Genomic DNA, 56857 nt, shown 5'->3' with positions numbered 1-56857 from the left:
CGTCAAGGGACCTCATATCCAACTTCATCTCAGGGATGTTCATACTTGCAGATAAAAGCTTCAGGGTGGGTGACACCATAGAGGTGTCAGGCAACAGGGGTAAGGTTGAAAGGGTCGGGTTTAGAACAACAACAATAAAAACCCCTGATGGAAAAATAATAACAATACCCAACTCTTCATTCGCAAAAACACCCTACCTGAACTACACTGCAGAGGACAGAAGAAGGGTTGAGCTCAGGGTAAACATTGACTACAGCATCGACCCTGGGGAATTCGAATCCCGAGTGAAGGATAAGCTCCTGGAAATCCCCGGGATACTCCCTGACCCCGAGCCCCGCCTCCTCCTCCTCGAGCTCAAGGATACCGGTATTGACGGGAAGGTGACGGCATGGATATCTGATCCGGGTATGGTGAGCAGGTGCCGGTCAAAGATGGCCATTCAGGTGAAAGAAATCCTCAAAGAACTCTTAAATGGTTAAAATGAATAACCCAAAACTATATGCTGGAGTACTCTGTCTTCTCTTCATTTCAATCAGCTCCGGCATTGCAATCAAGACCCTGGAGGATTACAAGGCGCTTGAAAGGTCCAGGGCAGCTCTTGAAAATTATAAAAACGCTCCCAGGGAACTCTTAAATCCTGAAACAGACACATATACCATCTATGCGGGTTCCGTCATAGGTAAACTCATCATCCCCAGGATAGGTCTTGAGTGCTGGATAAGGGAGGATACCGTTAATGCATACGATTCAGTCTACCATTACCCTGAGAGCGTGATGCCAGGGCAGGGGGGTGACTGTGGAATCCTAGGGCATCGAACAACCTATTCAGGACCATTTAAGAGGATTGGAAGGCTTAAAAGGGGAGACAGGGTTATTATTGAGGATTCTGTATCCTCAAAGCGTTACATATACACCGTAACCTCAAATGGGGAGGATATACGGTGGGATTATAAAACAAATCCAGTTAGGTTTTCCCAGGGCGGGGAGGCCCGTCTGATGCTCATAACATGCTATCCTCCTGGAAAGAAGGAGGCGGCGTGGATAACACACTGCAGACTACTTAAGACTGAGGATATTTAGAGGGGGTCCTATTATAATGAGGGATATTGCCGGTGAACTTAAAGAAATGGAAGGTGTTGAGGGAGTTATGGTTACAGATAAATCGGGTCGTATACTATATGGGGGTGAAGTGCCTGATTTCAAGGTCCTGGGATCAATGGCCCTTGTGATTGCAGATTCATCCCAGAAGCTCGTGATGAGAACAGGGCAGGGGGAATTTGAGTCCTCTGTTATAGAGTTTTCACGGGGTAAGATGATTATCATCAACGACAGGGTCCAGTTACTTGTCCTTGCTGGTGAAGATTCCAATCTCGGGAAGATACTTCTCTTTGCAAGAAGGGTCCTCAGGAACCTGCTTTCACATCCAGAGGTTCTCCAGTCCGGCCCAGAAATGGAAACCATGGTAACCGATTCCAGAACTTCCTCAGATGATGTTCAGATAGAAGCTGGAGGTGAAAAATTAGGGGAAACTGCCGCTAAACCTGGAACAGGCACCTCCAAAGATGAAATAACTTCTATGGAAGCTCCCACCAAAACAAGGAAAGAAACTGTAATAAAATACTCAGAAACGACTCCAGAAACCATGGAAACAGATTCAGCTGAATCTAATAAAGTTTCAGCTCCATCAATACCGGAAGTCAAACCACCCCTGTCCTTCCCTGAACTTGAACCCGTTGAGGTCCCCGATGACCGTGAAGGCATGAAAGAAGCCGCCCTCCAGATATATGAACACATCCTCCTTGCCATGTCAATAGGGGCAAGCAAGATAATGGGTGTGGCACCGGCCGGTGGAATGCTCAGGAAATCCCTCCCCTACAGTGAGTGTCCGGTAATCCTCAGGGACGTTGGAATCAGGAGCAATGCATCCCTTGATTTTGAAAAACTTAGGGACAATGTTATGAAAGCAGACTACGATCTTGAAAATATAATAGAGGACCTCAGCAAGATAATATGGTCGATCACAGAAAATTATGGGCGTATAATGGGATATGATGCGTTCAGGGGTATGGTAAGACCCGAGTTCACTGAAATTGACCGTGCCTATTCAGGTGCCATGAAGGCCCTTGGGATAAGGGAAAGGATACACCCTGAACTTCAGAAGATTTGGGATGAATGATCTTCTCATCCCTTAACCTCATTTACTGGATCATCAGAACCGTAAAGGGTAGAAATATTTATAAAACATGACCCACCACTATATTAAATAGTCTTAATTCTTGATTTTACTTCACAATAACTTTTCAGTAGGGAATCTCATGTTAAATCAACTGCAAAGGGAGATCTTGGAGTTAAAGAAGGATAAGAATGCCATCATACTTGCACATAATTATCAGAGAAAGGAGATTCAGGAAATTGCAGATTTCATAGGTGACTCCCTGGAGCTCTGTATAAAGGCATCTGAACTTGATGATGTGGATCTGGTTGTTTTCTGCGGGGTTGACTTCATGGCAGAGACAGCCTACATTCTGAACCCCGATAAAAAGATACTAATACCCGACAGGGGTGCTGAGTGTCCGATGGCCCACATGCTCAGTGCCGATGATGTCAGGGCCGCCAGGAAGAGATACCCTGATGCGGCAGTTGTACTCTACGTTAATACCCTTGCAGAGGCAAAGGCTGAGGCGGACATCCTCTGCACCTCTGCTAATGCTGTTAAGGTTGTTGAGAGCCTTGATGAAGAATTGGTGCTCTTTGGACCCGACAGGAACCTTGCATGGTACGTCCAGCAGCACACCGACAAAAGGATAATCCCAATACCAGAAAACGGTTACTGTTATGTCCACAAGATGTTCACACCTGGAGACGTTATGGCAAGGAAGGAGGAGTACCCTGATGCCGAGGTCCTTATACACCCCGAGTGTGACCCTGAAGTCCAGGAGATGGCGGACCATATACTGAGTACCGGCGGGATACTTCGGAGGGTCCTTGAATCAGAGAGTGAAAGCTTCATAATCGGGACAGAGGTTGACATGACAACCCGCCTCGGCCTTGAATCAGACAAGGAGACAATACCCCTCCTCTCTGAGGCCATATGTGAGAACATGAAACTCCACACACTGGAGAAAGTTAAGAACTCCCTTATAAATGAGGAGTTCGCCGTCACAGTCCCTGATGATATTGCAGAAAGGGCCATCAGGGCTGTTAAGAGGATGATTGAGGTTTCCTGAAAACTTTTTTATGTTATTGCACGTGGATCAGACTGTAATCCATCACACCAAGACCCTGACCAGGGAAAAACTACACACGAATCAACCTGTAATCCATCACACCAAGACCCAGCCCCTCAGCATACCTCAGCTGAAGGGTTCCATCAACATCACCCCAGACACCCCTGAACTTGTCCTCACCCACACCATGGTTCTTCTCAAGGAGCGAGTTCCTGTGACCTGGCTGCTGATTCACCAGGTTATAGCTTGCCGTGTCAATGGCTACAGGGTCCCTTGATGCCAGTATACCGATATCCGGGACTATGCTCTGGTCGCTCCAGGGTACGCAGTCGCAGTCTGGTGTTATGTTCATGAGGAAGTTCATATAACATATCCTGTCCCCCTTAAGGGCTGCTGCACCCATGGCATACTCCATCATCCGTTCAATGAACTCTGGTATATCCTTTTCCCAGTCAAGGTCAAATACCTGGTTTTCACAGGTGTCAAGGCAGTTCATGCATGCTATGCACCTTTCATAGTCTATCCTGACGCCATCCTCAAGGCACACTGCATCCACCGGACACTCCATGATGCAGGCCCCGCAGGAGGTGCAGTCACCCCTAATGATGGGCTTTGCACATTCATGCTGTTCCATCTTCCCCTCAATGGTGGCGCAGCCCATTGCAAGGTTCTTCAGTGCCCCTCCAAAGCCACTCATCCCGTGACCCTTGAAGTGGGAGACCACCACCATCCCAGAAGCATCATGTATGTCACCTGCAATCTTAACCTCACTGAAGTGTTTTCCATCCACCCTGACTGTTCTCTGGTTTTTCCCGTGCAGTCCATCTGCTATTATGATCGGTGCACCGGAAACAGCATAATCAAAGCCGTTTAGTATCGCTGTTTCAAGGTGATGGACCGAGTTGTGTCTGGATCCATAGTAGAGAGTGTTGGTGTCGGTTAAAAAAACACTGGCCCCTGACTCCCTGATCTTCTCAACAATGTATCTTACAAGGACCGGGCTCACAAAGGAATCATTACCCCTTTCACCGAAGTGCACCTTAACCGCAACCACATCATCCTCTGAGAATACATCACCGAAGGCCGTATCAAAGAGTCTCTGTATCTTCATCCCCCTGTTCTCATCCCGTGACCTTGCCCTGAAATCAGAAAAATAAACATCTGCTGTCATCCAACCACCTTTAAATCTTCTTTTTTCATGGATTAATATGTTTTCTCTGAAATTATAAATATCGAAAGCAGCAAAGTTATTATGGTGATGTATCATGGACCCGGAAGAAATAATAGAACTTCTGAATAGGGACTTCAGGCACGAACTTGAAGCTACAATGCTCTACACCTACAATTCCTTTGTCATTGAGGACTGTGATATAAGCCGTCTCACAGAGGCCATCGCGGTTGATGAGATGAGGCACATGTGGTGGCTTGCGGATCTCATAACAAAGAGGGGTGGCAGACCCTCAATGGAGACTGGTGAGATAGAGTACATAGGTGAAGACATAAAGGCAGGCCTTGAAAAACAGATAGAGAAGGAAACTGAGGGGATTGAAGAATACGAGAGGCAGATAGCCATAATAGATGATGAAGAGGTTGTGGGTGTGCTGAAGCACATTGTTGATGAGGAGAAAAGGCACAGGAAGGAGTTCAGGGAAAGAATAGCAAAACTATGAAGTCCCTGCCATGGTGGCTTCAGCCAACACAAATCTATCCCTTTTTTTATACCTATTCCACCTTTATGTGCTTAAGGATCCTTGACTTTATCTCCTCACGTGTCTCATCAGAGACATTCCTGGGGGGCCTCGGCCTCATATACCCGAAGAATGGGTCGTCAAAGGTTTCACCGTTCACGACGACCTCCCTCCTGTAGCGGGGTATGAAGTGTCAGTGGAGGTGGGGTGGGGGTGTGTTCTCACGGTAAAAGGTGTTAAGGAGAACGCCCCAGTTGAACATTGTGGCCCCAAATTCCCTTCTGACTGCATATTCAAGTTCAGATATTATTTCAAGCATCTCATCCCATTCTGGTTTCCCCAGGTTTCCAAGGAACCTTTCATTTCTTTTAAGGGCAACCACGCATGTCCCGAGGTTGCTCTGGTTAGGTGCAAGGAATATTATCCAGTGCCTCCTCTGGTAGATGATGTCTCCGAATTCATATTCCTCAAAAACCATCCAGGACCCGCCCCCTGATGAAATCTGATAATTCAAGACGGATGGACTCTCCCAGCTCATCCACGGTTTCATCCTCCCATGGCTCCATGATCCTGAAGGAAGCTTTAACCGTTATCCTATCCTTGGAAAAGGAAAATGAGTAATCCTTAAACCGTTCTCTCAGTAAATTATAAATCTTCAGGGTTTCAGGGCCTGTTAGAAGGGTTAATACGATTTTACACCGGTCACCGGACCTCTCTGTTTTCATTGATTCAATCTTCATACCAACACAACCCGGGGGCTCCCTCCCAGTCACCGGTGATTCAATCCTCACACCATAAAACCATGCCGGCCTCCACCGGCACGCCTCAACCCCATATACCGGATTCAGTCCTCAAGGAGGCTTGAGAGGAAAACCGTCATCTCAATCTCCTCCCTGGCAATGAAATCATCCATACGGACCTTTGCCTCCTCAGAGCCGAAGGGGAAGTATTCCTTCTGGTAGAACACCGTTACCATGAGGTCGCCATCATCAATTTCAGTGTCCTCTTCAAGTCTTTCAATGAGTTTCTCCATGAGTTCATCGTCAAGCCCAGATACACGGTACCTCACGTAATTCATGCATGCACCTTCATCGAAGCCAAAATCCTCAACCTTAACCTTCAAAACCTAACACCACCTATGATTATATGAGACTCACCACTGCCCGGCATACTGGTTGCATCCGAACTGTCCAGTGAAACCTCCCATTAGGGAATCACGGGATCCTCAGAAAATTATTCGCTTCCTATAAATTCCCTTATAACCTCCCCGTACTTCCATATCTCATTTATTCCAAGATGGCCATATTCTGAATCGAATATAACCAGTTCTGAGTCGGGTATGAGTTCTGCCATTGGAACCGTTTCAAGTTCCGGTGGGAAGTACTGGTCCTGTCTGATCCCGAATATCAGGGTTTTCGCCCTTATCCTGTGGAGCTGTCCCGTAAGGTCATGGCCCATGGCGGCCCTGTTCCTCCATACAACATCATATGGGTCCATCTGCAGCCCTTCAAGGCCCATATCATCCATTGCATGATCTATCTCCCTGTTTTCAAGGCCCTGATAGTATTCCCTTGAGAGGCCATAGAGATACATGAACATGGATGCAAGTGAAAGGGCCCTCTCGGGTTTCTCACCCGCCATATACACTGGGTCCTCCTCAATGATGCGGTTCATGTAGCTGAAGACTGCGTAGTTGATCCCCCTCACCCTGTAAGATGTTACAAGGGGTATGAGGAACTCCATCTCATCGGGGTATGAAACGGCCCACTGGAGGGCCTGGAAACCACCCATCGATGTCCCTATGATCCCCTTAAGCCTTTTTATTCCAAATTTATCCCTTATGAACTTTCTCTGAAAATTCACCATGTCGAGGATGGTGTAATCAGGGAATTTATCCCCCAGTGAAGTTGTGGATGGGGATGCCGAACCCGGGGAGCCCAGGGAGCTCGCCGATATTATGAAATAATCTTCAAGGACGCCTCCATGTTCAATGAGTCCTTCAATCCTCCTTACAGATGCAAAGTCGCCGCTCCATCCATGAATGTAGATTAAAGCATTATTTATGGAGCCATCATCATCAAATGAGGGTTCTCCTATTGTTTTATATTCAAAAACAGCGTCAGTGATCCTTTTTCCTGATTCAAACCTGAATTCATCCATTGAGAAGTATGATGGCTGAGTTTCTTCCATTCTATCATCCATTGTTCAGTTTTTAAGAATATTATGATAACGTCATGGGCAGGGCCGCATGCGCTTTGAACGCAATGTAAAACTGTTTTAAGCATATTATGATAACGTCAGAGAGGGTGCACGGGGATGATGCAGGGCCCTGGGGCTCCATCATACAAGCTCCTCACCATCCCTGTATAATTTTATACACATAACAGGACAGTTACTGGCTGCTTTTTCACTGCAGAGGGGATCCTCCAGTTCCCTTATCTGAGTATCGGAGGCTTCAGCCCCGATGATTGATGAGATTCCATCATAACCGAACTCAAAGAGTTCAGGGCAGCTGTCAATACAGTTACCGCAGAATATACACATTGTCCTATCAAGTTCGAGCCTGTACATGCTGTCACCCCAAGCTTCAGTAATTGATTATATGGGGGAGCGGTAGTAAATACTTAATCTATAAGATGATTTATCATGTGAAAGGAGGATCTTATATTTTATCGAGAAATGAAGCCCTGGAGCTGCAGGATAAACTGGTGATAATCTACAAGGCTATGCAGCAGATGAAGTCCTTTGAAAAATTTTTTGGATCATATGAAGGTCAGAAGAATGAATTTATCCAGGAACTGATGAAGCATGAAGGGATAAATGACCTGCTGAGGGAATCCATCCTTGAACTCGAAAAGATCATAAGACTGGATGACCCTGCAGCCGAAGAGTACCGGAGCCTCTTTGATTACATTTTAAACCGGGAATCAGTTGAGTTCAAGTGCATGAGGTACGGGATAAAGGGCCCTGAGGATATAGGCCTCCGTGACATCGAAGCGGTGATCTCAAGGGTGAAGTAGGTGTTGCTGAGACCGCCGCACCGGTGGGGCCTATAAAAACATCCACCTGATGGAGTCCCTGAATCCCCTTATAACATCTCCTGCGGACCTCAGAAGGGGGCTTTTAATATCGGTGCAGTCCCTGAGGTTCTCCAGCCTCTTTATCCGGAAGTATATCGGAGGGTGAGGGTCCCAGGCGGTCCAGCCCCTTATTCTCTGGGAGCCCATCCTCTCCATCACAAGTTTCTGGTATCCTATCTTCCTGAGGGCCCCTGCAAGTACTTCAGGTCTGCCTATAACCATTGCCGAGAGCAGATCAGCCCTTGCCTCAAAGAACTTTGCCACGAAGAATATGAGGCCCATTGCAAAGATGATGTAGATGATGGGTGATATGATAACCAGTGGAAGAAGTACGGTGAGTCTCAGTATGAACTCAAGAGACACTATGCTAAAGAGTATGAGCGAGTCACGCCCCTTAAGGTGTCCCATTTCATGGCCGATGACTGCAAGTATTTCCTCATCATCCAGCTGGACTATAAGCCCAGTTGTTACAAGTACAAGGCCCCTACCAGGGCTTGGGCCCGTGGCTGCGGCGTTGGGTACCATGGTGTTAGATACAACTATCCTGGGTGTGGGTATCCTGAATTTTCTGGCTGCTTCATCAACAATACCGTAGAGGTTCACGGTCCTTGACCTCTCCTGGAGGGGGTTGCATCTGAAACCATGTTTTCCCAGCACATCCCTTGCAACATCACAGGTTGGTGGCTTCTTATATGCCAGTGACCTGCTGTAGATTTTCCTCTTTATCTGCACGATGGCATCCTCACCCATGGTCTTTATGAAGAATCTGAACTCATCCTCTGGTAGCTGGAACTGGATGACATGCACGTAGGGGTTTTCACGTGTAACCGTCCATTCACCCATCCTTGCATATAATTTATCTGATGAGAGTATGATCCCCAGCTGCAGGAGTAGTATGGCGATTACAGCGTATATCCCCAGCAGCAGGAAAAGGAATATGTTGATGCCGAAGAACATTATGTAAAGAAGGAGGAGGCTGCTCCCGAATATGCTCTTTGACGCCATCCTCCTGGTTGAGGGTGGCTTTTCAGGGATTATCTCCTCCCCCTCAACCCAGGCAAAGTATATGGTGTGCTGGCGCATGTTTTCCTCAAAGACCTGGATTGATGTGAATATATCCTCATATATCCCCTCTGCTTCAGCCTCAAGGTCCGGGGGGTACTCGAGTACAAGCCTGAAGTTTTCGCCCGGGATTATCTCACCCCGCACCCCTTTCCCCTTAATCAGGGCACTGAATACTATCCGGTCCCCGGATCTCCGGGTTTCCAGGAAATCCCCTGGAAGAAAATAGTACCTGTATATGAAATCAAGGAGGTCAGTGTAATATGCCGGGGAGAGCTCTGTCCCTATAACAAACTCCTTTATCATGATAACCCTATCTCCCGAGGAATGGAATGGCACAGTATCTCATAGGGTCTATGAGCATTCTGAATCCCTCCTATGAGACCATAATATAGGTTATCCCTTGAAGTACTAATAGTTTTAGAAGATCTAGAAGAAAATATAATCCCGAAGCCATAAACTTCTCCCTCCAAAAATCTAATAAAAGAAAGTCAAAATGAAAACCATAAAGACCCCCACCTAATAAAATAAAGTCAAAATGAAAAAAGAGAAGACGTAACCCCAGAAGAAGTGAATCCTATGAAGTGTCAGGTTTTTGAAAATCCATCCCCCAAGAAGGCCTACAGGGTTATTGAGGAAGGCATAAGGAAGAGGGTGCTTATCGTGATACTTGCATGCTGCAGTGCATCCTATGAGGGCCGTGCCAGGAGCCGGCTTGAACCTGGAGAGCGTTTGATCGTCATAAAACCGGATGGGACCTTCATGATACACCAGGACCGTAAGGTGGACCCGGTGAACTGGCAGCCCCCCAGATCAAGATGCAGGAGCTACATGAAGGGGGGGAAGCTATACCTTGAAAGTATAAGGAGGTCCCCTGAGGAGCGCCTTGAAGTCGAGATCCATGAAGCCCACCTGGTATCCTGCTACACTGCAAGGGACCGGCATGAACTTGAGGTGGCTGGACATGAAAGGGATATGGGTGATATGATAATGGAGCATCCCCACCTGATTGAGAAGGGTTTCAGGCCGGTTGCCAGGGAATACTCCACGGATGCCGGTTTTATAGATATCCTCGGGAAGGATGAGAATGGTTCCCTGGTCATAATTGAACTTAAAAGCAGGAAAGCCGGTGTGAGTGCGGTTAAACAGCTCAAAAGGTACCTTGATGAATTCCGGGATGACAGGAGGGGTGTCAGGGGCATGCTTGTAGCACCATCAATAACCCATGATGCTATGGAGATGCTGGAGGATGAGGGCCTGGAGTTCAGGTCCCTTGAACCCCCCAGGGAGCTCCGTTCAGCCAGGGGAGTCACCCTGGATAACTTCAGCTGATCCATCATATGCCTATAGTTTCTCTATGGCCTCTGCAAGCTGCCTGAGTGTCCTGACCTCCTTTATGGTTGCCCCGGCATCCCTGTAAAGGGATACGCAGCTATCAACAGCATCCCACTTTTTTGAGGGTTCAGGGTTGAGTATAAGCACCCTTCTGGCCCCTTCAGCCATCTCAGAAATTAACCCCTGGCTTTCAGGGACACCATTCCTTTTTGGGCCGGCCCAGTCACGGCAGTCAGAGAGTATCACTATATATGATCTCCCTGTGAAGCTGACGTTCTCAAGGAACTCCCTGAAGGCCGTGTACATGTTTGATGTGCCGTGGAGCATCAGGTTCCTGGCCCTTGATTCCCTGAGGTTCCTGAAGGCATCGTAAAGGTCTTCTTCGTCAAGGAGGTGGGTTGTCTCAACGATCTTGCTGTCAAAGTCAAAGAATCTTGACCTGTAGAAGGTTTTCTGTGCAGCATAGACTATGCAGAAGAACCAGTTACTTATCCAGTCGCATGAACCGCTAACATCACTGAGGAATATGTGCTGACTTTTCCTCTCCCTTGGCTCTGACCTTAGGAGCTCGATGAGGGTGCCTCCATGCTTCAGGTTCCTGCGTATGCTCCTCCTGATATCCGGCCGCGTCCTCTTTGACTGTCTGAGCCTCCTTGACCTTCGGTTTGCGATTTTAATCCCTAATCTGCGGCAGAGTTCAAATATTTCAGGGTCAAATGCGTCCAGGGTGGACATATCCCTGTCGATTATGTTCCTCTCATCACCCCTGAGGTCAATTATTTCCTCAATCTCGGGTTTAAGTTCATTAAAATCATCAAGGATTAGGGATTCCCCTTCCTTTCCATTGATATCGCCGTCGGGTGCCTGGATAATCTCAGTGGAATCCTCACCTGATTCCAGGGGTTCATCCTTCCCTGCTGTCCCGAACACCTCCCCATATGCTTCCATGAATGCATCGGCGTGCCTCATATCCTTAACATAAACAGAGAAGAGGGCCTCCCTGAGTTCATCACGCCCCCGGAACATCCTGTATGCCATGAAAGCATCTTTAGTGCTTCTTATACTGACAGGGACGTTTTTATCCCTTAGTATATTTGAAAAACGGATTATTTCATTCATTTTTCTTTTATTCCTGATTTTAAGAGGTCCCTTACCTTATCTCCATCGGATCTGTTCTTCACGATCACACCAAGGGTTTCCTCAAGGGTCTCATCATCGATATGCTCCCTTCCGAGTGACATGAGGGTTTTAACCCAGTCAACAGTAGCCCTGATGGACGGCTTCTTTATGATGCTGAGCCTTCTAACCCTGTTTATAAAGTAAACTGCCTCCTCAAGTATTCCCATGGGCACTGATGGAACATGGGCCTTCACTATCTCCATCTCCCTCTCAGGGGACGGGTAGTCTATGTAGAGGTAGAGGCATCTGTCCCTTGTTTCATCAAGGAGGTTCCTCTGGGAGTTGGATGTTAAAAACACCATTATATCATTTTTAAGGTCAAAGGTTCCAAGGTCATTGACCGTTATCTGCTTTTCACCCAGTGCCTGGAGCAGGAAACTCTCAACCTCCTCATCGGCCTTGTCTATCTCATCTATCAGTATCAGTGAGGGTTTATCATTGATGAAAGCCGAGAGAAGTGGTCTCTTTATGAAGTACTCCTCACCAAAAACATCCTCCTCATAGCCACCCAGACGTGACTTCTCAAGGCTCAGGAGCTGTTTCTGATAGTTCCACTCCCCAACGATCTGCTCAAAGGTTATCCCCTCATAGCACTGTATCCTGAAAAAGTCCCTTCCAAGGGCCTCTGCCGTTTTTCTGGCAAGAAGTGTTTTACCTGTCCCTGGAGGACCCTCCACAAGTACCGGTTTTTTAAGTTCCAGTGAGAGGAATAGTGTTATAAGTATTTCCCTGTCAGGTATGTATCCTGAGTTTCTGAGGGCTGATTCAAGTTCTTTTATTCTTCCTGATGGATCCATTTTCATCACACATCTATCCTCAGACTAATTCTTTGTTTGAAGGTCTAATAAACATTGATGAAGAGTTTCCTTCAGGGTATGGTGAGAGGGGAAGCCCGGATTCTTCTCTCCTCTGGAACCTTCAGCGCCTGGAAAGAGTATCCTGATTCCACTAAAGCTGAGGAATAGGTTATTAAGACAGTATATCCTATAAGGATACATGCCCATAAGATGTGTATATGTGGCCTTGTCCTAGCACCTATGGGATTCTCATGAAGTGAATGTAAAACTTTCTTCAAATATGGAATCTCATTAAAAGTAAATATTCGTTCACAGAATTAAAGCAGTGATAGAATGGACATCCTGTCAATGGTATTTCTTGGAATTGGACTTGGAATGGATGTATTCAGTGTCTCGGTAAGCAGGGGAGTCATCACCCATGAATCAGGAGTCAACTATACCCTGATATCCGCACTATCCTTTGGCATATTCCAGGCCGGTATGCCTGTCCTTGGATGGTTATCAGGACTTGAAATCCAGGCCATTGTATCAGCATTCGCACCATGGATTGCGTTCCTTCTGCTCCTCATAATCGGTTTGAAGATGATATACGAAAGCTTCATGCTTGAGGAGGATGAATTCGAGTTCAATTACCGTGAACTCTTCATTCTGTCCATTGCAACAAGTATAGATGCCTTTGCTGTTGGTGTGAGCTTCGCGCTCCTCGACCTCTCCATATGGCTCCCTGTCCTGATAATAGGGGTCCTGAGCTTCATCATGTCCATTGGGGGGAGTTATCTGGGTGAGAGGATAGGGCATATCTTTGAGAACCGGACCGAGGCCCTTGGAGGCGTCATCCTCATAATCATAGGTTTGAAGATACTTCTTGAGAACACCGCGCTCTGATAATCATGAAAGCTACGGGGAGGTGTTTGATATTAAAATCGGGATCTGCCAGATGCTTGTAACTGAAGATAAGTATGGGAACATTGAAAGGGCATCTTCAATGGTGCGGGAAGCCGCCGGTATGGGGGCTGACCTTGTGGTGCTCCCTGAAATGTTCATATGCCCCTATGACACCATGAGGTTTGCCGTGTATGCTGAAGATGAAAATGGACCCGCCGTAGGTGCCATGGGGGTCCTTGCAGAGGAACTCGGTGTTTACATAGTGGCGGGTTCAATTCCTGAAAAGACACCCGAGGGAGTGTACAACACATCATTCATCATTGATGATGCTGGAAATATCGCCGGGAGGCACAGGAAGGTTCATCTCTTTGATATCGATGTTCCAGGAGAGATAACCTTCAGGGAGTCAGAGAGCCTCCTTGCCGGTGACGGTGCAACCGTGATAGACACCCCCCACGGTAGGGTGGGGGTCGGTATATGCTATGATATCCGTTTCCCGGAACTTTCAAGGATGATGGTCCTTGAAGGAGCAGAGATACTCATATTCCCCGGGGCCTTCAATATGACAACGGGCCCGGCCCACTGGGAACTCCTTATAAGGTCGAGGGCCCTTGACAACCAGTGCTACTGTGTTGGGGTCTCTCAGGCAAGGAACCCTGATGCATGTTATGTCGCCTATGGCCACTCAATGGTGGCCGACCCCTGGGGAGGTGTTGTCCTTGAGGCCGATGAAGGGGAGGGTGTTTTCACCCTTGACCTGGAAATGGAACTCATTGATAAAACAAGGAGGGAGCTTCCCATTCTAAGGAACCGCAGACCTGAAATCTACAGGGGTGATTCTGCTGCCAGGAAAACTGAATCTTAAATCGGCCGTTATCCTCTTTACAGGGTTAATCCTTGCCACAGTATCCTACTTTGTTGTTAATGTTAACATCTCAGGGTATTCCATCATATCGGTTCTTTTTATCATGGCCCTTGCAGTTCCATCCTTCCTTGCCATCTCAGGGGGATGGATGGTCGTGGCGTCATTCTGATACTTATACTCGGGGTTTATGCAATTGTACTTGAAACTATCGCCATAATAACGGGTTTTCCATACTCAGGGTTCCATTATACTGGCATTATAGGTTTAAAGTTATTGGGGTACACGCCCTTCACGGTCCCCTTTGCATGGCTTCCAATCTTCCTTGGCTGCGCATACCTTGCAAAGGAATCTGTTGATGGGCTCCCAGGATTCCTTCTTCTGACGGCCGTCCTTGCTGTTCTCTGTGACATGGTGATAGACCCCATGGCGGTGGCCCTCCGTTTCTGGGTCTGGGACAATCCCGGTATATTCTACGGGGTGCCCCTGCAGAACTTTGCAGGGTGGCTCCTGACCGGATTCCTGGCGGCTTTAATACTCCTGGCCGTGCTCAGGGATGGTTTCAGGGAAATGCCAGAGGGTTCTGTTTCAAGCCTCTACCTCATAATGTGTTTCTGGACAGCCGCATCCCTCTTCACCGGCCTTGAAGTCCCCTTCATAACCGGAACCGTCATCATCACCCTCATACTCTACAGGACGGGGCTCAGACTATGGTAGTCATATGGGGACCCTGCTGATGTTCCTGATACCCTATATCCAGTGGAAGACCCTATTATTTATAAGTGCCAGGAATAGGAGGCCTCCGAGTGAAGTGTTGATGTAGGGGAGGTACCAGTAAATCCTTTCAATCCTTATCCTCTCAGATAGAAGGACTGAAAGAGGGAACAGTGGATACAGGAATACCAGGAAACTTAAGGGATGGAAATCCGTGAGGTGTACCGTCAGAAGGGATAGTATAATCCAGAAGAATGCTGAGAGTCCAAGGGCCTTCCTCCTCCCTATGAAGACAGGTGTGGTTATGATGCCGGTTTCAGAATCATATTCTGTGTCAGGGACTGCAGAGAAGATGTGCATCGCAGCTATATGGCAGAACCCTGCAACTAACAGATTTAAATCGGGTAATGATCCTGTCACCAGGTTATAACCGAATATCCCTGGCATTATGTAGAGGTAATTGGATGAGAAGTCAAGGAAAGGCTTCTCCTTGAACCTCAGGGGCGGTGCACTGTAGAAGTAGGAGAGGAAAAGGAAGCCCAGGAATATCAGTGCCTCCTCGGGTGTCTGGGATAACATGAGAACCGCGCTGAGGACCGCCACGGCTGCCAGTGAGATGAGCAGTTTCCTTCTCTCAAAGGACTCGAGCATGTGCTCCATGGTTCCCTTCTTTGGATTCAGGCAGTCTGTCTCCTCATCCCAGCAGTCATTCACACCGTAGATGAAGATGTTCGCCGGCAGGAAGAAATAAATGAGGTATACATAGTAAGAGGGGGCCAGGAAATCCATGAACCCGTATGCACCCAGCGTGTACCCTATAACATATGTTCCACCGGTGTAAATCCAGAAACGCGGCCTTGATACTCTTAAGATGAATTTGAAGGTGTCAGTGACACCTCCATGCCCTTGAGACCCTTGGATGACCATTTGATCACTTCAGCCCCTGTGGGTCACGGGTATGATGCGGAACATGTTGGTGATCGCCCCCGAGACTATCCTTCCCTTTGATGGCTTGACCTTCCTTTCATAGACCGTTAGGGGGTTCATTTCTATGACACGGGCCGTCCAGAGGTACATGTCCGCTGCGGTCTTTATCGGCAGAAGATAACGGTAGGGTATGTATGAATAGCCCTTCTCTGCGGTGCTCTGCCACTCCCTGTATATCCCTATCTGGGCCCTGAGGAATGATATGAAGTTATCCTTCTTTCCCATCACCTCCCCGTACTCCAGGCTTTCAAGGTCAAATCTTTCAAGTTCCTCCCTGGGGAAATAAAGTCTTCCAAGCTGGAGGTCCTCTGAAATATCCCTTATGAAGTTAACATACTGCATGGCCCTTCCAAGGTACCTTGCATAGGGATAGGAATCTTCATCCAGTCCCATTATCCGGGCCATAAAAAGCCCGACAACCTCGGATGATCCGAAGAGATACTCATCAAGGTCCTTCATTGTACCGTAGTCCGAAACGGTTATATCCATCTCCATGGACTTGAGGAATGCGTCTGTCCATTCCCTCCTGAATGATTTCCTTGCTGATAGCTCTGAAAATGAGTCAACAACTATGTCCCCTGTCCTCTCACCTGACATGGCCGTCCTGTATCGTTCAACAAAGGAATAGAACCCCTCGGTATCCTGGGGTATGGCATCAACGTAGTCATCAGCCTTTCTTAAAAAACTGTAGAGGATGAAGACATCCCTTCTAACATCCCCCGGGAAGAAAAGGGTGCTGTAGAAGTATGTTTTACTTCCCCTCTTGAATATCGAATAAATCCTGTCATCAACCAATTTTCCATCACCTGCATCATGGCATGATTCTTTATTTGGCCTTAATATCCTCCAGTTCATCCTGGATCTCCCTGCACACTATCTGGGAGGATATGAGTGTCATCGGGACCCCTATACCTGGATGGGTGTACTGTCCTGTGTAGTAGAGGTTCTTAACCTTCCTGCTCTTATGTGAAGGCCTCCAGAGTGCTGTCTGTCTAAGTGTATGTGACAGGCCAAGGGCTGTGCCTCTGTATGCGTTGTAGCGCTCCCTGAAGTCATTTATGGCGAATATTCTCTTAACAACCACGTGTTCCCTTATATTTTCACCTATCTTCTCCTCAAGGTCGTCCATTATGTTACTGTAGAGCCTCTCCCTGAGTTCTGGTGTGTCCTCCATTCCAGGGGCAAGGGGGACCAGTATAAAGAGGGTGTCAGAGCCTTCAGGTGCTGCCGTTGTGTCGGTCCTTGAGGGTACATTGACATAGTATGATGGTTTCTCTGGCCAGGCAGCCTTTTCTGGATCAAAGACCTGCTGAAACTTCTCTGCCCAGTCCTTCTCAAGGAAGAGGTTATGGTGCTCCAGGCTGTCAAAGACACGATCAACACCGAGATAAGCCACAAAGGCGGATGGTGCGAGGACCCTTGATTTCCAGTAATCCTCATCATAGGTGCGGTGGGGTTTATCAAGGAGTTCAAGTTCACTGTGGGGGTAATCGGCGTTCACAACTACAGCATCTGCTTCATAGATGTTTTTATCGGTTATAACCGAGATTGCCCTTCCATCGGTGACCTCTATCCGTTTAACTTCCTCGTTGAAATGGAATCTGGCGCCATGTGCAAGGGCCAGTTCATATATGGAAGCCGCAACCCGTCTTATACCGCCTTCAGGGTAGAAGACCCCCATTGTCATGTCGATGTGTGACATTATATGGTACATGGATGGTGTGTTCTGGGGGGCGCTTCCAAGGAACCCTATGGAGTACTGGAGGATCTTACGGGCCTCCTCACTTTCAAAGCGGCGGCTGACGAAGTGTTCAAGGGACTCCAGTATGTTGAGCCTCAGGCCCTGCAGGAGAAGTTTTCCGTTGAGTAAATCAAGGATTGACCTGTAATCCCTGTACAGCATCTTCTTTACAACGGATTCATAGAGTTTCCCTGCTGATTCCAGGTAATCCCTGAGTTTTTCAGCCCCTCTCTCCTCAAAGCTATCGAAGAGCTCATAATTTTTTTCAATATCGGCTGATATGCTGACGGTCTTCTCATTATCAAAGAACACCTTATAGGAGGGATCCAGCCTTTTAAGTTCAAAGAAGTCCTCCGGCTTCTTTCCGAACTCCTCAAAGAAGCTCTGGAATATATCTGGCATGAGGTACCATGATGGACCCATATCAAATGTGAAGCCGCCTTCACTGTATACGCTTGCACGGCCCCCGGGACCCTCATTCTTTTCTATAACCGTGACACTGAAATCCTTCTTTGCAAGGAGGGCTGCTGCAGATAACCCTCCAAATCCGGATCCTACAATTATGGCTTCCATGATAACCCCCCATTCATAAGTCTACTGTTAATATATTATCCTTAAAAATTATGAACCTTTATACTTTATGGAAATGTTCGAAGCCGTCAATTTCCATGAGCTCTGCCGATCCCTATGAGGGATTATCATGAAAAAATCAGTTATTGAGGAAAATTAATTGAAAACAGTCCATTCAGGACTGTATCTTTTTAAGGGATTTATTGGCGGCCTTCTTAAAGTCCTTATCCCCCTTTCTCCGGGCCTTTTTAATGGGTTCTATTGCCCTTTCATCCCCTAGATCGCCGAGGGAGCGGACAGCTGCCAGTTTAACGCCCCAGTCCTCATCCTCAAGGGCCCTTATAAGGGGTTCGACGGCCCTTTTATCTCCGAGTTCGCCGAGGGACCTTGCAGCGACCTTCCTCACACCCCAGTCCTCATCCTCAAGGGCCTCTATGAAGTGGTCGGTTACACGGGGGTCGCCTATCCTTTTAAGGGCGAATGTGGCGTATCTCCTCACATCACCTTCACGGGTGTCCATCACATCGATAAGTCTCTGCAGGGCTATCTCCCCAAATCCTCCGAGTCTTTCAGCCGCCCTGAACCTCACAGGATGGCTTTCATCATCAAGAAGGTCTACAAGTAGCTCCACTGATTCTTCAGAGGGTTTGAGTTCATCGATGAATCTGATCTTTTCCCCTGAATCCATTGAGTTCAGTTTCTCCTTCATCTTCTCATAATCCATTGGACCACCTGACTTCATCCGGTTAAATGGGTCGAACCGTTACCTGTGTTACCATCATGTGGTAATCTTTTATTCCACAAGGAATATAAAAATCATGTATGGGTCAGGTAGCCGAGGTAATAAAACTTGGAAGGTTTCCATTCCTTGGGGCCGGTTTAATCCTCTACGCGGCAGGAGGGCTCCTTGCAGGTGTCCAGACAGGTCAGTTTTCCATTGAAAGGTTTATTATGGGCTATGCAATTGTGATGCCCGCCCACCTCTCTGTATCCTACAGTAACGATTACTATGACTTTGAAAATGATAATCCAGATGCTGTTACATCCTACACAGGTGGTAGCGGTGTCCTGCAGAGGCACCCTGAGCTCAGGGGCTTTGCAAGGAATTTTGCAGTCACCCTCATAATGCTCTCAGTTTCCATATCGGTCCTCTACGCCTCAGTTTATGGTAATGCTATTGTAGTCCTCCTGGCGGTTCTTGGAAACCTCCTGGGATGGTTTTACAGTGCCCCGCCAATTAAACTTTCATACAGGGGGCTCGGGGAGATTGCGACCTCACTTACAGGATTCATATTCCCGGGTATGGGCTATGCTGTAATATCAGGGGGCCTGGATACTTCCCTCCTTCTCTTCTCCATATCATTGATGCTCCTTCAGATGGTGTTCATAGTAAACGTTGAGATCCCTGATCTACGGGAGGACCTTGAAGGTGGTAAAAGGACCCTTCCTGTGAGGATCGGTGTGGATGGTTCAAGGAGGATCATGGTGCTCTCTGCATCTGCAGCAACCCTTCTCTTCGGACTCCTTGAGTTTTCACCCAGATTCGCTGAGAGCATCAATTTTCTCATAATGGCACTCCTCTCACTTATGGTTACCGTCCCCTGCCTCCACGCCTTCCTTTCAGGGTCAGATACAAGGGATGATATTGTCAGGAAATCTGAAATCGTTATGAATTCACTTGTGGCCTTCGGAATCCTCAACACCCTCTATCTCATCTCCATAATGGCTGGTGTGATTCAATGAAGGGCTTCCCCCTCGATGACGGACTTGAAATATTTGACCTTTCACTCCTCATCGATGACACCATGGTCATCGCTGACCTTCACCTTGGCTATGAACAGTACCTTAACCAGCAGGGAGTCATGGTTCCCTCATTCCAGTTCAGGAAGATAATTGAACGGATAGACCTTATACAGGACATCTCAGGGGCCGCTGAGATTGTTATAAACGGTGACCTCAAGCATGAATTCGGTAAGCTCAGCCGGCAGGAAAACCGTGAAATAGCCAGGACCCTCGACCACCTCCAGGGAAACTTCAGGAAGATAACGCTCATAAAGGGGAACCATGACCCCCTGATACCCCACATACCCCACACCAGCAACATCAGGATCCTTGAAACCCTTGAAATTTCGGGTTTCCTTTTAACCCACGGCCATATAATACCCGAACCTGTAGGAGGGGATACCGTGATAATTGGACATGAGCATCCATGTGTGGGTCTCAGGAGCGGTGAGAGGATTGAGAAGATCAAGTGCTTCCTCAAGGGCCCCTTCAGGGACAAGGGGCTTGTTGTCATGCCATCATTCAATTTTGTGACCGAGGGCTCGGATATACTCCATGAAGCAATCCTTTCACCATTCCTGAGGGAAGCCGGTATCCAGGACTTTCTTGTGTACGGTGTGGAGGACTTTGAGGTCTTTGAGTTTGGAACCGTCAGAGATCTCATGGAGTTCACAGCATCCGAAAACAGGCCCTCTCTCTGATTGAAGGACTCCTGAAAACTTCATGCACATGAGAACATGGTGATCCCTTGATAGAGAAACAGAAGAAAAAATACAGTTCAGAGGAGATTCATTCCATACTGCACCCATGGGTGAGTGAATGGTTCAGGAGGAGCTTCAAAGACTTTACAGAGGCCCAGAAGTACGCTATAATGGACATACACAGGGGCAGGAATGTCCTTGTATCATCTCCGACGGGTTCAGGGAAGACACTGACCGCTTTCCTTTCAATAATCAGTGAGCTCACATCCCTTGCAGAATCAGGAGAACTTGAGGACAGCGTCTACTGCATATACATTTCACCCCTCAAGGCCCTTGACAATGATATTGAGAGGAACCTTGAGGAGCCCCTCAGGGCAATCAGGGAGATTGCAGAGGAGAATGGGAAAAGCCTTGATATCAGGAAGGCGGTGAGGACCGGGGATACCAGGCCCTATGAACGTTCAAGGATGCTTGCAAAGCCGCCCCACATCCTCATAACAACGCCGGAGACCCTCTCAATACTTCTCGTTGCTCCAAGATTCCGTGAAAAACTCTCAACTGTCCGTTATGTTATTGTGGATGAGATACATGCCCTTGCAGACAATAAGAGGGGTGTTCATCTATCACTTAGCCTTGAAAGGCTCCAGCACCTTGTGGGGGACTTCACCAGGATAGGTCTCTCCGCAACCGTCCATCCCCTTGAAAGGGTTGCAGGGTTCCTTGTGGGTTACAGCTATGGTAGGGAGAGGGACTGCCTCATAGTCGACGTTAACTACCTCAAGGAACTGGACATTGAACTCATATGCCCCGTTGATGACATGGTTGCAGCAGACCCTGAGGAGATAGGTAACGGCCTCTACGACATACTCCACGACCTCATAATGGAGCACAGGACAACCCTGATATTCACAAACACAAGGAGCGGTACCGAAAGCGTTGTCTATAACCTTAAGAGCCGCTTCCCCGACACCTACAATGATGAGAATGTCATGGCCCACCATTCATCCCTTTCAAGGGAACACCGTCTTGAAACCGAGGAGAAACTCAAGAAGGGCCAGTTAAGGGCGGTTGTGTCCTCAACATCCCTTGAACTCGGGATAGACATAGGATACATTGACCTTGTGGTGCTTCTGAGTTCACCCAAGTCTGTTTCAAGGGCCCTTCAGAGGATAGGCAGGAGCGGTCACCAGCTCCATGAAAAATCAAAGGGGCGTATAGTGGTTGTGGACAGGGACGATCTTGTTGAATGTTCACTCATACTCAAAAACGCCATTGAGGGGAAAATTGACTCCATAAGGATCCCTGAGAACTGCCTGGATGTCCTCTCCCAGCATATATACGGTATGGCCATTGAAAACCCCTGGGACATTGACCACGCCCTTGATGTTATAAGGAACAGTTACTGCTACCGCAACCTTGATAGGGATGACTATCTCTCTGTCCTGAGTTACCTTGCAGGGGAGTACGTTGAGCTTGAGGAACGCTACGTCTATGCCAAGATATGGATTGACCGTGAGAAGAACCAGTTCGGTAAACGCGGTAAGCTTGCAAGGATGCTCTACTCAACCAACATTGGAACCATACCTGACCGGAGCTCCGCTGTTGTCAAGTGCGGGGGAAGGGTTGTTGGGAGGATTGAAGAGGAGTTCATGGAGAAGCTCAGGAAGGGCGATACCTTCGTCCTTGGGGGTAAAATCTACAGGTTCAACTATGCAAGGGGTATGACCGTGAATGTAACCCCCGCGTCGGGTCCTCCAACGATACCATCCTGGTTCTCTGAGCAGCTACCCCTATCCTTTGACCTTGCGGTTGATATTCAGAGGTTCAGGGATATAATGGATGGTAAGTTCCAGTATGGCCACTCAAGGAGTGAGATAATCGAGTTTATAAGGGGTTACCTCCACGTGGATGAGACTGCCGCAGGGGCCATCTACCAGTACTTCCATGAGCAGTACCACTATGCCGGGATACCCAGCATCAGGAAGCTGCTCGTTGAATACTACACCGGCTTTGGTGGCAGGAAGTTCCTTGTATTCCACAGCCTCTTCGGCAGGAGGGTGAACGATGCACTCTCAAGGGCCGTCGCATACCTCATTGCGGAACGCTACCGGAGGGATGTTATGATATCCATATCAGACAATGGATTCTATCTCAGCTCCGAAGGTAAGATGGGTGGGCTTGAATCCTTCATGGACCTTGAACCTGAAAACCTTAGGGATGTCCTTAAAAAGGCCCTGGACAGGACAGAAACCCTTGCAAGCAGGTTCAGGCACTGCGCTGGCCGGGCCCTCATGATACTCCGGAGGTACAAGGGTGAGGAGAAATCCGTTGGAAGGCAGCAGGTGCGGGGGAAGATCCTTCTGAAATTCGTGAGTGAACTTGATGACAGGTTCCCCATACTTGAGGAGGCCCGGCGGGAGGTTATGGAGGATTATATGGACCTTGAGAATGCCATGAAGGTCCTTGAATGGATTAAAAATGGTGAAATGGAGATTAAACAGATAAACACAAGGATACCCTCTCCCTTTGCCTTCAATCTTGTTGCCCAGGGTTACCTTGATGTGCTCAAGTACGAGGACCGTATCGAATTCATAAGGAGAATGCATCAGGCCATAAGGGATGAGATAAAGAAGTAACCCCCTGATCCCTCGGATGAAAGGCCAGTGAGGGGCTCTGAAAGCATCATGAAACCCGATAACCATGAGGTTTATGGGAGTTCATGAGGAATCCCTCCAAAACCCCTCACATCAAATTCAGGGCCTCCTTATAATGAGCATTAGATTGCCGTTCCTTCTGAACTCGTAATCAACGGTGACTATCCTTGCTTCAACATCATCCCTCTCCCTGATGAACCTTTCAACGTATCCTGATAGTTCACCGTTCTCCTTTACAAGGGGGTATACCCTGACCTCCCCTGAGCTTACGCGTATCAGCTCATCAAGGGCCCTCCTGTGGAATCCCCAGTCAAGCCTGTGATCATATATGAAGAGCAGGTGTGATGATAGTACAAGGTCGAAGCTTTCATCATCAAAGGGCAGCTTCATTATATCACCCTGCACGTAGGCCTCGGGGTGTTTTTTATAGCTATCAGTAAAGCATCTGCAGGCCTCGAGGCGCTTCTCAAACATTTCATCGGGTGAACTGTAAAATTCCCAGTTAAAGTTATCCTTGACTCTTCTTAGGGCCTCTGTGAGAAACTCAAGGTGTTCCCGGCATTTTTCAGATAATGTTTCTGGTTTTTCTTTGTACATGATGTCACAGGCCGTCACATCAGCTCCCCCTGATATCATGAAGGGTGTGAATGAACTGCTTCCTGCGGGGCAGTCCAGTATCCTGAGGCTTCTTATATCCTCGGTGTCAAGGTCAAACATCTTCATGTACTCCCTCCATGTACGGCCTGTGAAGAGGGGTCCCTCCATAATCACCACCGAAAAGTTTATATGTGAGATCTCTGACATATAGTTTTGTGTGTCTCATACACACATCACCCCCCTATTGTTGCTTTCAACATCCCGAACTTAATTCTGTTGAAAGCAAGAAAATTATAAGCTTCCAGAGATTAAAAAAATTGAAAAAGCACCTCCCCGTTTTTTCACTCCTAACAACCCCCCTTTAAAATCTCTGGAAGCTACCCCCCATATAATGAAAGTTACAGCCACTACTTTTCAGAATATTGAGGGTTCCGCTTAATATTAAAGCTGGATTCATTAATTTTAATGAATATATCAAATCGCATCAAGAGTCCGCTACAGTTCGAAATATATGATCCCTGCTTTGCAAAAAAAATTGTACTGCCAGTCCTCAACTACAGTGATTCCGTGAAATATAAATGATCCCGGCTACAGATAAATCCCCATGAAAACACTTCTGGTATACTATTCAAGAACAGGCAACACAAGGGATGTTGCATCTAAAATTGCCGGTGAAATGGAGTGCGATGTTGAGGAGATACGTGATACACAGAAACGTTCAGGGATTATCGGGACTTTAAAATCACTTTATCAGGCCCTGAGGGAAACCGACACCGTACTGGAACCCTACAGCAGGGACCCTGCAGACTACGACCTTGTGATCATAGGGACACCTGTATGGGCAGGTAAACCCTCTGTCCCCGTGAGCACATACCTCAAGGAAAACCGTTCAAAGATAAAGAAGGCCGCATTCTTCTGCACCTACGGGGGTACCGGTGAAGAAGGGACCTTCAGGCGTATGGCCGAGATACTTGAAAGTGAACCCCTCCAGACCATGGCCATAACTGAAAAGGAAATGAAGGAAGGCACCTGCGACTGCAAGATAGAACCCTTTGTAAGAGAGCTGACATCATAGAGGCTCAGCCTGAATGTTCAGGCAGGCCACGGGACCCGGAAGAGTTTCACCATGGAGAATCAATATCCTTATAGTAGGGTTTTATATCAATAACCGGTGAACCATCAAGGGCATCAAGGCCCTGGACGGTTAGAACATCATCCACATCAAGCAATTTCACAAGGCACAGTCCCAGGGGGTTTGGCCTTGAAGGAGCCCTTGTTGAGAAAACACCTCTTTTATTCCTTTTTCCGCGGGGAACAACCTTCAGGACGTCCCTCTCAGCAAGGTGCTGCCAGTAGATGACGAACACGTGTTCAAAAAGCTCAAGGCCCTCTGCAGCCTTCCTGTATTCAGGGAATATGTGTATCTCGCTCTTCTCATCGGAGAATCTCCCCTGGGGAGGTGCATCACCCCTCACCCTGAAGGGTGATCTTATCACCCCCACTGGCCTTATAACTATATCCATTTCAAGGCCCCCTCATCTCTGCTATAACCGTGCATGGGGCACTATCAACCGATTCAACCATCCAGGGGACAACAAGGACCCTTTCAATCTCCCCGGTAACTCCCTCAAGTTTCATGTCCTCTATGATAAGAAGGGGATCCCCATAATCATCCCCCTCAATGAAGGCATTCAGATGGGCCATTTTCCCCTCATATGGCCTGGATGGGGTGGATATTGATATGCAGTCAATCCCTATGGCCCTTATCCCATGATAATCCCTTCTTATACCGTCAATGAGTTCCGGGCTTATCCATGGATTATCCTGGAGGTATGCCTCGGTGCCCCTTATAGATCCATAACCTGTCCTTATGAGGATTATATCGTGTTCATCCTCCAGTTCAATATCCTCGGGTCCTACCGGGCTTCCAGGCTCAGCAGCAACATCAAAAAGACCGGGGTTCTCAAATACCAGTTCATCAATCCCATAGTCGATGATTCTCCTTCCACCCTCAAGGTAGTGGGCCGGTGCATCAACATGGGTGCCTGCATGGTTCTCGGTGCAGATTATATGGGTCTCATATCCATCATAGGGTATCCTGTTCCTGATCCTGGTTTTAACATCCAGGAGCGCAGGGTGGACCGGAGAATCTGCTCCAAGGGGGTATGATAGGAGGGTGTACATCACCGATCCTCCATGGATCCTATATGCTCACAGCTCTCCATGACATTAACGATGCCCTCCTCTTTAAGGTAATAGCGGGCCATCTTCCCCACCCTCTCATAGTTCACGATGCCCGCCGACCTCAGGATTCTGAGCTGATGTGAAACTGCCGACTGGTTCATCCCCAGGAGGGATGTTATTTCACACACACAGAGGGGCTCGGCCGAGAGGGCGTAGAGTATCTTAAGCCTGGTTGGTTCTGACAGTAACTTGAAAACATCCGAGGCCCTCCTCACCACACCATCTGATGGCATTCTCTCCCTGACCCTTCGAACCTTAACCTCATCTGCAGCCTCAACTTCACAGATATCCCCTTTCATGAAATATGTTTATAGTATAGGGTGTAGATAATTATACCGCCGGTTAGCCAGAAGTGAAGGGGATGTGTTAATGGCCGTGGACTGGATAAGGATAAAGGACCTTGGTGGTGGGGAGCACGCCTACAGGACAGGGGTCGGGGGAAACGCCCTGGATATACGTGTAAGTGAAAGAAAGATAACCGTGACCTTTCTTATTGATGAAAACCCTGTCCAGAGAGTATTCCTGAAATCAAACCTGATCTACTATGATTACACCTCAGAACACCTGAGAAAAAAATACGGCGGAGAATAGAGTATGAGAACCATGATTTTTGATATAGATAAAACACTGCTTACCGGATCCCACTGTCATTTTTATTCATTCAAACAGGCCTTCAGGGACCTCTTTGATGTTGAAATCGAAATCGACATTGGAAGCATCCAGGGGATGACCGACAGGGAGATAATATTCCGTACTGCCCGCAGATACGGCCTTGAGATTGATGATGGTGTCTTCTCGGAGATCGTTGATAGCATCTCATGCCATTACCTTGAAAACCTTGAAAGGGACCGTATAACGCCCCTGGAAGGTGCCGGAGTCGTCCTTGAAAAACTCCATGAGATGAATGTCCCCCTGGGGGTTGTTACAGGTAACATTGAACCCGTTGCATGGCTGAAGCTTCAGCAGGCAGGTTTCAGTGAATACTTCAGTTATGGTGGTTTCGGTAATGAGGGGTGCAGGAGGAGTTCAATTATAAGGGTGGCCCTTGAGAGGCTTGCTGCAAGGGAGGGACCCGTGAACCCCTCCGAAACCTTCATAGTCGGTGACACCCCCAGGGACATCGCAGGGGGTAGGGAGGCTGGACTCAGGACCATAGGGGTTGCCACAGGGGACTTCACGTGTGCTGAACTTAAATCAGCCGGCGCAGACCATGTGCTTGAGGGTCTGCATGACGTTGAAGGTTTCTTCGAGATAATATCAGCTTACGGTGCAGGTGTAAGCCTCTGAGGTGTTTCTATGAGGATAGCGTTAACCGGTGCGTCTGGAATGCTTGGAAGTGACCTCAAGGAGGTCCTTGAGAATGATCATGAGGTTCTAACAACCCATGTGGATGTGAGGGACCTTGAGGGAGTTGTGGAGACCATCCATGACATGCAGCCGGACCTTGTGATACATTCAGCGGCATTCACCAATGTTGATGGTGCTGAATCAGACCGTGAAACAGCCTATCAGGTGAACGTCCTTGGAACCAGGAACATTGCCGTCGCATCCTCAAATACAGGGGCTTCCCTGGTTTACATATCAACGGACTATGTTTTTGATGGTGAAAAGGACTCAGGGTACCTTGAATTTGATGAACCAAACCCCCTGAACTTTTATGGGAGGACAAAGTACCTTGGGGAGCTTGCCGTAAGGGACCTCACCGACAGGTTCTATATAGTAAGGACATCCTGGCTCTTTGGCAGGAACGGGAGGAACTTCGTCAAGACCATGATAGAGCTTGCAGAGGCGGGTCATGAGATAAGCGTGGTGGATGATCAGTACGGTTCACCCACCTACACCCATGACCTTGCCTCGGCCATGGCTGAACTCATCGAAAGACCGGCCTATGGGATCTACCACATTACAAACTCGGAGAACTGTTCATGGTACGAATTTGCCCTTGAGATCTTTGAAGTCCTTGATATGGACGTGAAACTCAAGCCGATAGGAAGCGAGGATTTCCCGAGACCCGCCAGAAGGCCCAAGTGTTCCATCCTTAAAAACCATAACTGGACCATGGAGGGCTTCAAACCCCTCCGCAGCTACAGGGAGGCCCTTAAGGATTACCTTAAAAGGGAATATGGTGTTTAACAGTTAAGTATGAGGTGAAGCTATGAAGGGAATAGTGCTTGCAGGAGGCTCGGGCACCCGCCTTTACCCGATAACAAGGGCTGTTTCAAAGCAGCTCCTCCCCGTATATGACAAACCCATGATCTACTACCCCATCTCTGTGCTGATGCTGGCAGGTATAAGGGACATACTGGTGATATCCACCCCCAGGGACCTGCCCCTCTACAGGGACCTCCTCGGTGATGGCAGCCAGTTCGGAATTAAATTCAGCTACGCTGTACAGGAAAAGCCCAGGGGGATAGCGGACGCCTTCATCGTGGGGAAGGAGTTCATAGGAGACTCAAAGGTCGCCCTTGTCCTCGGTGACAACGTATTCTACGGGCACCGTTTCAGTGAAATACTCAGGAGGGCCGCCTCCCTCAGGGATGGTGCCGTTATATTCGGTTACTATGTTAAGGACCCCCGACCCTTCGGTGTTGTTGAATTTGACAGCGAGGGCAGGGTGATATCCCTTGAGGAGAAACCAGAGAAACCTAAATCCAATTATGTTGTGCCCGGCCTCTACTTCTATGACAACCGGGTGGTTGAGATCGCCGAGAAGATAAAACCGTCGGAGAGGGGGGAACTTGAGATAACATCCATCAATGAGGAGTACCTCAGGATGAAAAAACTCAGGGTGGAACTCATGGGACGCGGGATGGCCTGGCTCGACACAGGGACCCATGACGGCCTCCTTGAAGCAAGCAGCTTCATAGAGACCATACAGAAAAGGCAGGGATTCTACATTGCATGCCTTGAGGAGATAGCCTATAACAATGGCTGGATCACAAGGGAACAGGTCCTTGAAATGGCATCCCGGCTTGAGAAGACAGATTACGGTAAGTACCTGAGGGACCTTGCGGAGGGTAACTTCCATGGGTAAATTCAGGTTCATAAGGACGGAACTGGATGGTGCTGTTATAATAGAACCGGAGATATACTCCGATGAGAGGGGCTACTTCATGGAGACCTTCAATGAATCAGATTTCATTGATGGCGGCCTTGATGTTAGATTCGTGCAGGACAATGAGTCAATGTCACGCAGGGGCGTCCTGAGGGGCCTTCACTTCCAGCTGAGAAAACCCCAGGGTAAGCTGGTCCGTGTGGTGAAGGGGGAGGTCTTTGATGTTGCGGTTGACCTCAGGAGGGATTCTGAAACCTACGGTGAATGGACCGGTGTCATACTATCAGATTCAAACAGGAGGGAGTTCTTCATCCCTGAAGGCTTTGCCCATGGATTCCTGGCCCTCAGTGATGAGTGCATACTCAACTATAAATGCACCCGTCTCTACCACCCTGAATATGACTCTGGCATCCCATGGAACGACCCGGATATCGGTATTGAATGGCCCCTCGACCTTGTGGATGAACTTATAATCTCAGATAAGGACCGGAAATGGAGGCCCCTACGGGAAAACCCTGTATACCTTTGAGGATACAGGGGGCCAGATCCATTAGAAGATAAAACACCCCATAACTGTGAGGAGATCCCATGGAGAGAATTCTGGTAACCGGTGGCGCCGGGTTCATTGGAAGTAACTTTATAAGGTACATGCTTGAAAGGCACAGCTACAGCATAATAAACCTTGATGCCCTTACCTACTGCGGTAACCTTGAAAACCTGAGGGATGTGGAGGACCATCCACGCTACACCTTCATAAGGGGAAGCATAACCGACAGGGAACTTGTTAACAGGATAATCCAGGATGTTGATGCTGTTATAAACTTTGCTGCAGAGTCCCATGTTGATAGAAGCATCCAGGACCCTGAAATATTCATAAAAACCAATGTCCTTGGAACCCAGACCCTCCTTGAAGCCTCGAGGAGGGAGGGGATTGAAAGGTTCATACAGATATCCACCGATGAGGTCTATGGTTCCGCTGAAACAGGGTACTTCACAGAGGAGACTCCCCTTGCACCCAACAGTCCCTACTCTGCCAGCAAGGCCGCTGCTGACCTCATGGTGAGGGCCTATCACAGGACCTACGGACTTCCTGTTAACATTACAAGGTGCTCAAACAACTACGGACCCTACCAGTTCCCTGAGAAACTCATACCCCTCATGATAACCAATGCCCTTGAGGATCGGCCCCTCCCGGTTTATGGTGATGGGATGAATGTGAGGGACTGGTTGCACGTGGAGGACCACTGCAGTGCCATAGACCTTGTCCTGCATCATGGAAGGGAGGGTGAAGTCTACAATATCGGTGGTAACAATGAGAGGAGGAATATTGATATTGTGAAGTTAATCCTCAGGGAACTGGAGAAGGATGAGTCCCTCATAAGATTCGTTGAGGACCGGCCCGGCCATGACAGGAGGTACGCCATTGATGCCACACGTATAAGGAATGAGCTTGGCTGGAAGCCCCGCTACTCCTTCAGGGAGGGTATAAAGGAGACCATCAACTGGTACATCCGTAACCGCAAATGGTGGGAGAACATAAAGAGCGGGGAATACCTCAGGTACTATGAGAGGATGTACGGTCACCGATTAGGCTCCTGATCTCGGCGAGGTTCCTCTCTATGAATTCCCTTGATGATGGATCTGAAAGTATCATTAGCTGCTTCTTACCTGTCCTTTCATGGGCCCTCCTCAGGACCTCCTGGATCTCATCCACGTCCATCTCAAGGACCGCCCTCACCCTCCTCCTGTCATGATCTGAAAGTTTACCGTACTCTGATACTATCCGTGAACTGAACCTTGAGGCGAGGTTTGTGCCGGACCTTGCCCATCTCCCGAGAAGGAAGGAGGGGATGCTCGTGAAGAGGGACAGGTACTCTATAACATCTTCATCGGTTATCTTCATGGTTTAAGTTATGGGTCGCCCCATTTAAATCAGTGCCCCATCCAGAGATGATACAATGGAGAAGATACTTAAACCATCACCACGATATTATTAAATGGATACATCACCGGCCAGATGAAAAGCAATACTGAAGCATGATGGGCGGTGATGATTTAATGGATGGTGGTGTTCTTATTGGATGTGGTTCTCATAAACCCCCTGGATAAAACTGCTGTGAAGAACAAGCTTGGCCTTGTCCTCCCACCCCTGAACCTCATGTACCTTGCAGCCGCCCTTGAAAGGGCCTCCTTCAGTGTTAAAATCATAGATGATGACCTCCAGGGGCTGGGTGCAGAGAAGGTTGCAGGTATCATCGAAAAACTTGACCCCCTCATTGTTGGGATAACAGCAACAACAGCAACCATAAAGACCTCACTTGAATACCTCGGGGCCGTTAAGAGGCTTCTTCCTGATGTGCTTACGGTCATAGGAGGACCACACCCCACATTTCTCCCTGAAAGGACCCTTGGTGACTCGGATGCCCTTGATGTTGTTGTGGTGGGTGAGGGGGAAGCCACCATCGTTGACCTTGCAGAGAAGTATGAGAGAAGGGGAGCCCCATCCCTCAGGGACGTTGCCGGTATAAGCTACAGGGAGGGTGGCTCCATAAGAACAAATAGGCCGAGGCCCCTCATAGAGGACCTTGATGATTTACCGTTCCCTGCAAGGCACCTTGTACCCTTCCGTGATTATGAGACATCGGAGCAGGAAGCCGGGGGTATGATAACCAGCAGGGGCTGTGTCTATCCCTGCAGATACTGCTCATCCTCCCTCATAATGGGTAAGAAGTTCAGGTTCAGGAGCGCTGAGAATGTGGTGGATGAGGTGGAGGAGCTTGTGGACAGATACGGGCTCCATGATATCGCGTTCCTCGATGACACCTTCATGCTCCACAGGCCAAGGGCAGGGGAAATTTCACGGGAGATCAGAGAAAGGGGGATTGATGTGAGTTTCGTCACATCATCCCGGGTTGACATGGTCAGGAGGTCGCTTCTTGAGGATCTAAGGTCCGCGGGTATGAGCACCGTATATTATGGTGTTGAATCAGGCTGCCAGAGGATCCTTAACCTCATGGAAAAGGGCATAACCCTGAAGCAGGCTGAGGATGCTGTTAAGGCTGCTAAAGATGTGGGTATTGATGTTGTAACCTCATTCATCCTCGGTTACCCCGGAGAGAAGCCCTCGGAGATGGACAGGACCATTGATTTTTCAATAAAACTCGACCCTGACTACAGCCAGTACTCAATCCTCACCCCCTTCCCGGGGACACCCATCTACCATGAACTCAGGAAGAGGAACCTCCTGGATGAGGACTGGGATAAGTACACGGTCATACAGCCAGTTATAAAGTACGAGAAACTTGGACTGAGCCGGGAGACTGTAATGAGGAAGCTGGTGAAGGCCTACATCAGGTTCTATTCAAGACCATCCTACCTCCTGAAACACGGTTACATGATAGGTGTTTTCCTTAAAACACTCTACAGGACTTACATAGAGCCAAAAATACCCTTCAAGTCCAAAAAATAAATAGGGAGTTTACTGGAAACCAAAGGGTAACATGTAGGTATCATGCTGAATCCGCCGAGGCCCACCATGTTTCTTATATCAACCCTTGAATCTGCTGTCCTGTAGGAATCACCCTCCATCTCAAGGTGCCCTGTTCTGTTACTGATAACATTGAAGCCCCTGGGTTCAAAGGATATCCCACCATAATCAACATCTGCCATTATCCTGAGGTTTCTCAGTTTATTCATTGCTAACGTGGTTCCTCCGATGTACACATCAGTGTATATTGATCCGTTACCCTGAATATCCGGCTGCATCTCTGTTATGTAGAATCCCCCTGTATTTACGCTCATGGATATGTTTTTAAAGGCTGTTCTTCCGATTAAAAGTGTTCCGCCGCCGGCATACTCGATCGTTGAGTTGAGGGTGTCTATCCTTGAATCATTTGAGAGTATGGCTGTGAATCCACCCACCTTACTTCTGATGGTGATGTTGTAGGTGTATTCGTTTGAAAGGAGGACCCTTGCAGCGCCACCATCCATTTTCACATTTATGTTCAGGTTTTCACCGTCCACTGTACGGTTAACTGATGGTGCCACTGAACCTTCATCCCTCTCTGTTTCAATGTTATAAACATTGCCGGAGTTGTTGGTGAATGCCAGGAGTACTCCTGTTGCGTTTGACTCTATATCCAGGTTAACATATTTAACATCAGACGCCCCCGTCTTTTCAAGTTTTGAAATTCTCCTTAACAACCCTATCATCATCTGATGGCAGCAGGGGCGCTGCAAGGGCTGTGATGAACGCCGCCGCCAGTACCAGGATGATTAGGGCGCTTAAAAGTTTATCTGAATCCATCAGAACACCCCCACGAGCATTATAAGAAGCATCATCACAGTGGCCGGGAGGCCGAATACTGAAAGGAATGCCCTCCCATAGCCTATTTCATGTTCAGCGTCCACTGCAGCGGCTGCAATCATAATGACCCATATGTACATTATCACCATCAGAAGGGTTGATGTGAAGACCGTCTGGAGGAGTGTGAGGGTCATGAAGGCGAATATCCCTATTATGAATGGAGCCGCCGAGAATCCCATCATTTTAAGGGTTCCGGTGAAGGTCCCCTTACCCCCGAAAACCGCTAAGGCCACGATATATGATATCACCGACCATAAGAGGAGTTTCAGGAATGAAACAACAAGAACTACCAGTGCAAAGATCACCGGCATTATCAGCCATCCCCCTGTTACAGAGGATAAGGCTCCTCCCAGGCTGAACCCAAGGAAAGCCGAGAGGAAGACGTAGAGATAGAGTCCCTGATTTTCAAACCCCATATCCTTTGTCCTCTTAAGTGCTTCCTCCGGAGACTTTAAAAGAAGGAGGATGTCATCTGAAAGGTGCATAATTCCCTTTAACAACTTTAAACCCAAGGTGCATAATTCCCTTTAACAACTTTAAACCCCCAATTAACTTTATGGTTACCGTCATGAGAACAATAATTTAAGGCATTTTGATTTTCTGCATCTTAATCCATTTGAGATCTTCTACGCACCCCAACGTAGAGCATCACCCCCCCTTAATTTATATATTAATTTGAAGTCAGGGCATAATAAAATTTTATCAGTGTAATTCGTAATATCTGTCTATTACGAAGTTTTTGAAGGTGGTCAGTCTGCAGGTTCTCATAGATTTACTGCAGAGATCCTCCACTTCCCTGATGAATGCAAAGTATTTCAAGATGAAAATAAATAGTCATCACAGGGGGTACCATGGACTCAGGTAAACTCTTGAAGTTCAAGGAAGCGGTCCTCATAATACTCATAGTCCTGGATATAGTCCTTTTAACTTACCTCTCAATCTATAAAGCCAGTCCCCCCGTTGTAACCGCCGTAAACCAGTTCGACCTGGTTCTATGCCTAATCCTCTTTACAGAATTCATGTTCAACCTCAGGGGCTCCGAGGATAGGTTGGGCTTCATAAGGAGAACTGGGTCGATATCATCGCATTCATCCCCATCGACTTCTTCAGGGCCTTCAGGTTTTTAAGGTTCATAAGGGTCATAAAGGTCCTAGCCCTCTTTAGAAAGTACCTTAAAAAGATCTTCTCATTCAGGTGGACACCCACGTCGATGAGGCCCTCGGCATACTCCTCTTTGCCATTGCCTCAGGAAGCCTCCTCTTCTACATCACCGAAGCCGGTGTGAACAGATCCCCCTCAGAGGCCCCCTTGATTCATTGTGGTACAGCATCACAGCCATACTCTCAGGTGAAGTTGTTATAACACCTGCAACACCCTACAGGAAGGCCATTACAAGCATGCTTATGCTGGTCGGGGTGACCTTCATAGGCTTCCTCACGGCGTCCCTTGCCTCCTGATTCGTTAAAAACCCTGAGGAGGAGAAGGAGATCCATGATAGCATAGAAAAAATTGAGAGAAACCTTGAAGAACTTAGAAGGGAAATAAATGAACTTAAGGATATGCTGAGGGAAAGGGACTGAACCCGAGCCCTGCTGTGAACTTAAGATAGGTCAAGAGGGGCTGAAGTTCACCGTTACTTTTATACATGATGCCATGGTAAGGATTAAATCATAAACCTAAACCGAGGATTTTAATGTCAAGGTCATCGTATATCATCATTGCAGCTGTCCTTCTGTTTGGTTCATACCTCTACGCTGTGACGGCACTGAGTCCTGTGGAACCCGTTGGACGCCTGGGCTTTGTTAAAGTGGCAAATCCTGACATGTACCCGGGGCATCCCCAGTCAAAGGTCCTGGCAGATTACGCTGCCCAGAGGGGATCAAAATGCGCCCTTGTGGTCCACTATGCAGGCGACTCAAACTACCGCCACTACAGGGAGGGCAACGTAACAATAATCGAACTCGCATATATCAGCCAGGAGTACCGTACCGATATAGACTGGACAGAGGTCCTTGAAGCATTCATATTCGGGGTGCCTGACGGCAAATACCGTTACAGGGCTGATGGATACGAATTCAGCAGCCTTGATGAGGCAATGGATTACGTTGAGCGTATAGCCAGGGAAAAGGGTCAGGAGGGCCCCATGCCCATGGTATTCCATGGCACGGTCAGGGATGGTAACGTATTCATAAACCCTGGCTGCGGTTTCCCCCTCTACGTCCAGATAGCCTGGAGACAGTACGGGAGGCTCGGAGCCTACTACTACATAATAAAGGGCCTCATACACCCATACCTCAACAACCCCTACGCTGCATATGAGCTGATGCATGCATCGGACCTTCAGAGGCTCTACAACAGAGGATACCTTGACTACACAATGAGGGGTTAGTAGCCAAGATCCTCAAGAAAGTCTTCCCTCACCCTGTAAAATCTCCTTAACTTTTCATCTGTAAGGTGCCTGTAGAGTACCCTGATTCTTGGATTTGCCTCAAGAAGCTTTCTTTTATCACTGAGGAATGTCCAGAACAGGGCGTCCCATACATCGCACCATTCGCCGCGGCTGTGGTTGCTCATCCTCAGCAGGTAGTTTGATGATGAGATGTAGGGTTTTGTTGCCATAAGACCACCGTCGGCGTACTGGCTCATGCCATAGACATTGGGCACCATGACCCAGTCATAGGCATCTACAAACATCTCCATGAACCAACTGTAGACCTCATCAGGGTCTATGCCAAGGAGGAGCATGAAGTTCCCTATAACCATGAGCCTCTCTATGTGGTGCGTGTACCCGTACTCCAGAACCCTCCCTACTGCAGTATCATAGGGTTCTATACCCGTACATCCCAGGTACAATTTACTGTTGAGTTTCCTCGTGTGTTTGAAGTAATTCCTGCTCCGCTCATAGGATCCTTTTTTGATGTAAACCGCCCTCACAAATTCCCTCCACCCCATGATCTGCCTCACGAAGCCCTCAACTGAATTCAGGGGGGCTCTGGAAGACAGGGCCGCATCCATAACCTCGGCCGGTGTGATGAGGCATGTGTTGAGTGATGATGAAAGCACCGAGTGGAAGAGGAATATCTCCTGACGGGATATGAAGTCCTGGTAACTCCCAAAGTTCTCCAGGCGGTTCTCAATGAAGTCCTTGAGGAATATTTCAGCCTCCCTGTGGGTGGTGGGGTAGTTGAAGTGCTCGGTGGACCCTGGGTTATCATGGAACCTCTCCTCAACGTAGGCCCTGGCCTCCCTGACATAGGGGTTCTCAGGAAGCCTTACAGGTTCTGGAACCTTCATTCCCCGTGGTAATCTGCGCCTGTTCTCGGTATCAAAGGTCCATTTACCCCCAACCGGCTTCGAATTCCTGGTGAGGATTGAAAGCCTCTTCCTCTCCCTTATATAGAATGATGTGAGGAAGAACCTGTCCCCCATGAAGTATTTATCCATAAGGTCCCTCTTCAGGAGGAAGGGACCTTCAAGTTCAACAAGTTCAACACTGAGTTCCCTGCAGAGACCCCTAAGTCTCCTGCTGAGTTCATGGTCAAGGAGTTCCAGGGTGTAGATCCTGTCATATTCCTCAAGGTGCTCCCTGAGGTATGACATCCCCGGGTCCGGGTTGTGTTCGATGTACTCTGTCTCCATGCCCCCTCCTTCAAGGCGGTCACGGTAGTACCTCATTGATGCCCGGTGCAGTACCAGTTTGTTCTTATGGAAATTCAGCCTGAATACCGGGTCACCGAAGAAGAGCTGTTCCTCCACAAGTATGAAGCGGGAGGTTTTTTCTGCTGCAGGGTGAAACTTCATAAGGTGATGGGGGAATACCAGGGCAGCGGATTTTTCATTCATGAATAGAGATATGTTGCTCAGTATCTATAAATTTAAAAAGGATTTTCATAGAGGGATCGGCTGTTCATTATCTACAGTATCTATAAATTTAAAAAGGATTTTCATAGAGGGATCGGCTGTTCATTATCTATAAATCTGCAAAGTTTTATTAGGATCATTCACCATAGATTACACAGGTGTTTATAATGGTTAAACCTGGAGCGGTTATTACCGGTTTCGTACTCTCGGTGGTGTTTCCTGTTATACTGAGTCCCTTCATTAACCAGGCCTCGGTGCTGGGTCTTTTCCTTGCAGGTTTCATTGTGGGCCTCATGGTTAAGGAGGGCGCCCTTGCAGGGTTCTGGAACGCCACCGTTGCAGGAGCATTGGGGGGTATAGTGCTGGCCATACTTCTTGTGATATTTGGCACGGTCCTGGGGGGTTTAGGAGGATTCCTGATAGGGGCCTTTGCAGGAACTGCCCTGGTGCTTGTACTTCTACTCGTATCCATGATATTCATGGGGATCGGTGGCGCCATCGGAGGATTCCTTGCAGGCGACTGAAAAAGGGAACATTCCACCTGTACAGGAATCGGCTTTTTCCCGGTCAAAACATTTAATCTGGAAAATAGAGTATTTTTAATAGAGAGGACCATGAACTGTTTTACCGGGGCATCATGGACCCTAAGATTTATTTTAACAGAAAACAGATATTCTGAATGTAAATATGATGGAGACTTTGAATGCTGATCGGAGTTATATCAGACACCCATATACCGGACAGGGCAGAGGGGATCCCTGAAATGGTTTTCAGGGTATTCAGTGAGGTGGAGCTGATCCTCCATGCAGGGGATCTTACATCAATGGAAGTCGTCCATGAACTTGAAACACTGGCACCTGTTGAGTGTGTCCAGGGGAACATGGACCGCTATCATCACACCGAAATCCCCAGGTCAAGGGTCCTTGAGATCGAATCCTTAAGGATTGGGCTGAACCATGGTGAGGTTTACCCCCGCGGGGACACCCAGCAGCTGAGGTACATTGGCCTTGAGCTTGACGCTGATGTCCTCATAACTGGACACACACATCAACCCTTCATAACGGAACTCAGGGACATCCTCCTCCTGAACCCTGGAAGCCCCACCGTCCCCAGGTTAACGGATCCAAGCGTCATGCTCCTCAGGGTAGAGGATGATAAACTGGATGCTGAGATTGTTAAGGTGGGGGCCCCTGTATGCAGATCACTGCAGTTTGGAGGTGCCGCCGATGGGTAAGAGGTGGCAGGCTGAAAGGAAGAGGGACCACTACTACAGGAGTGCCAAGATGGAGAACTACCGTTCAAGGGCATCCTACAAGCTCCTTCAGCTCAACAACCGTTACAGGCTCATAAAAAAGGGTGATGTGGTCCTTGACCTTGGAGCAGCTCCAGGGGGCTGGTCACAGGTCGCCCTTGATAAGGTTGGTGAGGATGGACTGGTGGTTGCCGTGGACCTTCAGAGGATAAAGGGGTTTCCGGCTGAAAACTTCAGGTCCATCAGGGGTGACTTCACCGACCCAGAGATAAAGGATCGGATAATCCATGAACTGGGCGGCAGGGCAGATGTGGTCATATCCGATGCCGCACCATCACTATCAGGTATAAAGGACATTGATCATCTGCGTTCAATGGAACTGGTTGAGAACGTCCTTGATATAGCCTACAGGGTGCTTGATAAGAAGGGAAACATCCTTATAAAGGCCTTTCAGGGTCCTGACCTCCCGGAGATCCTGTCCAGGCTCAGGAGGGACTTCTGGAAACTTAAAACCACAAAGCCGGCATCATCCAGGAAGGCCAGTGCTGAGATGTACATCGTTGGAAGGGACTTTAAGGGAAGAAGAAAATGGGAGAGGATCATCGTCTAGATCCAGAATAAAGATGGGAAAATCACAGCATAGATTCACTCAAATCCCGACAAATGGTAAAGAATGAAAAAACATACTCATTGAGATGAAAGGCCCTGGAATCTCAGAGCCTTCTCCTCAAATCATCCAGTGCCTGTGCAGCCACCTGAAGCTGGTACCTTGCAGTTTTTATCCTCTCATCAACCTCTTCCTTTGGTTTATCGGTTACAAGTGCACTGTTAACATCATCTATGGCGGATTTTGCCTTCACAAGTTCGATCTCTGCATTCAGGTATGTCTTTGTCAGGTTATCATTGTTCCTCCTGTAAACCTCCTTTTTAGCATCATCATACTGTACCTTGAGGGCGGAGTAATCACTCTGAAGCTTGGCAAGTTCATCATACTGGGATCCCCTGTCAACACTGCCTGATATGGCCTCTGAAATGGCATCAACACCAATGTAGGCGAATACCAGTACCGTACCTATGATAAGGAGTATTCCCAGGATGGATATTGTCATTGATGTTAATTTGAACATGTTTATCCTTGATCTCCTCATAATATCACCTGGACTCAACCTAGTCAGTAAACATTTACATCACTATGATCTCATCGGTGTCCATTTAAACTCAGGATCTTTTATTACTTAATGATTAATGATCCCTGCAATCCCTTATTTAACAATCACCAAATCAGAACCTTATCACTTAATGATTCCTGCAATACCCCCAAAGAAAATTCCTCATTAAAGTTTTATAATGGGGTCATAATATAGTTTTCATGATGAAAACCGTTGACAAGAGCAAAACAGCACTGACCAAATTCGAGGAATTCTTCTCAACAAAGTACAAGGATAAGGTCTTTGAGGCTATAGAGAAATATCCTACTGAAAGATCAATCCATGTTGATTATCTTGACCTTGAAATGTTCGATCCGGACCTTGCAGACCTTTTAATTGAAAAACCCGATGATGTGATAAGGGCAGCCCAGCAGGCCATAAGGAACATAGACCCCCTCAGAAAGAACGCTGAACTCAACATAAGATTCATGGGGATCAGCAACATAATCCCCCTGAGGGAGCTCCGCAGCAAGTTCATAGGTAAATTTGTGGCTGTGGATGGGATTGTGAGGAAAACCGATGAGATAAGGCCCAGGATAGTTAAGGCTGTCTTCGAGTGCCGTGGATGTATGAGGCTGCATGAGGTGACCCAGTCAACCAACATGTTAACGGAGCCCTCCATGTGTTCAGAGTGTGGTGGGCGGTCATTCCGGCTGCTCCAGGATGAGTCCGAGTTCCTTGACACCCAGACACTGAAACTCCAGGAGCCCCTGGAGAACCTTTCAGGTGGGGAGCAGCCCAGGCAGATAACGGTCGTCCTTGAGGATGACCTTGTGGACACCCTCACACCAGGTGATATAGTGAGGGTCACCGGGACCCTGAGAACCGTCAGGGATGAGAGGACCAAGAGGTTCAAGAACTTCATATACGGTAACTATGCAGAGTTCCTTGAACAGGAATTCGAGGAGCTCCAGATAACAGAGGAGGATGAGGAGAAGATAAAGGAACTTGCCAGTGACCCCAACATCTATGAGAAGATAATAAGATCCACGGCCCCATCAATCCACGGGTACCGTGAGGTCAAGGAGGCCATAGCCCTCCAGCTCTTCGGTGGCTCCGGTAAGGAGCTTGATGACAAGACCCGGCTTCGTGGAGACATACACATACTCATAGTAGGGGACCCTGGTATAGGTAAGTCCCAGATGCTCAAGTACGTCTCAAAGCTGGCCCCCAGAGGCATCTACACCAGCGGTAAGGGTACATCAGGGGTCGGTCTTACAGCCGCTGCCGTCAGGGATGAATTCGGGGGCTGGTCCCTTGAGGCAGGGGCCCTTGTCCTCGGGGATAAGGGTAACGTCTGTGTTGACGAACTGGACAAGATGCGTGAGGAGGACCGCTCTGCCATACACGAGGCCCTGGAGCAGCAGACCATCAGCATAGCAAAGGCAGGGATAATGGCCACCCTCAACTCAAGGTGCTCTGTCCTTGCAGCTGCAAACCCCAAGTTCGGACGCTTCGATAGTTACAAGTCAATAGCGGAGCAGATAGACCTCCCATCAACCATACTCTCACGTTTCGACCTCATATTTGTGGTTGAGGACAAGCCCGATGAGGACAAGGACCGTGCCCTTGCAAGGCACATACTCAAGACCCATAAGGAGGACCAGATGCCCTTCGAAATTGACCCTGAACTCCTGAGGAAGTACATCGCCTATGCAAGGAAGAACGTGCGGCCGGTGCTTACGGATGAAGCCATGCAGGTCCTTGAGGACTTCTATGTATCAATGAGGGCAAGCGCTGCAGATGAGGATTCCCCGGTACCCATAACCGCAAGGCAGCTGGAGGCCATAATACGTCTCTCTGAGGCCAGTGCAAAGATAAAGCTCAAGGAACACGTTGAGGCTGAAGACGCCAGGAAGGCCATCAAGTTATCCCAGGCCTGTCTGAAACAGGTGGGCTACGACCCTGAAACAGGAAAGATAGACATAGACAAGGTTGAGGGGAGAACACCGAAATCTGAGAGGGACAAGTTCCGCCTGATCATTGAACTCATAAGGGAATTTGAGGATGAATACGGTGGCAAGGCACCCACCAATATTCTTATATCTGAGATGATGGATAGATATAATGTGAGTGAGGAAAAGGTGGAGGAAGTCATAAGGATCCTCAAGGACAAGGGAGTTATATTTGAACCCAGCAGAGGATACCTTAAGATAGTTTAGCTTTTCCATATTAACACTTTTATCTGGAGGTATCAGTTATGAATGATTATGAGAAATTACTTGAAAGGGCCATAGACCAGTTACCCCCTGAAGTATTTGAGACAAAACGTTTCGAGGTCCCCCGGGCATACTCCGTGATACAGGGAAACAGGACCTTCATCCAGAACTTCAGGGAGGTTGCGGATGCCCTCAACAGGGACCCCCAGCACCTGCTCAAGTTCCTTCTAAGGGAACTGGGTACCGCAGGGAACCTTGAAGGCGGAAGGGCCATACTGCAGGGTAAGTTCACCCATTTTCTTATAAATGAAAGGATAGACGACTACGTGAAGAAATTCGTCATATGCCACGAGTGCAACAGACCGGACACTAGGATAATAAGGGAAGGACGAATATCCCTCCTTAAATGCGAGGCCTGCGGTGCAAAAGCCCCCCTCAAGAATGTCTGAAATCATTGAAGGGAGCATGGACAGGAAATGTTCTGTGTAAGGTGCGGTAGATCTGATTCTGAATTATTTAAGGGCCTCTGCAGGGACTGTTTCCTGGAGGAGTACAGTATCCTCAGCATACCCGAGAGGATAGACGTCAACATATGCAGCCACTGCCACTCCAAACTCGTAAGCGGCCGATGGCTGGATGAGGGTCTCCCTGAAGAGGAAATCATATACAGGGCCCTTGAGGACAACATATCCTGGGAGCCCCCTGTGGAGGACCCTGAGATTGAACTTGAAATAACCCAGAGGAGGGGCAGCATCTACCGGTGCCATGTGGAGGTTGACGCCGAGGTCCTTGGAAGGAAGATGCACCAGGAATACTGGACCGAGGTCAGGCTCATTAACACTGTATGCCCCTCCTGCAGCAAACAGAGCTCAGGATACTATGAAGCAGTGATACAGCTCAGGGCCGACAGTAGAAGGTTAAGTAAGTCCGAGGTAGAAACTGCCGACAGGATAGTCAAGAGGACGCTTTCAAGGCTATCAAAGAGGGACCGGCTCGCCTACCTACCCAGGAGGGTTGAGGTTAAGGAGGGTGTTGACTACTATATAGGATCCCACAGGTCTGCAAGGAAGGTTACAGGGGCCCTTAAAGAGGAGATGGGTGGGATATCCATGGAATCCCCCCGGCTTATGGGTCAGGATAAATCAACAGGCAGGGGCCTCTACAGGACCTGGATTTCACTCAGACTTGCAGAATTCAGGAAGGGGGACTTCATATCCCACCGGGGCCAGAAGGGTGCTGTGCTGGGCTTCAAGGCCAGTGGCGTGAACGTAAGGGACCTTGAGACAGGGGAGATCAGGACCATCCTCTGGGGTGAATACGATAACATAGAGGTTATAGCCCGTGCAGGGGATGTTAAAAGAACCACCGTGACTTCAAGGTCCCCCACCATGATCCAGGTCCTCCACCCTGAAACATTTGAACCGGTTGACCTTGAAGTGGACAGCCGCACCTCAAAACTGGAGATTGGAGAGGAAGTTCCGGTTATAGAAATCAAAAGAAGACTCTACATCATTGAGGATGATCTGCAGGAGTGATTTTATGGATACAGAATCACGTATAAATCTCATAACACGCGATGTTCTGGAGGTTGTGACCCCTGAGGAGCTCAGGGAGGTTATCAGAAAGGATGAACCCGTGGTCTACACAGGCTATGAACCATCAGGAAGGGTTCACCTTGGACACGCCATAACAGTAAGGAAACTCAGGGAACTCCAGGAGGCGGGCTTCAGGGTTAAGATACTCCTTGCAGATTACCATGCATACCTCAATGGAAAGGGGAGCCTGGAGTCAATAAGGGAAATGGCTGATTACAATCGTGAATGCTTCCTTGCCCTCGGGCTTTCCCCTGAAAGGACAGAGTTCATCCTGGGATCATCCTTCCAGACAGAACCAGAGTACACTGACCTTGTCTACAGGCTCGCCCTCATAACGACACTTGTAAGGGCAAGGAGGAGCATGGCCCAGATAACCCGAGAGGCCAGGGACCATAAGGTTGCCGAGGTCATCTACCCCCTGATGCAGGTGATTGACATGGCCTACCTTGATGTTGACGTTGCCCTTGGCGGTATGGAACAGCGGAAGATACACATGCTGGCAAGGGAGAACCTGCCAAGGCTCGGCTTTAACGCCCCTGTATGCATACACACACCACTGCTCCATGGCATGGATGGCTCCGAGAAGATGTCCTCAAGCAAGGGCAACTTCATTGCAGTGGATGACTCCCCTGATGAGATCAGGGAAAAGGTAAGGAAGGCCTACTGTCCAATGGGTGAGGCTGAGGGCAACCCTGTAGTGGAGATCCTCAGGTACTTCATCAGCCCCCTGCACCCAGAGATAACCATCAGGAGGCCTGAGAAGTTCGGGGGTGACCTTGAGGCTGGATACGATGAAATCATCAAACTCTACACCAGCGGTGAACTCCACCCCCTTGACCTCAAGAATGCAGTCTCAGAGTACCTAGTCGAGATCCTTAAACCTGTAAGGGAATATATGGAAGGTGTCTGAATGCTCTATGATATGAGACTACCACCAGGTATAACACACACCACAATGGCAGAAATAATAAGCAGCTATGAAGTTGAACTGATACAGACAGATGACGGCCCGGTCCTCAGGGGTGAACTTGAGGAACTTGAAAAGGCAAGGGACCATATACTGAGGTTCCTCAACGAAAGGATAAGGGAACTTGAAGGCTAGATCCCCCCGGTGCAGATGCCAAGGTGAGGGGCTATCACCCTCCTTATATCCCTCTGGATGATCCTGACACCCCTTGCAGCGTCAATAACATGGAAGCCCTTCTGATCTGCAAGTTCAAGGTACCTCTCCCTGACCTTCTCAAGGAAGGAGTGGTCCTCGAATTCATCGGTACCGCCACACCTCTCAATGGCGGTCCCTGCATCAATATCAAGAAGAATAACAATGTCGGGTTCGGGTGCGAACCTGTTTATCTCCCTGACCCAGTCCACGGGTCCCTGATAGACCAGGCTTGAATAGTAGCACCTGTCACTTACAATAACGCGGTCAGCCCATTCTTCCCTTATTTTACTGTCCAGAAGTAGCCTGTCGGCTGCAAAGAGAAGGGCGAAGATCCTCTGTTTATCCTCTGACCTCGCATCGGAATCCGTGAGCATCCTCCTTATAAGGGCACCTATCTCTGAATCTGTGGGCTCCCTCACCTCCTCAACACTGAAGCCATTATCCCTTAGCCATCCGGCGATAAGAGCCGCATGGGTTGTCTTCCCGGATCCGTCGATTCCCTCAAAGCATATGTACATGGACTTCAATTGGATTACCCCAGATAAATATACTTGCATATGACACATCTTTATATGATGTAATACACAGAAGTAATTTAAGATAAAAAGTTTGAGGTGGACCATGTCTAAGGCTAGGGTTATGGTGGTGGAAGATGAAAGCATAGTTGCGATTGACATAACCCAGAGACTTGAATCCCTGGGCTATGAGGTAACCGCCACCGCCTCCACCGGCGAAAAGGCTGTTGAAATGGCTAAAAAGACAAAGCCAGACATAATACTCATGGACATAGTTCTTAAAGGAGATATGGATGGTATAGAGGCTGCTGAAGAGATATCAAAACATCTTAAGGTCCCCATAGTTTACATAACCGCCTATTCTGATGAAGAGACCCTTAAAAGGGCCAAGGTAACTGGGCCCTTCGGTTACATAATAAAACCCTTCGAGGACCGCGAACTCCACAGCATCATTGAAGTGGCCCTCTACAAGCATGAACTTGAGAAGAAACTGACCGAGAGCAATGAACTCTTCAGGGCCATACTAACCTCACTTACAGACATACTCTTCACGGTTGACTCCCATGGAACCCTAACCATGGTATCCTCTGGGCCCCTTGAAAGGTATGGACTTTCAGAGGAGGATGTTACGGGTAAGAAGATCCATGAAGTATTCGATGACGATATAAACATGGAGATGGTCAGGAGGGCCCTTGAGGGGGAGTCTGTAAGCTACGAATGGACATGGTCAGCCCATGAAGAATTTCACTTCCAGACGACAATGTCACCGCTCCGCGACTTTGAAGAAAGGATAACCGGAGCTGTAGGGATACACAGGGATGTCACCGAGGCTGCTGCCGCCAGGAAGGCCCTTGAAATGGAGACCATGATAAACAGGAGCCTTGCAGAGTTATCCCGGAAGCTTCTCCAGCCCCTGACACTTGAAGAGATCTTAGAGAGTATCGCTGAAAACGCCATGAAACTGACAGGGAGCCGTTACTCCCTTGCAGGTTTCTTCGAATCCCCCGGCAGACTCAAAAATTACTCCCTCGGAGGGGATGTCCTGGAAGAGTGCCATGTTAAGGGTGAGGGTTCAGAGTACCTTAAGATGGGTGGCCTCTGGGACTGGGTCCTGGAAAACAGAAAGCCAATCATGACCAACAACCCGGGGAGGACCCGAGGTCAGGGGGTGTCCCTGGGGGTCATGTTGAACTTTCAAACTTCCTTGCAGCACCATCCATCCTCAACGGTGAACTTGCTGGTATAGTTGCAGTTTCAGGGAAGGATGGTGACTACACAGAGAGGGACCTTGAAACCGTTGAACGCCTGGCAGACATATACGCCCTTGCAATACATAGAAAGCTGGAAGAGGATCGTGTGAAGGCCAGTGAAGAGAAAAACAGGGCCCTAGTTGAAAAGTTCCTCAAGATAGTTACAGAGGTCCTTGAGGAGCTGAAATAGGCTATTTTTTAAGATGGAGGATGGAATTTGGAAATCCCCGAGCTCCTTGCACCTGCAGGTTCCCCCAGGGCACTGAAGGTTGCGCTCAATGCAGGGGCTGACGCCGTCTACCTCTCAGGAAAGGACTTCGGTGCAAGGCACTATGCAGAAAACTTCAGCCGGGATGAACTTCAGGAGGCCATCAGGGAGGCCCACCTCCTGGACCGGAAGGTCTATGTCACCCTGAACACCCTCATAAAGAACTCTGAACTCCCTGAGGTGTCTGAATACCTCCAGGACCTCTACAGTATGGGGGCCGATGCCGTTATAATCCAGGACCCTGCACTCCTGGTTCTGAGGGATGAGCTCTCCATTGACATACCATTCCATGCATCAACCCAGATGACCATACACAGCAGGGCCGGTGTGGAGTGGGCTGAAAGGATGAAGATTGACCGGGTGATACTTGCAAGGGAGCTCTCATTTGATGAGGTCCAGGAAATTGTAAGGGCATCGGGTGTTGAGGTTGAAATATTCGTTCATGGAGCCATATGCTACAGTTACTCTGGACAGTGCCTTCTCTCATCCTTCATCGGCGGCAGGAGCGGGAACAGGGGGCGCTGCGCCCAGCCCTGCAGGAAAAGGTATGATCTCGTGCAGCTCCATCCATCAAAAAGAAGAATCTCCCTGGATGATGGATTCCTTCTCTCAACCGCGGACCTCTCAACCTACCGGCGGCTTGACAGAATAGTTGATACCGGTGTTGCGGGCCTCAAGATAGAAGGCAGGATGAGATCACCTGAATACGTGGCGGTGGTGGTTGACGTCTACCGGAGGGCCCTCGACGAAATAAAGGAGGGTGGATGGAAGCCTTCAAGTAAGGAAGCCGAGAGGCTGATGCTGACCTTCAACAGGAAACTCAGCAGGGGTTACCTCTTCGGGGATGATGTGATGGCCCGGGACTACCCCGGGGACAGGGGCCTCCCCATAGGATACGTCAGGGGGTATTCAGGACAGATGCTATCCATAGGGTTAACCTCCAGAACCATCCCTGAGCGGGGCGATGGACTATTCTTTGAGGCAATCGGTAAAGGCCTTTACCTCGGTGAACACAGCATCAGGAACAGGACACTCACCCTCAGGGCCGGGCCGGTTCCCTCAGGTAGCAGGGTTTACCTGACCCGGAGAAGATCCCTTAAGAGATTCGTCGAGGACCTGGAAAAAAGGCCTCCCCTGAAGGTGTGGGATGTTGAAATCTCCTTCACTGTAGATAGCGACGGTCATGTCCTGCTTACAGGGGAAGTATCCGTCCATGGTAAGGTCCTGAGGGAATCTGTTGAAACAGAATTTGAAAGGGCCATCAGAAGGCCCCTTGAACCCGAAACCATAAAGAAGCAGATACTTAAATCAGGTTACAGTCCCTTCAGGTTGATTCTCGCCGATTTCAGTTACCCTGGAGGCCTTTTCGCACCCCTGAGCGAACTTAACAGGATTCGGAGGGAGCTTCTCTCGGGACTTGAGGAGGGTATAATAGATGAGATGGGTTCCTATCCTGAAAGAAACCTGAAGCTCCCAAGAAAAGATAAACATGGCGGTAGAGTCTCAGGGGACCCCTGCATATCCGCCTGTGTTGAAAGCCATGAGGGTATGATATCTGCCCTCGAAGCCGGTGCGGGGAGGGTTTACCTTGAACCACAGGTCCATCTGAACTTCAGGGAATGCGACCCTGGAAAACTTGAGGGCGTCCTCCTGAAGGCTGAAAGGTCCGCCTCAGGGTATGATGCTGAATTTGTCTGGAAATGGCCCGATATAACCCATGAAAGGGTGCTTGAAAGGCTCCTTGAACTTGAAGAGGAACTGTCCCTTGATGTTATGGTTGGTGGTTATGGTGCTGCGGAGCTCCTTGAGGATATGGATGTCAGGGTCTATGGATCAGCATCCCTCAACATATACAACAGGCTCTCCGCTGATCTGATGCATGACATCTTCCATATGCTAACAGTGTCCCCTGAACTCTCCCATGAGGACCTCAGGGGCCTTGAATCAGATGAAATCCTGGTGCACGGAAATCTCACCGCAATGATAAGCAGGGACAACATCTGGAGGGTTCTTCTGGATGACTTCAGGTTCCCGGAGGGTTCCAGATGGGGCCTCAGGGATGGTAGGGGGAAAATTTTTCCTCTTAACCAGCTCCTGAACTGTGAAACGGTTGTTATGAACTCTGCAGAGACCTGCCTCATAGACTTCATGCCATCACTCATTGATGACGGCTTCAGGAACTTTTCTGCTGACTGCCGCGTCCAGACACCTGAGAGGACCTTTAAGATTGTTAAATCCTACGTTGAGGCTGCTGAATCCCCCGATAAAATACCATCCCTTAAGAGGAGTATCTCGGATGGGAGCTGCGGGGGGATAACGGCATCCCACTTCACCAAGGGGCTGAGGGAGTAACTTTTTTTAAATATCATGCAAAGGTTTCATGAACATGTACTAAGTGTTCAGAGCACCCTCTGGCTGCAGCTCCATACTGGTGCAGGATAAATAACTATCTGATGGCCCCATGAATACTTGCCAGATGGACTCTGGATTCATATATATACCCTCAGATCCATAGTGATCCTGATGAACCCAGAGGATTCTGTTGAGTCAGTGCTCATCGGGATAAACGGAATAGGGGAAAAGCTTGCCCGGAAAATAATAGGGGAGTTTGGGGGTGAAGAAGAACTCCTCAGGGCTGTTGAGAACCTGGAAATTGACAGGCTGGCTGCTGTTGAGGGTATAAGTCAGCGCAAGGCTGTTGAAATTACAAGGGCCCTACTGGGAAATCCTGTCAGGAGCTTCCTCAAGACCGAGAGGGCCTTTCAGATACACCAGGAGATAATTGAGAGGATAATGTCCTATGCACATACCGAATATGCTAAAAACCGCATCATGCTCCTCCAGCCCTCCCCTGACATTTCATCTGCAGTGGAACACCTTGAAATGGTGATGAAGTCAAAGGAAATGGTTAACAGGCTCCCTGTTGAAAGAATCAGGCGGCTTCTGAGGAACATCATGAGACCCGAAACACCGAAGGCTATTTTTAACCCTGCAAGGGCCATACTTGTTGAGAACAGGAGGGACTATGATCATATAACGGACCTTGGCCTTAACCGTTACCACCCCGTCATCATCAATCCAGATCCCGGTGAACTTGAAGAGTATGAACTCATAATCTATGTCTACTCAGAGGGGACCCTGGATATTGAGGACGCCTTCAACATCATAATGGTCAGCAGCGACTCGAGTGAACATGAAATCGTACCGGAATCTGTTTTAAACTACTTCAGAAGAAACCTGGATCTCCTGAGGAACGCCCTTGAGCTTAAAAGGATGCTTGGAATGGAGACCTGTCTTGAAGAGGTAATGGCCATAATGGATGATGTTGAGGGCCTGGCAGCAGGGGAAGTTGACATTGAAGATGCCGTTAACTCGGTTAAAGCATGGGCCGATTCAAGGCTCAGGGAGCTTATAAAGAATGTTGACTTGCATGGAGACGAGGTTTTAACCCTCCTTAACCAGGGGATGACCGGTAAACTTGAAAAAATATTTGATGAAGTCCTGGGTGAGGCCAGGGACAGGATAAGGAAACTGACTGGAGTGGACTTCGATCCATTCATACGATCATATCCCCTTAAGATTGATCAGAGGGAACTTGACAGGGTCATCAAACTTGAATCCTCATCAATGTACCTGAAGGAGTTTGAAAGAAAGGTTGAAGCTGCAGGGCGTCTTTCAGAGCTCAGGGATTCTGTTGAAGAGGAGATAAGGGATCTTATGGAATTCGATTATTCCTTCGCCCTTGGACTCTTTGCAGCAGAGTACGGGCTTAAAGAACCTAAATTCGGGGATGAGTTATGCTTTAAGGGGGGACTCCACCTTAAACTTGCAAGATCAGAGAATCCCCAGAGGGTTAATTACAGTATAAGGCAGCCAGAAAATGTGGTGCTCCTTACCGGCGCAAACAGCGGAGGGAAAACAACCCTCCTTGAAACCATAACCCAGATCACCCTCATGGCCCAGATGGGCTTGCCTGTATGTGCGGAGAAAGCCACTGTTAAACCGGTTGAGGAGGTCTATTTTCTCTCAAAGAAAAGGTCACTTGATGCGGGTGCCTTCGAGTCATTCATAAGGACCTTCACACCCGTGACAACAAGTAAGAGCTCCAAACTGATACTCCTGGATGAACTTGAAGCCATAACCGAACTTGAGGCTGCAGTTAAAATCATAGCAACCTTCATAGAGTTCCTTGTTGAATCAGATTCCCTTGCAGTTATAGTCACCCATATGGCCCGTGAAATAGTTAAATACGTTGATGTGAGGGTTGATGGCATCGAGGCTAAGGGTCTTGATGAGAACTACAACCTCATTGTTGATAGAACGCCCCGGATGAACTACCTTGCAAGGAGCACACCTGAACTGATAATAAAGATGATCCATGAGAAATCAGATGATGATCTTAAAGAGGTCTACAGTAGGATACTTGAGAAGTTCCAAAATGAATATTAACATTCAATTACAGATAATCAATCGATGATAACCTCCATCCAGGAGTACCTTGAAGCCCTCAAACATGAGGACACCCAACTCCACAGGACCTTTAAAGTTATTTATGAAGTTACCTCATCAGAGGGATCCCTTAAAATACCTGAAGAAATGCTGAATCTTTTTGATGCCTCCTTTCTTGAATCTGCCAGGGGACAGAGGGTCATCAGCATCTACAATAAGTGGACAGGGGAGGGTGCTCTCTTTAATTCCATGAGGCTCAGGAAACCCGTCCACCACCACACCAGAGATGATTATCACCTGGAAATGCTCATGGACACTTCAGGATGTGACTTCTGCAGCCCTGAAACCCGCACACCAGAAGACGTCTTTGGGAGGATCAGGGGAGAACACTCCATAACAGCCTCCAATATAGCCAAGTATGATGCATGGAGCGGTCTTCTTATTTTTAAAAACCATAATCCCCTTCAATTTAATCTTAATGAATTATCAGATTACCTTAAAACATCTTCAAAGTGGTTTAAAGAGGCTGAAGCGGTTTCTGGATTTAATTATCCCCTTATCATATGGAACTGCCTCCCGAGGGCTGGCGCCTCCCAGGTACACGGACACATGCAGCTCCTCCTTGGACAGAGGCCATATGCACGGATAGGGCTCCTTGACAGGGTAGCAGGGATTTACCGTGCAAAATATGGTTCCTCCTACCATGAAGACGTCTTCAGGGTCCATGAGGCCCTTGGCCTTGGCATTGAATACTGTGATAAAGGGGTCTATGCAAGCATCACACCCGTCAAGGAGAGGGAGATTAACCTGATTTTCAGGTCAGACTATTCTGATGACCTGACCCTCCAGAGGCTTCTATTTAAAATCTTAAGGTATCTGATAGACGTGAAGGATGTCTGCAGTTTCAATTTGATGCTCCACCCGGTAAACGGTGCCATGGAAATTCCGGGCATCATCAGAATCGTTGACAGGGGTCCGATCTCATCCATGTCCTCGGATATTGGGGGTATGGAGCTTTTTGGAAGTTCCGTTATAGGTGAAGACCCCTACAGGTTGATGGATGAGCTCAGGTGTGTCTTGGATGCCTGAATACCTCTTTGATTCACTCCACGACATGGAATATCTAAAGGAACCTGAAGCTGCCATAATAACAGATGTTGATGGTACGATAAGTGAGATAGCACCCACACCGGAATCCGCCAGTGTAGATGATGAGATGAGGAAGGTTCTAGTGGAACTTTCCAGAAGGCACAGGGTCCTTGCATTTATAAGTGGAAGGTCCGTGGCCGATGCCCTCAGGATGGTGGGGGTCCCCGATGCCATCTACGTTGGAAACCATGGACTTGAGTACATCATGGATGGTGAATACCACAGTTTCGGTGAAGCTGAAAGGTACACCCCTATAATAAAAAGGTGCTTGATGGAGCTCAGGGATGAGATCCCTGAAAAGGGTGTGATATTTGAAGATAAGGGGATATGTTCCGCTGTACATTACAGGCAGTGCCGTGACCCTGAGGCGGCACGTGAAATGATACTTGAAACCCTTAAAAATATCCCTGAATCACGGAGGATACGCGTAGACGTCGGGAGAATGATTGTGGAGCTTAAACCCCCCATTGAATATAACAAGGGTGTTATTGTAAGGGAGATCATTGAAAGATACGGTGTGTCCTCTGCAGTGTACCTTGGGGATGATGTGACAGACGCCAATGCATTCAGGGAGCTCAGGAGGATGGAAGCCTCGGGTGAGGTCAGAGCAGCAACCATCATCGTATTATCAAAGGAGATACCCGATGATATAAAGAGCACCGCAGAGTTCTTTGTCTGCAGCGTTGATGAGGTGCTCAAATTTTTTAAATGGTTGCTGGAATGATGGACAAATTACAGGAATTCAAATATTTTTCCAAAAAAACCTTATTAAATAGAAGCCACATACACCTAATGATGACATCTGTGGTTATCATGGCCGGGGGTGAAGGTACAAGGATAAGGCCACTCACCTTCTCAAGGCCAAAGCCCCTGGTTCCCATCGTGAACAGGCCGATACTGGATTATATCTTCCACAGAATAACCTGTTCTGATTATGAAAAGGTTATAATGACCCTCGGGTATCTTAAAAACCAGATAGAATCCTATGCAGAATCCAGATATCCCGATGTCGATTTCCGGTTCCATGTAGAGAAAAAACCGCTTGGCACTGCTGGTGGTGTTAAGGCAGCTTCAGGACATATTGATGAAACATTCATAGTCCTCAGCGGTGACGTGCTCTTTGACCTTGACCTTAAGTCCCTTCTGAATTTTCATCGAAGCAGAGACGCCCTTGTCACCATAGCCCTCACACCCGTTGAAGACCCATCACACTATGGTATAGCAATACTTGACAGTGAAATGAAAATAAAGAGGTTCCATGAAAAACCCCGCCCCCATGAAGCCTTCAGTAAAATAGCAAATGCTGGAATCTATGTTATGGAACCTGAAATTCTTGATAAAATACCCTCAGGACCGGTTGATTTTTCAAAGGATGTCTTTCCAGAGTTAATAGAGGAGGATATGGGGGTCTACGGGTTCGTCTTCGATGGTTACTGGAATGATGTTGGTAAACCCGACACCTTCCTGAGGGCTAACCATGACGTTCTGAAGGGTTACCTGAAGCCCGACCCACCAGGTGAACTCATAAATGAAAGGCCCGGTCAGTTCGGGAATATATGGGTTGGTGAAGATGTCCGGATCGGCAGAAGGGTCCGTATCACCGGGCCCGCCGTCATCGGTGACGGTGCGGAGATAGGTGAGGGTGCATTCATAGGCCGAAACACCGTTCTTGGATCAGGCGTCAGCGTTGGTAGAGGAAGCATCATAAAGGGTTCGGTTATATTTGATGGTGGATCAATTGGAAGATCCTCTCACCTTATAAACTGCATCCTTGATGATGGCTCCGTAATCTCAGAGGAGTGCGTTATTGACAGGTGCGCCATGGTGGGCAGGGATGTTGAGATTGGGCCGGGCACGGTTATCAGATCCCGGCGAAGAATACGTGATAGGATCAGGATCATCCCGGGTTCACTCGTTGATTCCGATTACCTTATGAGGGGTGGTTAGGATGGCTGTCTATGTGCAGGATATAAGGGGAACTGTTAACAGGGATATAAACTGTGCATTCGCCCTTAACCTCGGGATGCTCATAGGAGACTATCTGAGGCCTGGAAGTGTTCTTATTGGGCGTGACGCCTACACACCCTCCCAGATGATAAAAAGGGCTATTGGAACCGGTCTGATGGCTGCAGGTATTGATGTAACTGACTTTGGGGTGGTTACAGTTCCCGTGATGCATCATAATCTCCAGGACCTTGACGCCAACCTCATGATAAATGTGTCCCGGTCACCGCTCAGGGCGGATGAGATAAATATAAAGATCCTCAGCAATCATGAAATACCCCTTGAACAGCGCCCCACAGGCCATGTGCCATGGAATAAGCTCGGGAAACTGAGATACTTGGACAACTACGCTGAATCCTATATTGAATCCGCCCTTGGTCTGATATCCTCTGCTGTGAAGGATACAGGCTTCATGGTCGTACTTGGCTTTGATGAAGGATCCCCCCCGGGAATTGAAGGTGAGATCCTTAATCTGCTCGAATGTCAGACTGTTAATGTAAGCTTCAGAGGATCTCTTTTCGGTGAAAGCTTCCCCCTTATCAATTCTTCCACCATATCAATGATTTCAGATATCGTGAAGGCCAGCGGTGCCGATATGGGGGTGGTGCTGGATAATGATCGGGACAGCGTATTTTTCATTGATGAAAGGGGGAATCCTATCAGGGACCAGACAGTTCTCTCCATTTTTGCAAAGCATTACCTAAAGGACCATGATGGGCCAATAGTATCCTCTGTGGTCTCATCAAGATCCCTTGAAGGAGTTAGCGGCGGGAGGCTCATCAGAACATCAGTGGACAGGGTGCTGAAGGAGGTTTATGAGAGGAGGGCTGTCTTTGGGGGGGATGAACCAGGAATGTACATCTTCCCTGAATTCCAGTACTGCTTTGATGGTACATTCGCCATTTTAAAGATGCTTGAGATAATGGCAGAGGAAAAAATGACCCTTAGTCAGCTTAAATCAGATATAGATGAGTACAGCCGGGTTGAATTCAGCGTGGACTGTCCCAATGAACTCAAGGATGCTGTGATCCAGAGACTGGTGAAATACTTCAGGGATAAGGAACCTGAGTTATGTGACGGTATAAGGGTTGAAGAGCCATCCTGCTTTATGCTTATAAGGGCCTCAAGATTTGAGCCCGCCTTAAGGATTTACATTGAATCAGAATCCTCTGAAAAAACCCAGAATAAGGCCCTGGATATCATGAAGCTTATAGAAACCCTTATGGGTGATATGAATGACTAAAGTACTGCAGGAACACCTTATGAAGTTTCTGGAAGATAAAAACCTTATAATAGTATCCAACAGAGGTCCTGTGGAATTTTCCAGGGATAATGGTAAGATTTTTATGAAAAGGGGTGCTGGAGGCCTTGTTTCAACAATACTTCCCCTTGTTGAAAGGTTTGAGGGCGTCTGGGTCTCCAGTGCAATGACACTTGAGGATGCGGAAGTTGCACTGGGTTACCCTGAAAACAGGGTGCCCGTGCCTCTGGATGATCCTAAATTCAATGTTTCATTCGTGGTTGTGGATCGTGAAGTATACGAGGATTACTACAGTGTCATAAGCAACCCCCTCCTATGGTTCCTTCAGCATTACATGTGGAATACCCCCTATGGTCCTGATATTGATGAAAGGATATATGATGCATGGGATAAGGGTTATGTGCATGTTAACAGGGAATTTGCATCCAGAGTTATTCAGGAGGTGGATAAAAACGATAAAGAACCCCTTATAATGCTGCAGGATTATCATCTATATCTCTGCCCTGGTTTCATAAAAAAGGAGATGCCTGAGGTATTTTTAAGTCACTTCATACATATCCCCTGGCCACAGCGGGACTACTTTAAAATTCTGCCTGAAGGGATGAGGGATGCCATAATGGAGGGTCTCCTCTCAAACAGGATTCTTGGTTTTCACATAGACAGGTACTGTAATAATTTCCTTGAATGCTGTGAAGATTCCGGTTATGATGTTGATTATGAGGAGCGATCCGTTATCAGGGATGGTGAGAGGACCTTTGTGAAGAGTTATCCAATATCCATTGATCCTGAAAGTATATACCGGACAGCAAATTCTCATCTGGCCATGGAAAAGGAGGATCTTGTTAAGAGGCTGAAGGGTGATATGTTCCTAATTTACCGTACAGACAGGGCGGATTTGAGTAAAAATATAATAAGGGGTTTCAAAGCCTATGAACTCTTTCTGAGGGAACATCCTGAATTTCATGGTAGGGTGAAGTTCCTGGCAACCGGTAAGCCAACAAGGCAGCAGATAAGGGAATACAGAGAATACATGGATAAAATCAGTGAAACCGTAGATGATATTAACAGGAGGTACGGTAATGAAGAATGGAAGCCCGTTGAATACATATGCCGTGCCGACTATGAACTTGTTGCCGCAGCGTTTAAGAGATATGACTGCTTGCTTGTAAACCCCATCGCTGATGGCATGAACATAGTA

At 48.2% G+C, this 56857-nt stretch carries 66 protein-coding genes and 1 pseudogene (2 of these 67 cut by a window edge); 42 read left to right on the top strand and 25 right to left on the bottom strand.

Annotated features, from left to right (window positions below; all coding sequences use genetic code 11):
• From N5910_RS01885 to nadA, 4 genes are all read left to right on the top strand, one after another.
• Nucleotides 1–479: the 3' portion of a mechanosensitive ion channel family protein gene (locus N5910_RS01885; RefSeq protein WP_145924551.1), read on the top strand. It extends 256 nt beyond the left edge of the window; only the last 479 of its 735 coding nucleotides appear in the window; its start codon lies off the left edge, out of view; the stop codon is at nt 477–479.
• Nucleotide 480: 1 nt separating this feature from the next.
• The gene (locus tag N5910_RS01880) at nt 481–1080 is read left to right on the top strand and encodes a class E sortase (protein ID WP_074359700.1); all 600 of its coding nucleotides are present in this window, start codon (nt 481–483) and stop codon (nt 1078–1080) included.
• A 16-nt stretch (nt 1081–1096) separates the two neighbouring features.
• The gene (locus N5910_RS01875; RefSeq protein ID WP_074358491.1) at nt 1097–2176 is read left to right on the top strand and encodes a roadblock/LC7 domain-containing protein; all 1080 of its coding nucleotides are present in this window, start codon (nt 1097–1099) and stop codon (nt 2174–2176) included.
• A gap of 139 nt (nt 2177–2315) precedes the next feature.
• On the top strand, nt 2316–3227 hold the full coding sequence (gene nadA / locus N5910_RS01870; protein WP_074358490.1) for a quinolinate synthase: 912 nt from the start codon (nt 2316–2318) through the stop codon (nt 3225–3227).
• A 70-nt stretch (nt 3228–3297) separates the two neighbouring features.
• On the opposite strand, the gene N5910_RS01865 is transcribed toward nadA, so the two are convergent.
• Entirely contained in the window at nt 3298–4398 is a 1101-nt protein-coding gene (locus N5910_RS01865; protein ID WP_261599706.1) for a DUF362 domain-containing protein, read from the bottom strand.
• A gap of 94 nt (nt 4399–4492) precedes the next feature.
• On the opposite strand from N5910_RS01865, the gene N5910_RS01860 reads away from it, so the two are divergent.
• A complete protein-coding gene (locus N5910_RS01860; RefSeq protein ID WP_074358488.1) occupies nt 4493–4897 on the top strand; it encodes a ferritin-like domain-containing protein in 405 nt (134 codons plus the stop codon).
• A 52-nt stretch (nt 4898–4949) separates the two neighbouring features.
• Here the strand turns inward: N5910_RS01860 and N5910_RS01855 are convergent, their stop codons facing one another.
• From N5910_RS01855 to N5910_RS01830, 6 genes are all read right to left on the bottom strand, one after another.
• Complete coding sequence (locus tag N5910_RS01855) at nt 4950–5075, bottom strand: hypothetical protein (protein WP_261599705.1); 126 nt, start codon at nt 5073–5075, stop codon at nt 4950–4952.
• Between the two features lie 33 nt (nt 5076–5108).
• Entirely contained in the window at nt 5109–5393 is a 285-nt protein-coding gene (locus N5910_RS01850) for an HIT family protein (RefSeq protein ID WP_261599704.1), read from the bottom strand.
• Nucleotides 5383–5655, bottom strand: coding sequence for a hypothetical protein (locus tag N5910_RS01845; RefSeq protein ID WP_191216365.1), 273 nt, complete (start codon nt 5653–5655; stop codon nt 5383–5385). Before N5910_RS01845 ends, N5910_RS01850 begins: the two co-directional genes overlap by 11 nt.
• A gap of 104 nt (nt 5656–5759) precedes the next feature.
• On the bottom strand, nt 5760–6038 hold the full coding sequence (locus N5910_RS01840) for a DUF5750 family protein (protein WP_074358485.1): 279 nt from the start codon (nt 6036–6038) through the stop codon (nt 5760–5762).
• 110 nt (nt 6039–6148) lie between these two features.
• Nucleotides 6149–7105: an alpha/beta fold hydrolase gene (locus N5910_RS01835; protein WP_084531126.1), complete on the bottom strand. Its 957-nt coding sequence runs from the start codon at nt 7103–7105 to the stop codon at nt 6149–6151.
• Between the two features lie 150 nt (nt 7106–7255).
• Nucleotides 7256–7486 carry a ferredoxin gene (locus N5910_RS01830; RefSeq protein WP_261599703.1) on the bottom strand — a complete coding sequence of 77 codons (231 nt, stop codon included), beginning with the start codon at nt 7484–7486 and terminating at the stop codon, nt 7256–7258.
• 137 nt (nt 7487–7623) lie between these two features.
• Between N5910_RS01830 and N5910_RS01825 the strand changes: the two genes are divergently transcribed.
• Nucleotides 7624–7935: a hypothetical protein gene (locus tag N5910_RS01825; RefSeq protein WP_238337952.1), complete on the top strand. Its 312-nt coding sequence runs from the start codon at nt 7624–7626 to the stop codon at nt 7933–7935.
• 30 nt (nt 7936–7965) lie between these two features.
• On the opposite strand, the gene N5910_RS01820 is transcribed toward N5910_RS01825, so the two are convergent.
• Nucleotides 7966–9363 carry a M48 family metallopeptidase gene (locus tag N5910_RS01820; protein WP_074358482.1) on the bottom strand — a complete coding sequence of 466 codons (1398 nt, stop codon included), beginning with the start codon at nt 9361–9363 and terminating at the stop codon, nt 7966–7968.
• 273 nt (nt 9364–9636) lie between these two features.
• Between N5910_RS01820 and nucS the strand changes: the two genes are divergently transcribed.
• The gene (nucS, locus tag N5910_RS01815; protein ID WP_261599702.1) at nt 9637–10389 is read left to right on the top strand and encodes an endonuclease NucS; all 753 of its coding nucleotides are present in this window, start codon (nt 9637–9639) and stop codon (nt 10387–10389) included.
• 12 nt (nt 10390–10401) lie between these two features.
• Here the strand turns inward: nucS and N5910_RS01810 are convergent, their stop codons facing one another.
• Both N5910_RS01810 and N5910_RS01805 read right to left on the bottom strand, forming a co-directional pair.
• Nucleotides 10402–11430, bottom strand: a complete 1029-nt coding sequence (locus N5910_RS01810) for a vWA domain-containing protein (protein WP_238337951.1) — start codon at nt 11428–11430, stop codon at nt 10402–10404.
• Nucleotides 11431–11507: 77 nt separating this feature from the next.
• A complete protein-coding gene (locus tag N5910_RS01805; protein ID WP_370518340.1) occupies nt 11508–12368 on the bottom strand; it encodes an AAA family ATPase in 861 nt (286 codons plus the stop codon).
• A 333-nt stretch (nt 12369–12701) separates the two neighbouring features.
• On the opposite strand from N5910_RS01805, the gene N5910_RS01800 reads away from it, so the two are divergent.
• Genes N5910_RS01800 through cruF form a run of 4 tightly spaced genes read left to right on the top strand, consistent with a single transcriptional unit; the run spans nt 12702 to nt 14832 of the window.
• Complete coding sequence (locus N5910_RS01800) at nt 12702–13253, top strand: manganese efflux pump MntP (protein ID WP_191216364.1); 552 nt, start codon at nt 12702–12704, stop codon at nt 13251–13253.
• A gap of 52 nt (nt 13254–13305) precedes the next feature.
• Nucleotides 13306–14118 carry a carbon-nitrogen hydrolase family protein gene (locus N5910_RS01795; protein WP_191216565.1) on the top strand — a complete coding sequence of 271 codons (813 nt, stop codon included), beginning with the start codon at nt 13306–13308 and terminating at the stop codon, nt 14116–14118.
• Nucleotides 14087–14287 (top strand): hypothetical protein, encoded by a 201-nt coding sequence (locus tag N5910_RS01790; RefSeq protein ID WP_261599701.1) that lies wholly within the window; start codon nt 14087–14089, stop codon nt 14285–14287. Before N5910_RS01795 ends, N5910_RS01790 begins: the two co-directional genes overlap by 32 nt.
• On the top strand, nt 14263–14832 hold the full coding sequence (gene cruF / locus N5910_RS01785) for a bisanhydrobacterioruberin hydratase CruF (protein WP_261599700.1): 570 nt from the start codon (nt 14263–14265) through the stop codon (nt 14830–14832). Before N5910_RS01790 ends, cruF begins: the two co-directional genes overlap by 25 nt.
• A gap of 33 nt (nt 14833–14865) precedes the next feature.
• Here the strand turns inward: cruF and N5910_RS01780 are convergent, their stop codons facing one another.
• The 4 genes from N5910_RS01780 to N5910_RS01765 all read right to left on the bottom strand — a co-directional run bounded on the left by N5910_RS01780 (nt 14866) and on the right by N5910_RS01765 (nt 18851).
• The gene (locus N5910_RS01780; RefSeq protein ID WP_261599699.1) at nt 14866–15756 is read right to left on the bottom strand and encodes a prenyltransferase; all 891 of its coding nucleotides are present in this window, start codon (nt 15754–15756) and stop codon (nt 14866–14868) included.
• Nucleotides 15757–15765: 9 nt separating this feature from the next.
• On the bottom strand, nt 15766–16611 hold the full coding sequence (locus N5910_RS01775) for a phytoene/squalene synthase family protein (protein ID WP_261599698.1): 846 nt from the start codon (nt 16609–16611) through the stop codon (nt 15766–15768).
• A 31-nt stretch (nt 16612–16642) separates the two neighbouring features.
• Entirely contained in the window at nt 16643–18130 is a 1488-nt protein-coding gene (locus N5910_RS01770; protein WP_261599697.1) for a phytoene desaturase family protein, read from the bottom strand.
• Nucleotides 18131–18302: 172 nt separating this feature from the next.
• A complete protein-coding gene (locus N5910_RS01765) occupies nt 18303–18851 on the bottom strand; it encodes a HEAT repeat domain-containing protein (protein ID WP_261599696.1) in 549 nt (182 codons plus the stop codon).
• 98 nt (nt 18852–18949) lie between these two features.
• On the opposite strand from N5910_RS01765, the gene N5910_RS01760 reads away from it, so the two are divergent.
• Genes N5910_RS01760 through N5910_RS01750 form a run of 3 tightly spaced genes read left to right on the top strand, consistent with a single transcriptional unit; the run spans nt 18950 to nt 23246 of the window.
• Entirely contained in the window at nt 18950–19870 is a 921-nt protein-coding gene (locus tag N5910_RS01760) for a prenyltransferase (protein WP_074358474.1), read from the top strand.
• Nucleotides 19867–20610: a metallophosphoesterase gene (locus N5910_RS01755; protein ID WP_074358473.1), complete on the top strand. Its 744-nt coding sequence runs from the start codon at nt 19867–19869 to the stop codon at nt 20608–20610. The genes N5910_RS01760 and N5910_RS01755 overlap by 4 nt, the downstream gene beginning before the upstream one ends.
• A 47-nt stretch (nt 20611–20657) precedes the next feature.
• Nucleotides 20658–23246, top strand: a complete 2589-nt coding sequence (locus tag N5910_RS01750; protein WP_074358472.1) for an ATP-dependent helicase — start codon at nt 20658–20660, stop codon at nt 23244–23246.
• A 117-nt stretch (nt 23247–23363) separates the two neighbouring features.
• Here N5910_RS01750 and N5910_RS01745 read toward each other — a convergent pair whose 3' ends face one another.
• The gene (locus tag N5910_RS01745; protein WP_238337947.1) at nt 23364–24029 is read right to left on the bottom strand and encodes a class I SAM-dependent methyltransferase; all 666 of its coding nucleotides are present in this window, start codon (nt 24027–24029) and stop codon (nt 23364–23366) included.
• 436 nt (nt 24030–24465) lie between these two features.
• Here N5910_RS01745 and N5910_RS01740 point away from each other — a divergent pair, with 436 nt between their 5' ends.
• Entirely contained in the window at nt 24466–24936 is a 471-nt protein-coding gene (locus N5910_RS01740) for a flavodoxin family protein (protein WP_074358470.1), read from the top strand.
• 46 nt (nt 24937–24982) lie between these two features.
• Here the strand turns inward: N5910_RS01740 and tsaA are convergent, their stop codons facing one another.
• From tsaA to N5910_RS01725, 3 genes are read right to left on the bottom strand one after another with little or no spacing between them, the layout of a single operon-like run.
• Nucleotides 24983–25384 (bottom strand): tRNA (N6-threonylcarbamoyladenosine(37)-N6)-methyltransferase TrmO, encoded by a 402-nt coding sequence (tsaA, locus tag N5910_RS01735; RefSeq protein WP_074358469.1) that lies wholly within the window; start codon nt 25382–25384, stop codon nt 24983–24985.
• Nucleotide 25385: 1 nt separating this feature from the next.
• Nucleotides 25386–26045, bottom strand: a complete 660-nt coding sequence (locus N5910_RS01730; RefSeq protein WP_261599695.1) for a cyclase family protein — start codon at nt 26043–26045, stop codon at nt 25386–25388.
• Nucleotides 26045–26404, bottom strand: coding sequence for an ArsR/SmtB family transcription factor (locus tag N5910_RS01725; RefSeq protein WP_261599694.1), 360 nt, complete (start codon nt 26402–26404; stop codon nt 26045–26047). Before N5910_RS01725 ends, N5910_RS01730 begins: the two co-directional genes overlap by 1 nt.
• 70 nt (nt 26405–26474) lie before the next feature.
• Between N5910_RS01725 and N5910_RS01720 the strand changes: the two genes are divergently transcribed.
• The 6 genes from N5910_RS01720 to rfbB are packed head-to-tail and all read left to right on the top strand — an operon-like array spanning nt 26475 to nt 30759.
• Nucleotides 26475–26696, top strand: a complete 222-nt coding sequence (locus tag N5910_RS01720; protein ID WP_074358466.1) for a hypothetical protein — start codon at nt 26475–26477, stop codon at nt 26694–26696.
• A 3-nt stretch (nt 26697–26699) separates the two neighbouring features.
• On the top strand, nt 26700–27392 hold the full coding sequence (locus N5910_RS01715; protein WP_261599693.1) for an HAD family hydrolase: 693 nt from the start codon (nt 26700–26702) through the stop codon (nt 27390–27392).
• A gap of 9 nt (nt 27393–27401) precedes the next feature.
• Entirely contained in the window at nt 27402–28238 is an 837-nt protein-coding gene (rfbD, locus tag N5910_RS01710) for a dTDP-4-dehydrorhamnose reductase (RefSeq protein WP_261599692.1), read from the top strand.
• Between the two features lie 22 nt (nt 28239–28260).
• On the top strand, nt 28261–29139 hold the full coding sequence (gene rfbA / locus N5910_RS01705; RefSeq protein ID WP_261599691.1) for a glucose-1-phosphate thymidylyltransferase RfbA: 879 nt from the start codon (nt 28261–28263) through the stop codon (nt 29137–29139).
• On the top strand, nt 29132–29689 hold the full coding sequence (gene rfbC / locus N5910_RS01700) for a dTDP-4-dehydrorhamnose 3,5-epimerase (RefSeq protein ID WP_261599690.1): 558 nt from the start codon (nt 29132–29134) through the stop codon (nt 29687–29689). Before rfbA ends, rfbC begins: the two co-directional genes overlap by 8 nt.
• Nucleotides 29690–29748: 59 nt before the next feature.
• A complete protein-coding gene (gene rfbB / locus N5910_RS01695) occupies nt 29749–30759 on the top strand; it encodes a dTDP-glucose 4,6-dehydratase (RefSeq protein WP_261599689.1) in 1011 nt (336 codons plus the stop codon).
• Here the strand turns inward: rfbB and N5910_RS01690 are convergent.
• Complete coding sequence (locus N5910_RS01690) at nt 30716–31063, bottom strand: hypothetical protein (protein WP_074358460.1); 348 nt, start codon at nt 31061–31063, stop codon at nt 30716–30718. The two genes, rfbB and N5910_RS01690, sit on opposite strands and share 44 nt — an antisense overlap.
• A gap of 180 nt (nt 31064–31243) precedes the next feature.
• Between N5910_RS01690 and N5910_RS01685 the strand changes: the two genes are divergently transcribed.
• Nucleotides 31244–32629: a B12-binding domain-containing radical SAM protein gene (locus N5910_RS01685; protein WP_261599871.1), complete on the top strand. Its 1386-nt coding sequence runs from the start codon at nt 31244–31246 to the stop codon at nt 32627–32629.
• Here N5910_RS01685 and N5910_RS01680 read toward each other — a convergent pair.
• Genes N5910_RS01680 through N5910_RS01670 form a run of 3 tightly spaced genes read right to left on the bottom strand, consistent with a single transcriptional unit; the run spans nt 32590 to nt 34026 of the window.
• Nucleotides 32590–33363: a hypothetical protein gene (locus N5910_RS01680; protein WP_261599688.1), complete on the bottom strand. Its 774-nt coding sequence runs from the start codon at nt 33361–33363 to the stop codon at nt 32590–32592. The genes N5910_RS01685 and N5910_RS01680 overlap by 40 nt on opposite strands.
• Nucleotides 33338–33466, bottom strand: a complete 129-nt coding sequence (locus N5910_RS01675; RefSeq protein ID WP_261599687.1) for a hypothetical protein — start codon at nt 33464–33466, stop codon at nt 33338–33340. The genes N5910_RS01680 and N5910_RS01675 overlap by 26 nt, the downstream gene beginning before the upstream one ends.
• Nucleotides 33466–34026, bottom strand: a complete 561-nt coding sequence (locus N5910_RS01670) for a YIP1 family protein (RefSeq protein ID WP_261599686.1) — start codon at nt 34024–34026, stop codon at nt 33466–33468. The genes N5910_RS01675 and N5910_RS01670 overlap by 1 nt, the downstream gene beginning before the upstream one ends.
• A 369-nt stretch (nt 34027–34395) precedes the next feature.
• Between N5910_RS01670 and N5910_RS01665 the strand changes: the two genes are divergently transcribed.
• The 3 genes from N5910_RS01665 (at nt 34396) to N5910_RS01655 (ending at nt 35915) form a co-directional block, all read left to right on the top strand.
• Nucleotides 34396–34653, top strand: coding sequence for a hypothetical protein (locus N5910_RS01665; protein WP_191216362.1), 258 nt, complete (start codon nt 34396–34398; stop codon nt 34651–34653).
• A gap of 189 nt (nt 34654–34842) precedes the next feature.
• Entirely contained in the window at nt 34843–34983 is a 141-nt protein-coding gene (locus N5910_RS01660) for a hypothetical protein (RefSeq protein WP_191216361.1), read from the top strand.
• Nucleotides 34984–35219: 236 nt separating this feature from the next.
• A complete protein-coding gene (locus tag N5910_RS01655; RefSeq protein ID WP_074358455.1) occupies nt 35220–35915 on the top strand; it encodes a hypothetical protein in 696 nt (231 codons plus the stop codon).
• Here N5910_RS01655 and N5910_RS01650 read toward each other — a convergent pair.
• Nucleotides 35912–37369, bottom strand: a complete 1458-nt coding sequence (locus N5910_RS01650) for a cryptochrome/photolyase family protein (protein ID WP_074358454.1) — start codon at nt 37367–37369, stop codon at nt 35912–35914. The two genes, N5910_RS01655 and N5910_RS01650, sit on opposite strands and share 4 nt — an antisense overlap.
• Before the next feature lie 185 nt (nt 37370–37554).
• On the opposite strand from N5910_RS01650, the gene N5910_RS01645 reads away from it, so the two are divergent.
• The 3 genes from N5910_RS01645 (at nt 37555) to N5910_RS01635 (ending at nt 39249) form a co-directional block, all read left to right on the top strand.
• On the top strand, nt 37555–37911 hold the full coding sequence (locus N5910_RS01645) for a DUF5518 domain-containing protein (protein WP_074358453.1): 357 nt from the start codon (nt 37555–37557) through the stop codon (nt 37909–37911).
• A gap of 179 nt (nt 37912–38090) precedes the next feature.
• Complete coding sequence (locus tag N5910_RS01640) at nt 38091–38621, top strand: metallophosphoesterase (protein ID WP_074358452.1); 531 nt, start codon at nt 38091–38093, stop codon at nt 38619–38621.
• Nucleotides 38614–39249, top strand: a complete 636-nt coding sequence (locus N5910_RS01635) for an RlmE family RNA methyltransferase (RefSeq protein ID WP_074358451.1) — start codon at nt 38614–38616, stop codon at nt 39247–39249. The genes N5910_RS01640 and N5910_RS01635 overlap by 8 nt, the downstream gene beginning before the upstream one ends.
• A 103-nt stretch (nt 39250–39352) precedes the next feature.
• On the opposite strand, the gene N5910_RS01630 is transcribed toward N5910_RS01635, so the two are convergent.
• A complete protein-coding gene (locus N5910_RS01630; RefSeq protein WP_074358450.1) occupies nt 39353–39787 on the bottom strand; it encodes a hypothetical protein in 435 nt (144 codons plus the stop codon).
• A gap of 224 nt (nt 39788–40011) precedes the next feature.
• On the opposite strand from N5910_RS01630, the gene mcm reads away from it, so the two are divergent.
• From mcm to N5910_RS01605, 5 genes are read left to right on the top strand one after another with little or no spacing between them, the layout of a single operon-like run.
• Nucleotides 40012–42009, top strand: coding sequence for a minichromosome maintenance protein MCM (mcm, locus tag N5910_RS01625; RefSeq protein ID WP_390893148.1), 1998 nt, complete (start codon nt 40012–40014; stop codon nt 42007–42009).
• 38 nt (nt 42010–42047) lie between these two features.
• Nucleotides 42048–42455, top strand: coding sequence for a translation initiation factor IF-2 subunit beta (locus N5910_RS01620; protein ID WP_074358449.1), 408 nt, complete (start codon nt 42048–42050; stop codon nt 42453–42455).
• A gap of 27 nt (nt 42456–42482) precedes the next feature.
• Complete coding sequence (locus tag N5910_RS01615; RefSeq protein ID WP_074358448.1) at nt 42483–43541, top strand: 60S ribosomal export protein NMD3; 1059 nt, start codon at nt 42483–42485, stop codon at nt 43539–43541.
• A 4-nt stretch (nt 43542–43545) separates the two neighbouring features.
• The gene (locus tag N5910_RS01610) at nt 43546–44511 is read left to right on the top strand and encodes a tyrosine--tRNA ligase (protein ID WP_074358447.1); all 966 of its coding nucleotides are present in this window, start codon (nt 43546–43548) and stop codon (nt 44509–44511) included.
• A complete protein-coding gene (locus tag N5910_RS01605; RefSeq protein ID WP_074358446.1) occupies nt 44512–44703 on the top strand; it encodes a hypothetical protein in 192 nt (63 codons plus the stop codon).
• Here the strand turns inward: N5910_RS01605 and tmk are convergent.
• On the bottom strand, nt 44700–45281 hold the full coding sequence (tmk, locus tag N5910_RS01600) for a dTMP kinase (protein ID WP_074358445.1): 582 nt from the start codon (nt 45279–45281) through the stop codon (nt 44700–44702). The genes N5910_RS01605 and tmk overlap by 4 nt on opposite strands.
• A 103-nt stretch (nt 45282–45384) precedes the next feature.
• On the opposite strand from tmk, the pseudogene N5910_RS09480 reads away from it, so the two are divergent.
• The 9 genes and pseudogenes from N5910_RS09480 to N5910_RS01555 form a co-directional block, all read left to right on the top strand.
• Nucleotides 45385–46071: pseudogene (locus N5910_RS09480) on the top strand (response regulator); the annotation flags it as partial.
• 305 nt (nt 46072–46376) lie between these two features.
• Entirely contained in the window at nt 46377–46718 is a 342-nt protein-coding gene (locus N5910_RS01590; RefSeq protein ID WP_390893156.1) for a GAF domain-containing protein, read from the top strand.
• Nucleotides 46719–46745: 27 nt separating this feature from the next.
• A complete protein-coding gene (locus N5910_RS01585; RefSeq protein WP_191216356.1) occupies nt 46746–49148 on the top strand; it encodes a U32 family peptidase in 2403 nt (800 codons plus the stop codon).
• Between the two features lie 171 nt (nt 49149–49319).
• On the top strand, nt 49320–51245 hold the full coding sequence (locus N5910_RS01580; protein WP_145924505.1) for a MutS-related protein: 1926 nt from the start codon (nt 49320–49322) through the stop codon (nt 51243–51245).
• Nucleotides 51246–51269: 24 nt separating this feature from the next.
• On the top strand, nt 51270–52334 hold the full coding sequence (locus tag N5910_RS01575) for a hypothetical protein (RefSeq protein WP_074358442.1): 1065 nt from the start codon (nt 51270–51272) through the stop codon (nt 52332–52334).
• On the top strand, nt 52327–53118 hold the full coding sequence (otsB, locus tag N5910_RS01570; protein WP_074358441.1) for a trehalose-phosphatase: 792 nt from the start codon (nt 52327–52329) through the stop codon (nt 53116–53118). The genes N5910_RS01575 and otsB overlap by 8 nt, the downstream gene beginning before the upstream one ends.
• A 71-nt stretch (nt 53119–53189) precedes the next feature.
• Complete coding sequence (locus N5910_RS01565) at nt 53190–54341, top strand: nucleotidyltransferase family protein (RefSeq protein WP_261599683.1); 1152 nt, start codon at nt 53190–53192, stop codon at nt 54339–54341.
• 1 nt (nt 54342) lies between these two features.
• The gene (locus N5910_RS01560; RefSeq protein ID WP_261599682.1) at nt 54343–55641 is read left to right on the top strand and encodes a phosphohexomutase domain-containing protein; all 1299 of its coding nucleotides are present in this window, start codon (nt 54343–54345) and stop codon (nt 55639–55641) included.
• Nucleotides 55634–56857, top strand: partial view of a glycosyltransferase family 20 protein gene (locus N5910_RS01555; RefSeq protein ID WP_261599681.1) — the 5' portion only. 264 nt of this gene lie beyond the right edge of the window; only the first 1224 of its 1488 coding nucleotides appear in the window; it begins with the start codon at nt 55634–55636; its stop codon lies off the right edge, out of view. Before N5910_RS01560 ends, N5910_RS01555 begins: the two co-directional genes overlap by 8 nt.

Origin of the sequence: Methanothermobacter wolfeii (genome assembly GCF_025397995.1) — an archaeon.
Lineage (GTDB): Archaea > Methanobacteriota > Methanobacteria > Methanobacteriales > Methanothermobacteraceae > Methanothermobacter > Methanothermobacter wolfei.
This window is presented reverse-complemented; position numbering and strand designations above follow the sequence as displayed.

Coding starts and splice junctions, on each gene's coding strand:
- N5910_RS01770 (WP_261599697.1), bottom strand. CDS start 18,130: ATGGAAGCCATAATTGTAGGATCCGGATTTGGAGGGTTATCTGCAGCA.
- N5910_RS01820 (WP_074358482.1), bottom strand. CDS start 9,363: ATGATAAAGGAGTTTGTTATAGGGACAGAGCTCTCCCCGGCATATTAC.
- N5910_RS01575 (WP_074358442.1), top strand. CDS start 51,270: ATGATAACCTCCATCCAGGAGTACCTTGAAGCCCTCAAACATGAGGAC.
- N5910_RS01830 (WP_261599703.1), bottom strand. CDS start 7,486: ATGTACAGGCTCGAACTTGATAGGACAATGTGTATATTCTGCGGTAAC.
- N5910_RS01745 (WP_238337947.1), bottom strand. CDS start 24,029: ATGGAGGGACCCCTCTTCACAGGCCGTACATGGAGGGAGTACATGAAG.
- N5910_RS01605 (WP_074358446.1), top strand. CDS start 44,512: ATGCTCTATGATATGAGACTACCACCAGGTATAACACACACCACAATG.
- N5910_RS01690 (WP_074358460.1), bottom strand. CDS start 31,063: ATGAAGATAACCGATGAAGATGTTATAGAGTACCTGTCCCTCTTCACG.
- rfbA (WP_261599691.1), top strand. CDS start 28,261: ATGAAGGGAATAGTGCTTGCAGGAGGCTCGGGCACCCGCCTTTACCCG.
- N5910_RS01620 (WP_074358449.1), top strand. CDS start 42,048: ATGAATGATTATGAGAAATTACTTGAAAGGGCCATAGACCAGTTACCC.
- tmk (WP_074358445.1), bottom strand. CDS start 45,281: ATGTACATATGCTTTGAGGGAATCGACGGATCCGGGAAGACAACCCAT.
- tsaA (WP_074358469.1), bottom strand. CDS start 25,384: ATGGATATAGTTATAAGGCCAGTGGGGGTGATAAGATCACCCTTCAGG.
- N5910_RS01780 (WP_261599699.1), bottom strand. CDS start 15,756: ATGGTCATCCAAGGGTCTCAAGGGCATGGAGGTGTCACTGACACCTTC.
- N5910_RS01675 (WP_261599687.1), bottom strand. CDS start 33,466: ATGGATTCAGATAAACTTTTAAGCGCCCTAATCATCCTGGTACTGGCG.
- rfbB (WP_261599689.1), top strand. CDS start 29,749: ATGGAGAGAATTCTGGTAACCGGTGGCGCCGGGTTCATTGGAAGTAAC.
- N5910_RS01635 (WP_074358451.1), top strand. CDS start 38,614: ATGGGTAAGAGGTGGCAGGCTGAAAGGAAGAGGGACCACTACTACAGG.
- N5910_RS01655 (WP_074358455.1), top strand. CDS start 35,220: ATGTCAAGGTCATCGTATATCATCATTGCAGCTGTCCTTCTGTTTGGT.
- nadA (WP_074358490.1), top strand. CDS start 2,316: ATGTTAAATCAACTGCAAAGGGAGATCTTGGAGTTAAAGAAGGATAAG.
- N5910_RS01645 (WP_074358453.1), top strand. CDS start 37,555: ATGGTTAAACCTGGAGCGGTTATTACCGGTTTCGTACTCTCGGTGGTG.
- N5910_RS01725 (WP_261599694.1), bottom strand. CDS start 26,404: ATGAAAGGGGATATCTGTGAAGTTGAGGCTGCAGATGAGGTTAAGGTT.
- N5910_RS01630 (WP_074358450.1), bottom strand. CDS start 39,787: ATGAGGAGATCAAGGATAAACATGTTCAAATTAACATCAATGACAATA.
- N5910_RS01810 (WP_238337951.1), bottom strand. CDS start 11,430: ATGGCATACAGGATGTTCCGGGGGCGTGATGAACTCAGGGAGGCCCTC.
- N5910_RS01650 (WP_074358454.1), bottom strand. CDS start 37,369: ATGAATGAAAAATCCGCTGCCCTGGTATTCCCCCATCACCTTATGAAG.
- N5910_RS01795 (WP_191216565.1), top strand. CDS start 13,306: ATGCTTGTAACTGAAGATAAGTATGGGAACATTGAAAGGGCATCTTCA.
- rfbC (WP_261599690.1), top strand. CDS start 29,132: ATGGGTAAATTCAGGTTCATAAGGACGGAACTGGATGGTGCTGTTATA.
- N5910_RS01730 (WP_261599695.1), bottom strand. CDS start 26,045: ATGTACACCCTCCTATCATACCCCCTTGGAGCAGATTCTCCGGTCCAC.
- N5910_RS01880 (WP_074359700.1), top strand. CDS start 481: ATGAATAACCCAAAACTATATGCTGGAGTACTCTGTCTTCTCTTCATT.
- otsB (WP_074358441.1), top strand. CDS start 52,327: ATGCCTGAATACCTCTTTGATTCACTCCACGACATGGAATATCTAAAG.
- N5910_RS01835 (WP_084531126.1), bottom strand. CDS start 7,105: ATGGAAGAAACTCAGCCATCATACTTCTCAATGGATGAATTCAGGTTT.
- N5910_RS01875 (WP_074358491.1), top strand. CDS start 1,097: ATGAGGGATATTGCCGGTGAACTTAAAGAAATGGAAGGTGTTGAGGGA.
- nucS (WP_261599702.1), top strand. CDS start 9,637: ATGAAGTGTCAGGTTTTTGAAAATCCATCCCCCAAGAAGGCCTACAGG.
- N5910_RS01560 (WP_261599682.1), top strand. CDS start 54,343: ATGGCTGTCTATGTGCAGGATATAAGGGGAACTGTTAACAGGGATATA.
- cruF (WP_261599700.1), top strand. CDS start 14,263: ATGGATGGTCGTGGCGTCATTCTGATACTTATACTCGGGGTTTATGCA.
- rfbD (WP_261599692.1), top strand. CDS start 27,402: ATGAGGATAGCGTTAACCGGTGCGTCTGGAATGCTTGGAAGTGACCTC.
- N5910_RS01720 (WP_074358466.1), top strand. CDS start 26,475: ATGGCCGTGGACTGGATAAGGATAAAGGACCTTGGTGGTGGGGAGCAC.
- N5910_RS01740 (WP_074358470.1), top strand. CDS start 24,466: ATGAAAACACTTCTGGTATACTATTCAAGAACAGGCAACACAAGGGAT.
- N5910_RS01760 (WP_074358474.1), top strand. CDS start 18,950: ATGGGTCAGGTAGCCGAGGTAATAAAACTTGGAAGGTTTCCATTCCTT.
- N5910_RS01610 (WP_074358447.1), top strand. CDS start 43,546: ATGGATACAGAATCACGTATAAATCTCATAACACGCGATGTTCTGGAG.
- N5910_RS01865 (WP_261599706.1), bottom strand. CDS start 4,398: ATGACAGCAGATGTTTATTTTTCTGATTTCAGGGCAAGGTCACGGGAT.
- N5910_RS01640 (WP_074358452.1), top strand. CDS start 38,091: ATGCTGATCGGAGTTATATCAGACACCCATATACCGGACAGGGCAGAG.
- N5910_RS01860 (WP_074358488.1), top strand. CDS start 4,493: ATGGACCCGGAAGAAATAATAGAACTTCTGAATAGGGACTTCAGGCAC.
- N5910_RS01765 (WP_261599696.1), bottom strand. CDS start 18,851: ATGGATTATGAGAAGATGAAGGAGAAACTGAACTCAATGGATTCAGGG.
- N5910_RS01715 (WP_261599693.1), top strand. CDS start 26,700: ATGAGAACCATGATTTTTGATATAGATAAAACACTGCTTACCGGATCC.
- N5910_RS01755 (WP_074358473.1), top strand. CDS start 19,867: ATGAAGGGCTTCCCCCTCGATGACGGACTTGAAATATTTGACCTTTCA.
- mcm (WP_390893148.1), top strand. CDS start 40,012: ATGAAAACCGTTGACAAGAGCAAAACAGCACTGACCAAATTCGAGGAA.
- N5910_RS01565 (WP_261599683.1), top strand. CDS start 53,190: ATGACATCTGTGGTTATCATGGCCGGGGGTGAAGGTACAAGGATAAGG.
- N5910_RS01805 (WP_370518340.1), bottom strand. CDS start 12,368: ATGGATCCATCAGGAAGAATAAAAGAACTTGAATCAGCCCTCAGAAAC.
- N5910_RS01850 (WP_261599704.1), bottom strand. CDS start 5,393: ATGGTTTTTGAGGAATATGAATTCGGAGACATCATCTACCAGAGGAGG.
- N5910_RS01615 (WP_074358448.1), top strand. CDS start 42,483: ATGTTCTGTGTAAGGTGCGGTAGATCTGATTCTGAATTATTTAAGGGC.
- N5910_RS01580 (WP_145924505.1), top strand. CDS start 49,320: ATGAACCCAGAGGATTCTGTTGAGTCAGTGCTCATCGGGATAAACGGA.
- N5910_RS01800 (WP_191216364.1), top strand. CDS start 12,702: ATGGACATCCTGTCAATGGTATTTCTTGGAATTGGACTTGGAATGGAT.
- N5910_RS01845 (WP_191216365.1), bottom strand. CDS start 5,655: ATGAAGATTGAATCAATGAAAACAGAGAGGTCCGGTGACCGGTGTAAA.